The 43,498-nt window shown below is 38.1% G+C and carries 39 protein-coding genes; 18 read left to right on the top strand and 21 right to left on the bottom strand.

From position 1 onward, the window contains the following. Window positions 1-210: 210 nt before the first annotated feature. From pstB to pstS, 4 genes are all read right to left on the bottom strand, one after another. A complete protein-coding gene (gene pstB, locus PN497_RS23095) occupies window positions 211-1,017 on the bottom strand; it encodes a phosphate ABC transporter ATP-binding protein PstB (RefSeq protein ID WP_096572654.1) in 807 nt (268 codons plus the stop codon). A 51-nt stretch (window positions 1,018-1,068) separates the two neighbouring features. Next, on the bottom strand, window positions 1,069-1,950 hold the full coding sequence (gene pstA / locus PN497_RS23090) for a phosphate ABC transporter permease PstA (protein ID WP_096567469.1): 882 nt from the start codon (window positions 1,948-1,950) through the stop codon (window positions 1,069-1,071). A 163-nt stretch (window positions 1,951-2,113) separates the two neighbouring features. Then, window positions 2,114-3,064: a phosphate ABC transporter permease subunit PstC gene (gene pstC, locus PN497_RS23085; protein ID WP_096567471.1), complete on the bottom strand. Its 951-nt coding sequence runs from the start codon at window positions 3,062-3,064 to the stop codon at window positions 2,114-2,116. A gap of 218 nt (window positions 3,065-3,282) precedes the next feature. Next, on the bottom strand, window positions 3,283-4,464 hold the full coding sequence (gene pstS / locus PN497_RS23080; protein WP_096567473.1) for a phosphate ABC transporter substrate-binding protein PstS: 1,182 nt from the start codon (window positions 4,462-4,464) through the stop codon (window positions 3,283-3,285). 629 nt (window positions 4,465-5,093) lie between these two features. Between pstS and PN497_RS23075 the strand changes: the two genes are divergently transcribed. Together PN497_RS23075 and lspA are read left to right on the top strand one after the other, a co-directional pair. Beyond that, on the top strand, window positions 5,094-5,681 hold the full coding sequence (locus PN497_RS23075; RefSeq protein ID WP_096567475.1) for a biotin transporter BioY: 588 nt from the start codon (window positions 5,094-5,096) through the stop codon (window positions 5,679-5,681). A 103-nt stretch (window positions 5,682-5,784) separates the two neighbouring features. Continuing rightward, window positions 5,785-6,261: a signal peptidase II gene (gene lspA / locus PN497_RS23070; RefSeq protein WP_096567476.1), complete on the top strand. Its 477-nt coding sequence runs from the start codon at window positions 5,785-5,787 to the stop codon at window positions 6,259-6,261. A gap of 264 nt (window positions 6,262-6,525) precedes the next feature. Here lspA and PN497_RS23065 read toward each other — a convergent pair whose 3' ends face one another. Then, a complete protein-coding gene (locus PN497_RS23065; RefSeq protein ID WP_096567479.1) occupies window positions 6,526-7,020 on the bottom strand; it encodes a hypothetical protein in 495 nt (164 codons plus the stop codon). A 441-nt stretch (window positions 7,021-7,461) separates the two neighbouring features. On the opposite strand from PN497_RS23065, the gene PN497_RS23060 reads away from it, so the two are divergent. Beyond that, a complete protein-coding gene (locus PN497_RS23060) occupies window positions 7,462-9,732 on the top strand; it encodes a transglycosylase domain-containing protein (protein ID WP_096567481.1) in 2,271 nt (756 codons plus the stop codon). 127 nt (window positions 9,733-9,859) lie between these two features. Here PN497_RS23060 and PN497_RS23055 read toward each other — a convergent pair whose 3' ends face one another. Further along, a complete protein-coding gene (locus PN497_RS23055; protein ID WP_096567483.1) occupies window positions 9,860-11,260 on the bottom strand; it encodes a DUF4335 domain-containing protein in 1,401 nt (466 codons plus the stop codon). 6 nt (window positions 11,261-11,266) lie between these two features. Then, window positions 11,267-11,893, bottom strand: coding sequence for a DUF3038 domain-containing protein (locus PN497_RS23050; protein ID WP_096567485.1), 627 nt, complete (start codon window positions 11,891-11,893; stop codon window positions 11,267-11,269). 413 nt (window positions 11,894-12,306) lie between these two features. Here PN497_RS23050 and PN497_RS23045 point away from each other — a divergent pair, with 413 nt between their 5' ends. The 3 genes from PN497_RS23045 to PN497_RS23035 all read left to right on the top strand — a co-directional run bounded on the left by PN497_RS23045 (window position 12,307) and on the right by PN497_RS23035 (window position 14,275). After that, entirely contained in the window at window positions 12,307-12,825 is a 519-nt protein-coding gene (locus PN497_RS23045) for an adenine phosphoribosyltransferase (protein WP_096567487.1), read from the top strand. Window positions 12,826-12,895: 70 nt separating this feature from the next. Next, entirely contained in the window at window positions 12,896-13,942 is a 1,047-nt protein-coding gene (locus tag PN497_RS23040) for an ABC transporter permease (RefSeq protein WP_096567488.1), read from the top strand. Between the two features lie 51 nt (window positions 13,943-13,993). Continuing rightward, on the top strand, window positions 13,994-14,275 hold the full coding sequence (locus PN497_RS23035) for a hypothetical protein (RefSeq protein ID WP_096567490.1): 282 nt from the start codon (window positions 13,994-13,996) through the stop codon (window positions 14,273-14,275). A 93-nt stretch (window positions 14,276-14,368) separates the two neighbouring features. On the opposite strand, the gene PN497_RS23030 is transcribed toward PN497_RS23035, so the two are convergent. From PN497_RS23030 to purL, 3 genes are all read right to left on the bottom strand, one after another. Further along, complete coding sequence (locus tag PN497_RS23030; protein WP_096567492.1) at window positions 14,369-15,034, bottom strand: nitroreductase family protein; 666 nt, start codon at window positions 15,032-15,034, stop codon at window positions 14,369-14,371. Window positions 15,035-15,659: 625 nt separating this feature from the next. Continuing rightward, complete coding sequence (purF, locus tag PN497_RS23025; protein ID WP_096572655.1) at window positions 15,660-17,147, bottom strand: amidophosphoribosyltransferase; 1,488 nt, start codon at window positions 17,145-17,147, stop codon at window positions 15,660-15,662. A 220-nt stretch (window positions 17,148-17,367) separates the two neighbouring features. Continuing rightward, the gene (gene purL / locus PN497_RS23020) at window positions 17,368-19,734 is read right to left on the bottom strand and encodes a phosphoribosylformylglycinamidine synthase subunit PurL (RefSeq protein WP_096567494.1); all 2,367 of its coding nucleotides are present in this window, start codon (window positions 19,732-19,734) and stop codon (window positions 17,368-17,370) included. A gap of 89 nt (window positions 19,735-19,823) precedes the next feature. Between purL and PN497_RS23015 the strand changes: the two genes are divergently transcribed. The 3 genes from PN497_RS23015 to PN497_RS23005 all read left to right on the top strand — a co-directional run bounded on the left by PN497_RS23015 (window position 19,824) and on the right by PN497_RS23005 (window position 22,187). Continuing rightward, window positions 19,824-20,309, top strand: coding sequence for a PIN domain-containing protein (locus PN497_RS23015; RefSeq protein WP_096567496.1), 486 nt, complete (start codon window positions 19,824-19,826; stop codon window positions 20,307-20,309). Continuing rightward, entirely contained in the window at window positions 20,296-20,490 is a 195-nt protein-coding gene (locus tag PN497_RS23010; RefSeq protein ID WP_096567498.1) for a hypothetical protein, read from the top strand. The genes PN497_RS23015 and PN497_RS23010 overlap by 14 nt, the downstream gene beginning before the upstream one ends. Window positions 20,491-20,789: 299 nt before the next feature. Then, window positions 20,790-22,187, top strand: coding sequence for an ATP-binding protein (locus PN497_RS23005; protein ID WP_096567500.1), 1,398 nt, complete (start codon window positions 20,790-20,792; stop codon window positions 22,185-22,187). Window positions 22,188-22,293: 106 nt separating this feature from the next. Here the strand turns inward: PN497_RS23005 and PN497_RS23000 are convergent, their stop codons facing one another. The 3 genes from PN497_RS23000 to PN497_RS22990 all read right to left on the bottom strand — a co-directional run bounded on the left by PN497_RS23000 (window position 22,294) and on the right by PN497_RS22990 (window position 24,830). Beyond that, a complete protein-coding gene (locus PN497_RS23000) occupies window positions 22,294-23,121 on the bottom strand; it encodes an Rpn family recombination-promoting nuclease/putative transposase (protein ID WP_096572656.1) in 828 nt (275 codons plus the stop codon). Between the two features lie 67 nt (window positions 23,122-23,188). After that, window positions 23,189-23,842 (bottom strand): hypothetical protein, encoded by a 654-nt coding sequence (locus PN497_RS22995; RefSeq protein WP_096567502.1) that lies wholly within the window; start codon window positions 23,840-23,842, stop codon window positions 23,189-23,191. A 502-nt stretch (window positions 23,843-24,344) separates the two neighbouring features. Next, window positions 24,345-24,830, bottom strand: a complete 486-nt coding sequence (locus PN497_RS22990) for an allophycocyanin subunit alpha-B (RefSeq protein ID WP_096567504.1) — start codon at window positions 24,828-24,830, stop codon at window positions 24,345-24,347. 227 nt (window positions 24,831-25,057) lie between these two features. Between PN497_RS22990 and rlmD the strand changes: the two genes are divergently transcribed. Together rlmD and PN497_RS22980 are read left to right on the top strand one after the other, a co-directional pair. After that, the gene (gene rlmD, locus PN497_RS22985) at window positions 25,058-26,428 is read left to right on the top strand and encodes a 23S rRNA (uracil(1939)-C(5))-methyltransferase RlmD (RefSeq protein WP_096567506.1); all 1,371 of its coding nucleotides are present in this window, start codon (window positions 25,058-25,060) and stop codon (window positions 26,426-26,428) included. A gap of 456 nt (window positions 26,429-26,884) precedes the next feature. Next, window positions 26,885-27,334 (top strand): ATP-binding protein, encoded by a 450-nt coding sequence (locus tag PN497_RS22980; protein ID WP_096567507.1) that lies wholly within the window; start codon window positions 26,885-26,887, stop codon window positions 27,332-27,334. A 69-nt stretch (window positions 27,335-27,403) separates the two neighbouring features. On the opposite strand, the gene PN497_RS22975 is transcribed toward PN497_RS22980, so the two are convergent. Continuing rightward, window positions 27,404-27,664, bottom strand: coding sequence for a DUF6439 family protein (locus PN497_RS22975; RefSeq protein WP_096567509.1), 261 nt, complete (start codon window positions 27,662-27,664; stop codon window positions 27,404-27,406). A gap of 66 nt (window positions 27,665-27,730) precedes the next feature. Between PN497_RS22975 and PN497_RS22970 the strand changes: the two genes are divergently transcribed. Both PN497_RS22970 and asnS read left to right on the top strand, forming a co-directional pair. Then, the gene (locus tag PN497_RS22970) at window positions 27,731-28,075 is read left to right on the top strand and encodes a hypothetical protein (RefSeq protein WP_096567511.1); all 345 of its coding nucleotides are present in this window, start codon (window positions 27,731-27,733) and stop codon (window positions 28,073-28,075) included. 311 nt (window positions 28,076-28,386) lie between these two features. Next, a complete protein-coding gene (gene asnS / locus PN497_RS22965) occupies window positions 28,387-29,778 on the top strand; it encodes an asparagine--tRNA ligase (protein ID WP_096567513.1) in 1,392 nt (463 codons plus the stop codon). Between the two features lie 203 nt (window positions 29,779-29,981). On the opposite strand, the gene PN497_RS22960 is transcribed toward asnS, so the two are convergent. Both PN497_RS22960 and PN497_RS22955 read right to left on the bottom strand, forming a co-directional pair. Next, window positions 29,982-31,775: a DUF3685 domain-containing protein gene (locus PN497_RS22960; RefSeq protein WP_096567515.1), complete on the bottom strand. Its 1,794-nt coding sequence runs from the start codon at window positions 31,773-31,775 to the stop codon at window positions 29,982-29,984. 292 nt (window positions 31,776-32,067) lie between these two features. Continuing rightward, entirely contained in the window at window positions 32,068-32,526 is a 459-nt protein-coding gene (locus tag PN497_RS22955) for a Fur family transcriptional regulator (RefSeq protein ID WP_096567517.1), read from the bottom strand. Between the two features lie 468 nt (window positions 32,527-32,994). Between PN497_RS22955 and PN497_RS22950 the strand changes: the two genes are divergently transcribed. Beyond that, window positions 32,995-33,477, top strand: coding sequence for a CRR6 family NdhI maturation factor (locus tag PN497_RS22950; protein WP_096567518.1), 483 nt, complete (start codon window positions 32,995-32,997; stop codon window positions 33,475-33,477). 139 nt (window positions 33,478-33,616) lie between these two features. On the opposite strand, the gene PN497_RS22945 is transcribed toward PN497_RS22950, so the two are convergent. Further along, window positions 33,617-34,576, bottom strand: a complete 960-nt coding sequence (locus tag PN497_RS22945; protein ID WP_096567519.1) for a glycosyltransferase family 9 protein — start codon at window positions 34,574-34,576, stop codon at window positions 33,617-33,619. A 345-nt stretch (window positions 34,577-34,921) separates the two neighbouring features. On the opposite strand from PN497_RS22945, the gene ispD reads away from it, so the two are divergent. The 3 genes from ispD to PN497_RS22930 all read left to right on the top strand — a co-directional run bounded on the left by ispD (window position 34,922) and on the right by PN497_RS22930 (window position 36,900). Further along, window positions 34,922-35,620 carry a 2-C-methyl-D-erythritol 4-phosphate cytidylyltransferase gene (gene ispD, locus PN497_RS22940; protein ID WP_096567521.1) on the top strand — a complete coding sequence of 233 codons (699 nt, stop codon included), beginning with the start codon at window positions 34,922-34,924 and terminating at the stop codon, window positions 35,618-35,620. A gap of 235 nt (window positions 35,621-35,855) precedes the next feature. Beyond that, a complete protein-coding gene (gene scpB, locus PN497_RS22935) occupies window positions 35,856-36,398 on the top strand; it encodes an SMC-Scp complex subunit ScpB (RefSeq protein WP_190347341.1) in 543 nt (180 codons plus the stop codon). A gap of 157 nt (window positions 36,399-36,555) precedes the next feature. Then, a complete protein-coding gene (locus PN497_RS22930) occupies window positions 36,556-36,900 on the top strand; it encodes a DUF760 domain-containing protein (RefSeq protein ID WP_096567523.1) in 345 nt (114 codons plus the stop codon). Window positions 36,901-36,940: 40 nt separating this feature from the next. Here the strand turns inward: PN497_RS22930 and PN497_RS22925 are convergent, their stop codons facing one another. Then, complete coding sequence (locus PN497_RS22925; protein ID WP_096567525.1) at window positions 36,941-38,143, bottom strand: HhoA/HhoB/HtrA family serine endopeptidase; 1,203 nt, start codon at window positions 38,141-38,143, stop codon at window positions 36,941-36,943. Between the two features lie 93 nt (window positions 38,144-38,236). Further along, window positions 38,237-39,472 carry an RNA-guided endonuclease InsQ/TnpB family protein gene (locus PN497_RS22920; RefSeq protein ID WP_096567527.1) on the bottom strand — a complete coding sequence of 412 codons (1,236 nt, stop codon included), beginning with the start codon at window positions 39,470-39,472 and terminating at the stop codon, window positions 38,237-38,239. Window positions 39,473-39,868: 396 nt separating this feature from the next. Between PN497_RS22920 and PN497_RS22915 the strand changes: the two genes are divergently transcribed. Continuing rightward, window positions 39,869-40,762, top strand: coding sequence for a LysM peptidoglycan-binding domain-containing M23 family metallopeptidase (locus tag PN497_RS22915; RefSeq protein ID WP_096567530.1), 894 nt, complete (start codon window positions 39,869-39,871; stop codon window positions 40,760-40,762). 139 nt (window positions 40,763-40,901) lie between these two features. Here PN497_RS22915 and PN497_RS22910 read toward each other — a convergent pair whose 3' ends face one another. Both PN497_RS22910 and PN497_RS22905 read right to left on the bottom strand, forming a co-directional pair. Continuing rightward, window positions 40,902-41,933, bottom strand: coding sequence for a cysteine hydrolase family protein (locus PN497_RS22910; protein WP_096567532.1), 1,032 nt, complete (start codon window positions 41,931-41,933; stop codon window positions 40,902-40,904). A gap of 863 nt (window positions 41,934-42,796) precedes the next feature. Beyond that, window positions 42,797-43,498, bottom strand: a 702-nt coding sequence (locus tag PN497_RS22905; RefSeq protein ID WP_272110905.1) for an RpnC/YadD family protein, incomplete at its 5' end; no start/stop codon positions are given.

The following is a 43,498-nucleotide window of genomic DNA, read 5'->3' as shown; positions in this document are numbered from 1 at the left end:
TGGTAGTCTTTTTCAGAAACTTAATTGGAACACAATCGCGTCTGGCTAAGGCGTGAAAGTCTACTGAGGGATAACTGCTCCCATGCTCCCGTTGAAGTAGAAAGTAAAGTCTAGTTTTGTCTAGGTTTTATATAGCAGATAGTAAGGGTTCAGCATTGCTAAACCCCGACAAGGTTCAGGTATAAACAAACTGTGACACAACTACGATATTTAACCAAATCTACCACTAATGTAAGCTTTTGTATCTTCTTGTTGCGGATTGTTGAAGATTAATTCTGTTGGGGCGTATTCTACTAAATAGCCTGTACGTCCACCCTTTTCCGAAGTTTTAACATTAAAGAAAGCTGTTCTATCAGAAACCCGCGCAGCTTGTTGCATATTGTGGGTAACAATCACAATCGTGTATTGTTCTTTAAGTTCGTGAATGAGTTCTTCAACCCGCAAAGTGGAAATAGGATCAAGTGCGGAACAAGGTTCATCCATGAGTATTACTTCTGGTTGTACTGCGATCGCTCTAGCAATACATAACCTTTGTTGTTGTCCACCAGAAAGAGACAAACCACTTTGGTTGAGTTTATCTTTCACTTCATCCCACAAAGCAGCTTGACGCAAACTCCGTTCTACCAATTCATCAATATTACCTCTGTAGCCGTTAATTCTCGCACCAAAAGCAATATTTTCTTTAATTGATTTAGGAAAGGGGTTTGGTCGTTGAAACACCATCCCGATGCGACGACGCACTTCTACTGGATCAATGTCAGATGCATACAAATTCTTATCATCAAAATAAACCTTGCCTTCTGCACGGAATGAGTCAATTAAATCATTCAGGCGATTATAGCAACGTAGTAATGTACTTTTACCACAACCAGAAGGACCGATAAAAGCAGTAACTTTATTTTTGGGAATATCCAACCAAATATTTTGTACAGCTAAGAAGTTACCGTAATAAATATTCAGGTTTTCTGTACGTAACACAACGTTAGCATCGTTGATTGTACTGGTGTTCATAGTCATAGATATTTTAGAGTTAGGTTGTAAAGTAGGCATCATGTTTATGAGCTTTTGTTAAGCTTTTTGCCTAGTTGCCCAGCGAGCGATAATACTTGTAATCAGAACCATCAACACCAAAATTAAAGAAGCAGCCCAAGCTAGAGACTGCCAATTTTGGAAGGGTGAAATAGCGAAGTTGTAAACTAAAACAGCTAGGGAAGCGGTAGGTTTGAGTAAACCATCAGGCCAAAAAGAAGAAAAGAGTGCAGTAAACAATAATGGTGCTGTTTCTCCCGATGCTCTGGCGATCGCCAAAGTCGAACCAGTTACAATAGCTGGTAAAGCTGCTGGTACGACAACTTGTATAACTGTTTGAAAGTTAGTTGCGCCTAAACCCAAAGATGCTTGTCGTAAGTCCTGGGGGACAAGCTGTAAGGCTTCATCGGTTGTACGGACAATAATTGGCAACATTAAAATTGCTAAAGCAAACCCACCACCCAAAGCTGAGTAAGAGCCTAGATTGAGATTTGTCAATGTTAAAACCACAATCGAGTATGCAAAAACACCTGCAATAATTGAGGGAACACCACTCAAAACATTAGTAGCAAAGCGTACCCACCGAGCAATTTTACCATTACTAAATTCTGTTAAATAAATAGCTGCCAATACTCCTGTAGGAATACTGATGATAGCACCAATACCCACCATCAGCAAAGTTCCCAAAATAGCATTACCGAAACCACCGCCTTTTCTGAAAGGTGCTGGTGGTAGTTGGGTAAACACATCAAGACTGAGACTGCTGAAGCCTTTAAACGATACATAAGAAAGTACAGCCAACAAAGGAAATAGCGCCAATACTCCACATATAAACGCTACTACTGTCATCACCGTGTTAAATAAAGTGCGGGGAGAAGTAGGGGAGCGAGTCAGGCTATTTTGGGGAAATAGAGAAGTCATTCTATTTTAGATTTTGGATTTTAGATTTTGGATTGACTCTACAAAAAGTCATTTTTGCTGGTATGTATAACTAGCAATCAGAAACCGAATTAGTATGAAAAAACGTGCATAATTTGAAATTTTCATCTGCATTTTTTCATAATCATTCTGATTGCTGCTGTAATTAAAGTCGCTTCACCCGAATAACAATAAACTCCGCCAGAATATTAACTAACAACGTCAGTAAAAACAACACTAAAGCAGCGTACATCAAAGCCGAAACTTGCAGACCGCTGGCTTCAGAAAATTGATTTGCTAGTAATGAAGAAATGGTATTAGAAGGAGCTAACAAAGAAATATTAATATTGTTAGAATTACCAATTAACATGGTGACAGCCATTGTTTCACCCATTGCTCGGCCGAGTGCTAACATGACAGCACTGACAATACCGGAAAATGCCGCAGGAATGAGGACTTGAAAAATAGTTTCCCAACGAGTTGCACCCAGTCCTAAAGCTGCTTGACGTAAACTAGGGGGAAGGGAAATTAAAGCATCACGGGAGATAGCAGTAATAATTGGTAAAGTCATAATTGCTAAAATTACTCCTGCTGGTAACATCCCAGGTCCTGTAGGTGTAGAACTAAAAAATGGTATCCAACCTAAAGAACTGTGTAACCATTTACCCACGTCATTTAAAATCGGGATTAAAACAAAAATTCCCCATACTCCATAGACAACACTAGGAATGGCAGCTAGTAATTCTACTAAAAATACTAAAACCAACCGCACCTGAGATGGGAGAAAATTCTCACTTAATAAAACCGCCGTACCCACGCCAATGGGTACAGCTAACAACAAGCCAATAAAAGAACTCATCAGAGTTCCATAAATTGCTGGTAAAACTCCATAGTTATCATTAACTGGGTTCCAACTGCTTTGAACTAAAAAGCCCAACCCAAATTCTTGGATAGCAGGCCAAGCACTAGAAGCGACTTGCAACGCTATCCATAGGAGAATACCAGCGATCGCCAGAGCAAAAATCCTTGTCAACCAAATAAAGCCCCTATCTAGAGATTTATCAAGTTCCGAGCGTTGTTTAACAGCTAATGACAGATTCTGAAAATTTGTATTCATGAATACTGACTCTAGAAAGAAAATCGAAAAAAATGTGAGGGGAACCAAATAAAAGTCAAAAGTCACAAGTCAAATGCTTGCGGTGATAACCTTGGGGATGGCTATAAATGAAATTATCATTTCGTTACCTTTTGGCATTTGATACTAAATAATCAGGGTTCCCAACTGATTTAGTAATTCAATGATTGATTATCTTGAGCATAGACGGAAGAGTGAAATTACTTACTCGCATTGGTGGAGTCACCAACAGCAATTTTATAACTAGGACTGATTTGATCAGCAGCAGCAGCTACTTTAGTAACCACATTTGCTGGTAAGGGAATATAACCTAGTTCATCAGACAGCTTTTGTCCGTCAGTCAAAGCATACTCTATCGCTGCTTCCATTGCCTTCGCTTTGGCTGCATCAGGATACTTCTTATAAGCCAGAATCCAAGTATAACTGACAATGGGGTAAGAATCTGCACCTTCTGGATCAGAAATAAAGGCGCGGAGATTTTCTGGTAAAGTTACAGCTTCTAAGGTTTTAGATGTTGATTCCGCATTTGCAGTCACAAATTTACCACTTTTGTTTTCCAAAGCAGCAAATTTTAAATTGCTTTGTTTAGCGTAACCATATTCTATGTAACCAATAGCACCTTGAGTTTGTTGGATTTGGGCAGTTACACCTTCATTACCCTTACCACCAACGCCCACTGGCCATTTTACACTTTTTCCTTCACCAACTTTTTCTTTCCATTCTGGACTGATAGCACTGAGATGTTTTGTAAATACACCTGTAGTTCCACTACCATCAGCACGATGGATGACAGTTATGGGTTGGTTTGGTAACTTAGCATCAGGGTTAGCTTTGGCGATCGCTGGATCATTCCAGGTTTTGATTTTACCTAGTAGAATATCAGTATATACGGTTCGTGGTAGTTTCAGTTCAGGAACATCTGGCAGGTTATAAGCCAGGACAATGCTACCAGCAGTTACAGGCAGCATCATTACCCCTTTATCTGCTGGTATTTTGGCGATTTCCTCATCCTTCATGGCCACATCACTAGCACCAAAGTCTACAGTACCTTTGGTAAACTGTTCAACTCCAGCACCACTACCCACTGACTGATAGTTAACTTTTAAACTCGGATATTTTTTGTTCAATTCAGTAAACCAAGTTTGGTAAAGTGGAGCAGGAAAAGATGCACCAGCACCTGTCAATGTAACATCTCCACCTAAATCCAAATTTTTAGCAGGGGTAGTGGCAGCAGTATTTTCAGTATTGCCTGAATTATCAGTATTAGCAGTGTTGTTTGGGCTGGAATCTCCCCCACAAGCTGCTAAACCTAATGTCAGTGCTACTACGGAAATAGCGGTTTTGACGCGATTATTTTTAACAGAAATTTTGCGTAATAGCATTGCTGTCTAAATTTTGTAAATTGCCATAAGTAAGAGAAACGCCTTTAACATACCTCTAAATATTTAATCTCAGGTAAACAAAAGGTTAACAAACCAAAAATTTTCTGTTTTCCTAATCAATGCCCAAAATTCATCTGATGAATTAGTTGTTATATTTAGTAATACAAATTACACTCTAATTATAGATTATTTAGGGAACAATACGGTCAAATATTGATTTAGCTCTGATCAAAATACCCTACTCTGTTCGCAAATTAATTACAAGTAAGTCGACAGGAAAAAACCAAAGCAAGTACAAAAATGTAAAATTGCTAACAACCTTTTCCCTTCAGTCTAGATGCTTCCTGCCTTGTCATAATGACAATTTTTAACGCCTACCTACTTAATAGTATGTCAATTTGCTTTGATTGGGTAAGGATTCAGGACACAGAATACAGGATTAAGAATTGATGAGAGTTTTCGAGTCATTGGTTGTTGATGAAAAACTTACTCCTGTAAATTCCTGCTAAGAACAAATATTCTGACTCCTGACTCCTGACTCCTGAATTGATTGGTTACATTTGCGATTTTTACATATACTGGTGGTTGCTGTTAGTGTTACCTTTGGGCTATTCCCTATTGCCTGATCAATGTTTGCTGCTTCCAATCAATTATTATGGTCCATGATTGGCTTACTCCTGACAATGGGTGGCACGTTCCTAGAAGCCTATGGCACTACCTTACCTTGGAGTTGGAGTCAGCAAGGAATTAAAACCTTTTCTTTAGGTGTCAGCTATCAAGTTGGTGCAGTGCTGTTGGTAGGTTGTTTAGGAGGTAAAAATGCTGGTGCGCTTTCCCAGATTGCTTATCTAGTCATGGGATTAACATTATTGCCTGTATTTGCCGAAGGAGGTGGTATAGGATATGTTAAACTATCTCAGTTTGGCTATTTGCTTGGTTTTATTCCAGGAGCTTGGATTTGCGGATATTTTGCCTTTAAAGCCAGACCTCGTTTAGAAACCCTGGCTTTTAGTTGCCTTTGTGGTTTGTCAACGATCCACTTATGCGGTATTGCTTATTTAATGATCAGTTATCTTTTTCCCTGGAGAGGTGCAGAACATCTACCTTTAATGCAAGCAATCCTCAAATATTCCTGGTTTTCGCTTCCCGGTCAACTAGCTGTAGTCTGCGCTGTCACCATCATAGCTTATGTATTACGACATATCATGTTTTATTAATTAGGGCATTGGGCATTGGGAATAACGGTGAAATGACTAATAACTAATAACTAATAACTAATGACTCATGAGTCATGACTCATGACTAATTGACAAATTTACCATGCGTTTAAAAAATAGACTTTTTTGGATTGCTGCTTTCGTTGCTTTTGTGGTAGACCAATTAACAAAATTATGGGTAGTAAAAACCTTTGATTTAGGAGAAACATTACCACTGCTACCAGGAATATTTCACTTTACATATCTCACCAACACAGGGGCTGCTTTTAGTATTTTAAGTGGTAAAGTAGAATGGTTGCGCTGGTTATCCTTGGGAGTGAGTTTAGTGTTGATGGCGATCGCATCCTGGGGACCAGTATTAAGTTTTTGGGAACAGTTAGGTTATGGTTTAATTTTAGGCGGAGCTATGGGTAATGGTATTGATAGATTTGCTTTAGGCTATGTCGTTGATTTTCTCGATTTTCGCCTCATCAACTTTGCAGTCTTTAATCTAGCTGATTCTTGTATTAGTATTGGTATTGTTTGCCTTTTAATTGCATCTTTCCAAAAAACACCAAATTCTCATCACAGAATACGATAACAATTGATAATTGATAATTGTCCATTGTCAATTTTCCCCATCCTCTCACGAACAAACCAGAGGTAATTGTCAATTGTCCATTGTCAATTATTGAAATATCTCTATCGCCGATATCAGCGGTTTCTTGACATTGAAAAATCTGCTGTTTAGTGATAGAGACTATTTTTTGTTGATGCAAACTTGTAAAAAATCCCCTGATCGAACAAATAAATGTAGCGAGAGTTGTTCTTTAAGGAGTAGAAATTTGAGTTAAAAGATTCAGATTTAAGTACCAGAAGGGGCAGTTTGTGGTAAAATATTCACAGGAACTTGCTCTGGGCTAGAAAACTCTGTTACAGGAGAGCTTTCTGGAACAGGAGTCAATTGGTTGGAATTATCAGGACTTGGGTTAATTGGTGTAACTGGTACTGTGGTATTATCTACGTCAGTATTGCTCTCAATAAAATTAGTTTGTGGATTAGTTTGTGGATTAGTTTGTGGATTAGTTTGTGGATTAGTTTGTAGATTAGTTTCTGGTGATGAAACAGGACTCAGAAAATTCCTATCAAGTGGTATCCCACCTGGACAACGTGAGTTAAGCGGGAAACGTTGACAGAGAATTTTCATTCCTTCTGGTGACATCTTAATTTCCGCCGCTGTACCCATAGAGGAGTCACTTGATTCTACCAACAAAGATTCACTTGATTGAGCCATAGCAGCGTTACCAGTAAGCGCCAAAGTCATGGCAGTACCAATCAGGGTCAGAGATTTTCCCTTCATTCTGAAATTAACCTCAAGGTCAACGGAACACTGCGCTAATTAAATCAAACTCTTGATGGGACAAAATCAGCCTCAAGGAAGATGTAAAATTCCTTGAATAATGCTATGGGTCTTTGACAAAAGTAAAATTTAAATATTTTGTCAATTGAATAGAAGTTTTAAGGAATACACAGAGAAAGATTGTATTTGAACTTGTAACGCTGGCTTTATTGGATAAAATCAGCATTTTATGTCCAAGCAACTAATTTGTGATGTAGAAAGCAGTGACAAAAATTACAAGTTAATTTTACTTGCCAATCCATCAAAAGGTTTACTTGAATACCTTTAAATTCAGTACAGCCAATTTATTTTTGGCTTGTGAGTAAAATGGTGTAAGACTAGCATTAAAATTGCGATCCGTACGATTCTGTCTTCACCAACAGCCGTGATGTGATATAGCCGATGAGTTCCCCGCAACCGCCGCAAAAGCCACAAACCTTACTTGGTCAACTGACGCAAGCAGTAAATACAATTCAAGCCAGGGTAGATTTTTCCAAACTGGCGCTCAAGCCGAATGCCAAAGTACCGGAAATCTGGGTGCAGGATGCGGGAGCGGACAAAGCGGAAATATATCCCCTATTGGGCGATCGCTATATACTTGGTCGCAGTTCCAAATCCTGCGATATCGTCGTCCGTAACCCAGTAGTCAGCCAGATTCACCTGTCCCTATCGCGTGATTCCAGCCAAAGAACACCGGTTTTCACCATCAAAGATGAAAACTCCACCAATGGCATTTATATTGGCAAGCGCAGAGTCACATCCCTAGAACTGCGTCATGGTGACGTTTTCACCTTGGGACCCCCAGAACTTGCAGCTTCAGTGCGTTTGCAATACTTCGATCCGCCCCCCTGGTATATCAAAGCAGGAACTCATGCATTTTATGGTGTTGGGAGTGTCAGCGCCTTATTTGCCCTAGCTATTGGCTTAGAATGGACAAAATTTTCCATTAGACCCCTACCTACAGCCACCAGCGCCCCGGTAGTAATTTATGCCCGTGATGGATCCACACCACTACGAGAACCACGGAACATAGCTCACGTAGACTTAAAACAGTTATCAGAATTTGGTCCTTATTTACCTGCTGCGGTAGTCGCTTCTGAAGATAGTCGTTATTACTGGCACTTTGGAGTTGATCCTTTAGGGATTTTGCGAGCCGTATTAATCAATAGTCGTAGCGGTGACGTACAACAAGGAGCCAGTACAGTTACTCAACAACTTGCCCGCAGTTTATTCCGCGATTATGTAGGTAGACAAGATTCCTTGGGGCGGAAAGTGCGTGAAGCTATTGTCTCCCTGAAGTTAGAAACCTTTTACAGCAAAGATGAAATTTTACTGACTTACCTAAACAGAGTATTTTTAGGTGCTGATACTTCGGGCTTTGAAGATGCGGCTAAATATTACTTTGAAAAATCAGCTAAAGAATTAACATTAGCAGAAGCAGCGACCCTAGTAGCAATTTTACCTGCACCCAACGCCTTCAATTTTTGTGGAGATGGTCCAAGAAAACTGGACGCAGCAGATTACCGCAATCGTGTAATTAGGCGGATGCTGGACATGGGCAAAATTAGCGTCGAAGATGCCAACCGTGCCAGACGTTCTACAGTGCAAGTTAGTCCTAAAGTTTGCGAAAGACAAGCTCAGACAATAGCCCCTTACTTTTATAATTACGTCTTTCAAGAACTGGAATCAATATTAGGAGAAGGAGCAGCAAGAGAAGGTAACTATATCATCGAAACCCAGTTAGATCCAGCAATGCAAGCCCAAGCAGAATCAGCTCTACGAAATTCAGTGAGTAACGCCGGGTCCAACCTGCGATTTTCCCAGGGGTCACTTGTTACCCTAGATGCGAAAACTGGCAGCATCTTAGCAATGGTAGGGGGGACTGATTACAAAAAAAGCCAATTTAATCGGGCGGTACAAGCTCAAAGACAACCTGGTTCTACCTTCAAAATTTTTGCTTACGCTGCTGCTTTAGAGCAGGGAATACCAACATCTAGAACTTATTCTTGCGCTGCTTTGCCCTGGCAAGGCTTTACTTACAGACCCTGCCGCTCTGGTGGTGGTAGTTTAGATGTAGCCACAAGTTTGGCACTCTCAGAAAATCCCATTGCTTTAAGAATTGCCAGAGAAGTAGGATTAAATAAAGTTGTAGAAATGGCGCAGCGTTTGGGGGTCAAATCCTCACTGGAAGCTGTTCCTGGTTTAGTCCTGGGTCAAAGTGTAGTTAACGTTTTGGAGATGACCGGCGCTTTTGGTGCTATTAGTAATCGTGGTGTATGGAATCGTCCCCATGCTATTAGCAGAATTTTAGACAGCAGCGATTGTGAAGATCGCAATGATTTAAAGACCTGCCGTGTTATCTATTCCTACGACCAGGATCGAGAGAGTAATAAGCGAGTGCTAAAAACAAGTATCGCCAATACAATGACCGATATGATGCAGAGGGTAGTTTCCAGTGGTACTGGTCGTGGTGCATCCATTGGACTGGGAGAAGAAGCGGGTAAAACCGGAACAACAGATAAAAACGTTGACTTATGGTTTATTGGTTTTATTCCTAGTCGGCAACTTGTAACTGGCATTTGGCTAGGAAATGACAACAATTCCCCTACATCTGGTAGCAGTGGTCAAGCTGCCCAGTTATGGGGGAATTATATGCGGAAAATCGCCAAATAAATGGGTAATTGGTAATTGGTAATTGGTAAAAAAGGGAACAGGGAACAGGGAACAGAAAGAAGGCAATAGGCAATAGACAAAAGTTAATATTCTCCTCCTGCTTTCTTCCCCAGTCCCCAGTCCCCAGTCACCTGTATCCCTGCCAGGGAGTGACTTCAAGAGTGCCGTTAGATTTGAAGACTACCTGGAAATGGGCAAGAGGTTCTTTATTGTTGGGAGCAGCTTGATTTGAACCGTAGACAGATTGAAACATTTGTGGTAAGGGTGTTTCTCGAAAATAGTCAAAGGCGACTTGATTAAGTGGTTCATAGTCAGCGATGACACCAATTTTGTTAACGGCTACCCGATATCTAAGTTCTCTGTTAAAGGTAGGTGTAACACTCCAGTTTTGGCGAATTGTATTATAAAGCTTTTGATTTAAGTCTTTGAGTGTACTAGAATCAGTGATTTTTTCACCGATGACATCTGGTGTTCTGGTATATCCCAACCAAGGACTAATTTCTAACACACCTTGTCTGGTAAAAACTACTCGAAATTGAGCAATGGGTTCGTTGGTGACAGTGCGGTTAGCAGGATTGTAGAGTAATTTTGGCAGTGGAGTTTTTTCTATTGCATCATTGGCATTTTTGTTAACAGCTTTATAACCAACAATACTTCCATCACCAGCTACACCCAAGCGATAGACTAAATCTTCTGTAATTTCCGAACGATTCTCCCAGACAGGATGAATTTGGTTATACACTTGGCGATTCAATGCCCGTAGCTGGGAGGGGTCAGTAATTTCTGGAACTGTATTTAGAAGTGCTTCTAAATCTTTGATAATAGGTGTGGCTGAGGCTGTAGGTGATGCTTCACTGGTAGGTGTAGGTGATGCTGTGGGTATTGCTGTGCTGGTTTGTTCTTCTTGCTTCGGTTCTGGTGGACGTACCTGGGGAGGAGGAATTAAGCTAAAGGCTACCGCTGCTACTGCTAAACTGGATACTCCTACAGTAGCTGGTACTGCTTGTTTGATTATAGTTTGACTAGCACCATGATAACGTCTGGTGACTGGTTGTAGTTCCAAAGTTAACTCTGGTAAGGTTTGAGTATCAGCAAAAAACTGATCTACAGCTTCGACTAAATCAAACAACTGTACAGTATTCAAATCAATTTGAATAGGTGATTGTTGAACTGCGTTTGATTGAGATTGCAAACCATCACCTGTAATTTCTGAATGTACAATTAACTTGTGTCTGTTGCTATCAATTTTTTGTAACTCGACTAACTCTGAGTCACCGTTGTGTGCTTGAGGGTTGGGGACATTACTTAAAAATTCTTGAGCATAGGCGCTTACCGCTCTGACTAAGCTTTCAAAAAATTCTCGCCCTCCGGTTATAGGCTGACTATAACTAGATAAATAGCATTCTGCATTCACCAATATAGATAATTCTGGACGCAGTTCTTGAAATTGGGTGGTAGGGGCGACATCACTTAACCCTTCTAAGAGTAGCGTGCAATTAGGTAAACTGTACTTACGTTGAATATTCATTCTACTTTACTCTACTTCACCGTCAAAAAGAGAAATCCAGAAACGCTGCATTCCAGCTGTACCTGTGCAGAATAGTAATTTTTCTAATAAGTCTATAGCCAGTTCATCTAATTTCTCGTCTGAGTTTAATGTTAGTAAAACAGAACGTCTGGCATTCATCCGACTTTTAAAATGCGCTCTAAACCGTTCTAGGTAATTAGCTAGTCGTAAATTTTGCTCTAGTGGAATCTGCTTTTCTGATAATTGCTGATATATCATTAGCATCTGTCGGATAACTACTGTTAACCGCCGCGCTATGTAGCAAGCAATTACTACTAAAGCTTTTGCTTCCATGATGGTGAGGGGACGGCGGTTATGCGCTCTTCTTAAAGGGTTAGAAGCACGCATTCTCCATAGATTTACTCGGTTTTTGACAATTCCTGTTAGGTCTAGTTCTTGGGCAAAAGCGAGGATGGCTTCAGAACCACCCAATTCTAAAGCTTCAATTGCCAGTAACATCAAGTCTATTTGTAATGTGGTTCTGCGGGGACAGCCCTTGGGTCCTATGGCTGGATCTGGTAATGTGTCCAGTATCATCGGCATGGACTCAGGAGTTGGATCATTCAATGACTTTACGCTTGCGGAGACATTCATGCTCTAAAATACCTTGTGTTATGCCAACAGACTGAGTGAGATGAATAAAACAACATTAAACACTATTTAAGATAGATAGCTAAACCAGAAATCAGGTTTTGTGGTTATGGATAAGCATCTCAATATATACAATACTTACTTTTGTTATACCAAGATTCCCGTATATTCTAATGAAACTTTTAAAGCATCAGTTTACTAACCTATCTAGTTTAACGGTACAAATACATCTCTAGCTTGGGTTAAATTCTTAGTTATTGTCAATGATTGACGAAACTTACAGCAATAATCTCCAAAAGATGAAATTATAGTGTACGATTTTTCAGGGGATTGGTGACTGGTGACTGGGAAAATACAAATAATTTCCCCCTGCTTCCCTATTCCCTATTTTCTATTCCCTGTTACTACTGAATACGATGGATTTAAAATCTCTGATTCGTGACATACCAGATTTTCCTAAGCCTGGAATTGTATTTCGAGATATTACAACTCTACTGCGTAATCCAGAGGGTTTGCGATACACTATTGACTTTTTAGCACAAAAATGTATTGAACTGGAAATCTCAGTTGATTGCATTGTGGGTATGGAATCACGGGGTTTCATTTTTGGCGCACCTCTGGCTTATAAATTGGGATCTGGTTTTATTCCGGTTCGCAAAAAAGGCAAGTTACCCGCAGCAGTTCACAGAATTGATTATCAACTAGAGTATGGTACAGATTGCTTGGAGGTACATCAGGATGCTTTACATCCAGGTAGCAGGGTTTTGATTGTAGATGATTTAATTGCTACGGGTGGAACTGCAAGTGCAACAGCTACTTTGGTACAGAAGATTGGCTGTGAACTTGTGGGTTTTGGGTTTATCATCGAGCTACGGGATTTGCAAGGACGCAAGTATTTACCAGATGTACCAATTATTTCTTTGGTTGAATATTAGGTGATTGGTGACTGGTGATTGGGTAGAATTAACTTATGACTTATGACTAATGACTAACAACTAACAACTAATGACTAATACAAAAATTGCTTTAGAGACTGGTCGAGATTGGCTGATTAAGCTAGTCACAGATGAAACTTTTATTTATGTGATAAAACGGCTGCTACAGGCTTTGTTAACTATTTTTCTAGCTTCTGCGTTGTCGTTTTTTGTGATGAAATTGTCACCAGGTACTTTTTTACTTACATTGATACACAATTCTAAGATTTCACCAGAACGGATTAAAGAAATTACACAACAGTTTGGTTTGGATAAGTCTTGGACTGAGCAATTTTGGTTGTGGTTGAAGCAAATTATGACTAGGGGTGATTTTGGGACAAGTTTTGTTTATCAGCGTTCTGTGTCGTCTTTGTTGTGGGAAAGAGTACCAGCGACTTTGTTGTTAGCGATCGCTTCTTTATTTACAACTTGGGCGATCGCTATTCCTCTGGGTATTCTCGCTGCGGTTAAACAAAATCGCCCGACGGACAAGATTTTACAGGTTTTAAGTTACGCTGGACAAGGTTTTCCTAGTTTCATCACTGCCTTATTTCTCTTATTCTTAGCCCAAGTCACTACCCCCTTATTTCCTGTGGGTAACATGACTAGCATTGATCATGGTGAACTGACATGGTTCGGAAAAATTTTAGATATCGGTTGGCATAGCATTTTACCTTTGATTGCGTTAAGTATTACCAGTTTTGCTGGTTTACAAAGAATCATGCGTGGTCAATTATTGGATGTTTTGCGGCAAGATTATATTCAAACTGCTCGTGCTAAAGGATTACCAGAAAACCGTGTTATTTATGTTCATGCTTTGCGGAATGCTATTAACCCTTTAATTACTTTGTTAGGATTTGAATTAGCAAGTTTATTAAGTGGTGCATTTATTACAGAAAACTTCTTTAACTGGCCTGGTTTGGGTAAATTAACTTTACAAGCTGTTTTGGCAAAAGATGAATATTTAGTCATGGCTAGTTTAGTGATGAGTGCGGTTTTATTAATTCTAGGAAATTTAATTGCTGATTTAATGTTAAAAGCTGCTGATCCAAGAATTAAATTAGAAGATTTGAATTAGAAAATAGGGAATGGGGAATAGGGAATAATTACGAATTACGAATTAAAAATTATGCTTTCTGAAGTTTATTATATTATTCGGTCAAAGACAGATGGTAAATATCTCACTGCAAAAATTGATGAGGATAAATCAGGATATTTATTATTGTTTAAAGAAGATTTTGAAGCACTCAGTTATTTAAATGCTCATGCTGCTGATTTAGCGAGTCGTTTAGCTGTAGAATCTATTCCAGGTACACAGGTGGGAAGTTTATTAAAACGTTGGGGATTTGCAGGTTTGGGAATAGTTAATGATCCTTTATTACCTAAGATTGATTTTTTACAACATGGATAAATTCAGATCCCCGACTTCTGTTGAAAAAATAATTGAATTGATTTACAAAATGAAATCAAGAAGTCGGGGATATTGTTATTTAGATATTGTTCATTAATCTTGATATGGGTTGTCTATTTTATCCACAAATACATTAGCAGATAACGGTAAACGACCAGGATTTAAACGGGGTTCGGCTGCATATCCTACAGGTACAACCACTGCAATACAAATATCTGGGTTATTTTCTGCACCAATCACTGCTTTTACTTTATCTTCAATCCAACCATTCATAAAACAGGTAGATAAACCCAAACTTTCTGCTGCTAATACTAAATTTGTAGCAGCTATCATGGCATCTTTAATAGCATATTCCCGACGCTTATCTCCTAAAGCTTCTTGAAATTGGGGAATAGCATTTCTAAAATAATTAACTGTTCCCTCATTCCAAGCGCCGGTGTTTAATCCTTGTTCTAAAATGGGTGTTAAATCTTGTTCTCCAGCAGTTGCATCAGCAGCAAATACAAAGGTTACAGGTGCTTGAATAATTTGTTTTTGATTCCAAGATGCTTCACATAATGCAGCTTTTTGATTTTCATCTTGAACTAAAACTATTCTCCAAGATTGGGTGTTAAAACTACTGGGTGCTGCTACGGTTAATTCTACCAGTTGTTTAAGCATTTCTGGGGAAATGGGATCTGGTTTAAAGGTTTTGATAGAACGACGTTGTAATATAGCTGTAGGTACATCTAATGCTTGGATTTGAGTGGTAGAAGTCATTTGATTTTAGATTTTGGATTTTTGATTTTGGAATTATGTCCTGTGTTTAGGGTAACGTTTTTTTGTACGGAGTTCCAATAGTAGGTTACAGGTTACAGGTTACAGGTGACAGTAAGAAGAAAGACTTTGCGTCTTTGCGTGAGATAAAATCTTATTTGTCAGAATCAGGATAACCAGGATTTAAAGATTTTTAGGATTGAGTTGTTAAAAAGACGTTATATATGTGCGAAACAGATATCCATTATATTAGTATATGTCAAGTCTAAGGATTTTGTCAAGTGTTTTGGGTGAAAAAATTTTGCGGGGATGAGGATTTTTAGATGTTGATTTTTGGGGATGTGGGAAAGAGGTAAAATATTAAATTGTCAGAATCAGGATTTACAGGATTTAAGGATTTACAGGATATTATTGAAAGTTCTATTTTTGGGATGTGAGGATTTTTCGATGTTATCTAAATGAGGGTGTGGATGATTCTTAAAAGATGTAATTTTTCGATGATTTTTAAATATTATGATAAATTATCAAATTAAAATCTTGTTAATCCTATAATCCTGGTGATCCTGATTCTGACAAAATAAAATATTGAGGCAGGCAAGATGCCCACCCCACCAGATGATATAATGATCTAAACTGTAGCTTTTTCTAACATTAATTTAGAACGCTTCACCTGTTCAGGAATAGCTACAGGATAATCACCTGTAAAACAAGCAGAACAAAAACTATTTGTATCTTCTCTGGTTGTTTCTAACATTCCTTCCCAACTTAAATAAGCAAGGGTATCAACTTCTAATTTTTTGGCTATGTCTGCTACTGACATTTTAGCGGCAATTAGTTGATCTTGGGTATCTGTATCAATCCCATAAAAGCAAGGATGGGTGACAGGTGGGGAAGATATTCTCATGTGTACTTCTGATGCACCTGCTTCACGCAATGCTTTAACGAGTTTGCGGCTAGTAGTTCCCCGAACAATGGAATCATCAATTATTACCACCCGCTTACCATACAATACATCTTTCAGGGGGTTCAATTTCATCTTAATGCCCGTTTCCCGCATACTTTGGGTAGGTTGAATAAATGTTCTACCGACGTAGCGATTTTTAATCAAACCTTCACCATAAGCTACCCCTGATGCTTGGGAAAAACCAATGGCCGCAGGTATACCAGAATCAGGTACACCAAATACTATATCTGCTTCTATTGGTGATTCTTCCGCTAATCTCCGTCCTAATCGCATCCGATAGCTATATAATGTTTCATGGTGCATGACGCTATCAGGACGAGCAAAGTAGATCATTTCAAAGATACACAACTTGCGCTGGGGTTGTTGATTCCATCGGTGTGATGTTAAACCTTTTTCTGTGATCCAAACTAACTCTCCTGGTTCGACATCGCGCAGATATTCAGCACCGATAATATCTAAACCGCAGGTTTCGGAAGCGAGAACGTAACGTACTGGATCACTGTCTAATGTACCAATTACCAGGGGACGAATGCCGTTAGGATCTCTTGCTGCCATGATACCATCGGGTGTACCAACTACCAGACTAAATGCACCTTGACAACGGTGAAGCGCACGAATCGCACCTTCTAACCAGTCTGCACCAGCATTGACTTCTTCGGCGATCGCATAAGCAATCATTTCTGAATCGGTGGTTGTTAGCAAATGAACATTACTCTGAAGTAATTCTTCCCGCAATTGTATGGTATTGACTAAATTACCATTATGTGCTAAAGCCAAATGACCTAGACGAGTTGAGATAACTGCGGGTTGAGCGTTAACTTTGCGACTAGAACCAGTAGTAGAATAACGGTTATGACCAACTGCAATATTACCGACTAATTCTTCTAAAATAGTTTCATTAAATACTTGAGAAACCAGCCCCATATCTTTATGCTGGTGTACATAATGTCCATTAAAGGTAGCAATACCAGCAGATTCTTGACCCCGATGTTGCAGGGCATATAATCCAAAGTATGCCATTTTTGCTACATCTTGTTCTGGTGCATAGATACCAAAAACACCACACGCCTCTTCTGGTTTATCACAAGCGTTTTCACTAATTTCACTAATATTTATAGATGGATCAGAAGTGATAGAATGCTGGGGAATCATGCTGGTTTTTGCTCCTGGTAACTGGGTACTGGGTACTGGTGACTGGTGACTGGTGACTGGTGACTGGGGAGAAATATTTACCTTCTTCCTCCTGACTCCTGACTCCTGCCTCCTGCCTCTTAATAAATCTTTAACCATCCATTAAAACAGTACCGTAAATTGGTCAAGGATGGGGGATGAATTGTAAATTTTCATGCCCGATCCTTGACATTGATGCGGTTTATGTATTGGCATAGAGAGCGAGACGTTGGGCGATCGCCTGATCGTAAACGTTGCTCATATCGCTAATGCTGACTTTCATAACTTCTTGGTGATCAGCAGTAGTCACTGTTAACCCTGTTGCCAAATTAGCAACAATACCTAATTTTTGCCAATTTTCTCCTAAATGTTCCTGTAAATAGGATTCCCAAATTTCCTGATTTTCCACATTCACAGAAACTAAAATTCTCGCACCACCTTCACCAAACAACACTTCATCAAAGCGAAAAGCAGAGTTTGCAGAAATACCTAAATTTAATTCTGCTCCCAACTTTCCACTTAAACAACATTCCGCCAAAGCTACAGTTAGACCGCCTTCAGCAGTATCATGTGCTGAACGCACCCACCCAGAATGAATACCATAACGACACACGCTTTGTACTTTCCGTTCTAAATCAAAATTAACCCTTGGCGGTTTACCTGCAATCGTATTATGAATCGCTGCTAAATATTCAGAAGCTCCCAATTCGATTTTAGATTTTGGATTTTGGATTTTGGATTGCACAGGTAAACCTAAAAGGTAAATTGCATCACCTACATTTTTCCAGCCCTGTCCACAAATTTTATCCAAATCCTCAATTAAACCAACCATTCCCACCACAGGAGTAGGATAAATAGGCTGGGAATTTCCCTGAGCGTCAAAAGTCTCATTATACAAAGAAACATTTCCACCCGTAACAGGCGTTCCCAACTCCTGACACCCTTCACTTAATCCTTTACAAGCTGACGCTAACTGCCAATAACCGATAGGTTTTTCAGGACTACCAAAATTAAGATTATCTGTCACCGCTAAAGGTTCAGCACCCACACAACTAAGATTCCTTGCAGCTTCAGCTACAACAGACTTAGCACCCTCATAAGGATCTAAATAAACATAGCGAGAGTTACAATCAACCGTAGCAGCAACTCCGCTTCGGTGACTGGTGACTGGGAAAGAATTTAAAGGACGTAAGCGCACTACAGCCGCATCTGCCCCACCAGGCAACAACACAGTATTATTTTGCACCTGATGATCATATTGGCGATATACCCAACTCTTAGAAGCAATGGTAGGTGTACCCAGCAAAGTTAATAAAACATCCTGCCAACTTTGTAACTTACCATTAACTGTAATTCCCCTAACATCACAACTAGGTAAACTATCAACACTCCAATCCCAGGCTGTTTTTGCATATTCTGGCGGTTCTGCTAAAAGTTCTCTTTCATACAAAGGCGTATTTTCAGCCAAAGCATCCGCAGGTATTTCCGCAGCAACTTCACCCTTAAACAAAATTCTGACAATTGGTTCAGCAATTACCGTACCTGCAACCACCGCATGAAGTCCCCAACGGTGGAAAATATCAATTAACTCTTGTTCTCGGCCTTTTTCGGACACAAATAGCATTCTTTCCTGAGATTCAGAAAGCAGATATTCATAAGGTATCATTCCATACTCACGTGCTGGAACTTTATCAAGGTCAAATTCAATACCGACACTGCCTTTGGCTGCCATTTCCGAAGTAGAACAAGTGATACCCGCAGCACCCATATCTTGAGCCGCTACCACTGCCCCGGTTTTAAATGCCTCTAAACAAGCTTCAATTAAAGACTTCTCTAAAAATGGATCGCCCACTTGCACCGCAGGACGGTTATCCATTGACTCATCGGTTAATTCTGCACTGGCAAAACTCGCACCACCCATACCATCTCTACCGGTGGTTGAACCAACATATAATACAGGGTTGCCAATTCCTGAAGCACCGGATTTTACTATTTCTGGTGTTTCCATTAATCCCAGTGCCATGACGTTAACCAAGGGATTTCCTGAATAAGCTGGATCAAAATAAACCTCACCGCCTACCGTGGGAACACCTACACAGTTACCATAATGGGAAATACCCGCTACAACGCCATTAAATAATCTTTGGGTTTTGGGATCATCCAAACTACCAAAACGCAGAGAATTTAATAACGCAATTGGACGCGCCCCCATTGTAAAAATATCTCTTAATATACCTCCCACACCTGTAGCAGCACCTTGGAAGGGTTCAACTGCGGAAGGATGGTTATGGGATTCTATTTTAAAAGCTAGTTGCAGTCCATCGCCTAAGTCTACCACACCGGCATTTTCACCGGGTCCGACAAGAATGCGGGGTCCTGTGGTGGGAAACTGTTTGAGGAGGGGACGGGAATTTTTATAACAACAATGTTCTGACCACATTACCCCAAACATACCTAGTTCGGCTTTGTTAGGGTGACGGCCTAAGCGGCGGACAATTTCGGTATATTCTTGTGGTTTAATGCCTTCTGAGGCGATTTCCTGGGGAGAAAAGGGACTTTCGGTGGTCATGGTTTGTTATGCACCAAGAGGACAGATGATTATTTTATCTGGTTACGCATCAAGTGGAGTATAATCTTCTTCTACATTGTTTTAAAACTATGAATAAACAATATAGAATATATTTGGACGTTTGTTGCCTTAATCGTCCTTTTGATGACCAAACCCAATGGCGAATTAGGTTAGAAACAGAAGCAATTTTAGAAATTATCAATAATTGTCTATCTGGAACATGGCAATTAGTCAGCAGTACAGCTTTAGAATTAGAAATTGCTAGGACTCCAGATATAAACAGGAGAGAGCAAGTACAAAAAGTATTAAGAATGGCTCATGATAAGATTTTGGTTACAGAAGAAATTACTAGACGTGCAATAGAATTAACAACTTTTAATATTAAAAAATTTGATGCTTTTCATCTGGCTTGTGCTGAAAATAACGCCGATATTTTTCTAACCACTGATAGCCGTCTATTGTCAAAATCATTAAGCTATAAGGATAATATAACTATAATAGTTGCTAATCCAATGATCTGGTTAGCAGAAGCTACTAATAATATTGTACAAGGAGGAGAAAATGACCCCAATTGAATTATACAGAAAAGGATTTCAAGCTCTTGTAGATGCTTTAGGATATGTGGACGCTATCAGATTTATTCGTCAATTTGATAATGGTAGTGGAGACTATACAGAAGAACGTCATCAATGGTTAGATCAGGTGACAATGGATGAAATACTAGCAGATATTAAGAAACATCAAGAAAATATCTAGGGGACTAAAGATAAATAGGGTTAAAAAAAATTGATCTGTTAAAAAAACACAAGCCATTTCTAAGGTGCGTTGTATATCGGTAGATGTTTTCATGTTGGTTAATTTTTGGGTGGGTTGATCTAGTTTCCTGTTTTCTGACTGGGAATACTATTATTAAGACAGTATATGATTTTAACATAAAAAACTATAAATATTTTCAATAAATAGATAATTTCAACTAATATATGTTATTCATGAGATTGAATTTGATTGGGATATAATAAAAAAGTTATAAATCTTGAACCTATCAGGAGATAAAAATGTCTTTTAATGTTAAAAATGTTATGTATAAAGATTATATAAGGATCTTGCAACGTCAAGAATCTCATTTTTTAGATATGAAGGCAATTGATATAAAACCAAGTAGACTTTCCCAAACAATATCGGCATTTGCTAATGCTGAGGGTGGAGAGATATATCTTGGAATAGCCGAAAAAACAACTACAGAAAACGGAAAGCAAGAGAAGATAAGATACTGGGAAGGCTTTAAAAAACAAGAAGATGCTAATAATTTCATTACGACAATTGATAATTTATTTACTACAGAAGAAGGGTGTGATTATGAATTTTTATCTTTTTCAAATAAAGGTTTAGTATTACATATTGAAATCCCAAAAACTAAAAGTTTAATACGAGCTTCCGACAAAGATGTTTTTCTTAGAAGAAATGCAGAAAATAAACGTCAATCGGAGGAAGGTATTATAACAATTTTGTATAATAAAGGTATAGAATCTTTTGAAAATCAAACTGTTTCTAATGCAGAAATAGAGGAATTGACGGAATCAAATTCAATGTTAAATTTTATCAAAAATAATGGTATTATCTCAGAACCTTTACAATTTTTAACTAAACAAAAATTGATACGTAAAGATTTACCTACAGTATGTGGAATATTATTATTCTCAGAACTTCCACAAGCAATAATTCCTAAACATTGTGGGATTAAAATCTATAGATATAAAACTACAGATGATGAAGGTATTAGAGAAAGTTTGGCCTTTAATCCAATCACAATTGAAGGTGAGATATATAGCCAAATCAAAAGTGCTGTTGAGAAAACAAAAGAGATAGTAGAGTCAATACCAAAATTGAGCGATTGTGGATTGGAAAAAGTGACCTATCCTCCAGAAACACTCCATGAAATAATTACTAACGCAGTGTTACATAGAGATTATAGTCGGACTGACGATATTCATATCAGAATATTTGATAATAGAATAGAAGTTGAAAGTCCTGGGAAATTACCAGGACATATTACTGTAAACAATATTCTTGATGAAAGAAGTTCCAGAAATGGTAATTTAGTTAGAATCATTTACAAGTTTCCAGATCCACCTAATAAAGATATTGGTGAAGGACTAAATACAGCTTTCAGAGCAATGAAAATGTTAGGTTTAAAGCAGCCAAAAATTGAAGAAAAGGAGCATAGTGTTATAGTCTATATACGTCATGAACTTTTGGCATCTTCAGAAGAAATTATTTTAGAGTATCTAAATAAGCATGATCAAATAACACTTTTCACAATTAAGAGGCTATGTCATTTTAAAACTGATTATGATTGTAGAAAAACCATTAAAGGATTAACTGAAAGAAATTTAATATCTCGTGTAGAAAATACTAAGGGTAAAAACACTGCATATCGCAGAGTAAAAGCATAATAATCATGGTGATTTAGATGTCAAAAATGGCTTTATTTCCCATGATGAGATAGAATTTTGAAAAAAGTGATCAGTTAAACTAATCACTTTCCATTTCCTCTTAACCTTACTCCACAGGATTTTGATCCCCAGATTTTTCCGCAACCTTCCTTACCGCTTCAATATCCACATCTAACCTTGTTGCTATTTCTTCCACCGTCAAACCTAACTCTATTAATAGCGGTACTGATTCCAACCTACCTTCTAGCCTACCTTCTAGCCTACCTTTTGTTCTTTCTTCTTCCGCAACTTCTCGGAAATACCTTGTTTGCTTTAAATCTTCAAAAGTAAACATTGCTTCTATCTCCTGACGGGTTAAATTATTGAATTTATAAACTAAGATCGTCTCTAACAATTGTAAGACTTTTTGCCTTTGGGCTGCATCTGTAAATTGTTGTCGGGATTTGTCCATTAACTGTTGACTGTGATCAATTGCAGTTTCTTCTTTCTCTACTACTAATTTTACCATCCCCAACCCAACGGAATTATCATTAGTAACTTCTAATTCATCCAAATAAATGATTGTTACTTGCTGACTCATTAGCAAACCTCGATACTGGATAGGTACACCAGGATCTAAGCTACGTTTAGCAAAAATCGCTACTGCATGAAAATCATTTTTTGTTTGATATTGATTGAGGTAAATAAAGATTTCTGCAAATAATTTCCAGTAAAAATCTGTTTTTGGTTGAAATTGCACCTCAACAAAATAAATCGGTTGTTCAGGTATCTCTGAATTTGGTATGAATAACCCATCAAACCGAAATGCTAACTCTTTTATTTCTACAGATGTAAATTGATAATTTTCTGCTTCTGTAGCTGGTTTACCAATCAATTCAAAAAGAATATTTGGTAATGTTTGAAAGAGTTGATAGAAGATAGTATCTGTTTTCACCCTGCGAAAAATTCCTATTTTTTCAACTACGACAAAAATAAAGAGGTGACAGTTAAAAGATTTGACATTATCCACCTATTTCCAAATTACTTAAAATCAAATCTGCTCTTGATTCAAAACCATCTCCATATTCTGCTGGATAATGGGTAATTGCATAAAATACTTTACCCTTTTCTTCTCCAATATAAATATTACCAAAAATCTCTTGACCTTTACTAAAAGTAATCTTTTCTTTTGCCCAAGGATAGGTTACAGTGCTGCTACGATTGACAATTTGCCATTTATTAGATGCAATTATCCCATCTTTACTATTAATAAAATTTTTGACTTCTTCTAAAGCTTTTAAATCATCAGGAAAGACAAATTTAATGTAAGCATTTTTATTTTTTACACCTCCAAAATTAGCAGTAAATTTCACTTCTCTTACTTTATTGATATCTTTATTTTGAACTAAAAAATCCTCTTGAGGAAAGTAGGTACTAAATATATTTTTCTCCTGGTAAAGTTTTAAGGAAATGTTGGTTTTTTCCCCTTCCACAGAAATAGTAGCTGTTTTATTATTTGGTCTATTTTGTGCAGATTTATTACTATCTACAATGGGTTTATTTTCGGTAATGCGGCTATTGTCCGCAGAAATTTGGTTTTGAGTAGGTGTAGTACAAGCAGTAATTCCATTTAATAAGATTGTTGCTGCTACTACTTTAATAAGATTCAGATACATTTTACCAAAATGTGTTAGTGTTTACAAAAATTTGACTACTATATGCAATTGACTGTTTCTGCTGCCATCAAAATGATGTATTTTTCTCTTTCAATCAATTGCTCAAAGGTATACATTTTTTCTTCAATTCTTCAGTGATTAAAATCACCGATGAATATGATTACAATCACCATTATCCATGATGAAGATCCTCCTCTAAGAATGAACATCTTGGGATAATAACTCATAACTGAACTCTAGCCGAGTCATTAATAGGGAACACAACTAATGACCGACAGCCTCCTGTCGGTTTTTTGTTTTTGGTGAGCGTCAGTAAATGCACATAGATGCACATAAAATATCCCCACAACTTTATAATAACTTGACAAATATGTTGCCATAATTTTGCCATAGCAACTATCAAGTGTGGGGAAAGAGTGATCAAATGAGCAAGATCACCAGTAGCTTTACGCAAAGCACCAGCCGTGATGGCGATCGCTAATGTTGCAGAGAAACCTTGTAATTAGGACATCGCTTGAATGATGTAATCAAAGTAAGGCTCTGCTGCTGCTGCATCTTCACCACTCAGTAAGCCCAAGGATGCTTGTTTAAGGCAGTTGATAGCTTCTACCATTCCCGGTACAGGAACACCGAGAGAATTGTACATCTCCCGTACACCAATCAACCCAATTTTTTCAATTGGTTCTTTGTCACCAGCAAGCACACCATAGGTAATCAAGCGCAGATACCAGCCGAAGTCACGGATACATAAAGCGCGTTGCTTATCTCCGTAAGCATTGCCACCGGGAGCGATAAAGTCAGGGCGCTTTTGCCAAAGTTTTTTGGTTGCTTCCTGAACTATCTTTTTTTCGTTTTCTGACAGGGTTGCAGCGATTCTAGTCCGCTGTGCGCCTGTTTGCAAAAATTCTTTGATACTTTTGAGTTCGCCACTGCTAGGGTAACGCAGTTCGTCGTCAGCTTGGAGAATAACTTGGCTAATTACAGTCATGATTATGTAATCACGGAAATTATATTATTTGTTAGTTTAACCAGTTCGCGGTACAGAAGTGAAGGGTATATTGGTGATTGGTGACTGGGGATTGGTGACTGGGGAAGAGGTAATTGGTAATTGGTGATTGGTAAAAATTAATATTTGTTAATAATATTTTTCCTATTCCCTATTCCCTATTCCCTATTCCCTATTCCCACCCACTAATAACTAATAACTAATGACTAATGACTAATACAGTTTGGCAACAGGGTGAAGTAATAGAACTAGAAATTACTGATTTAAGCGACACTGGTGATGGCGTAGGACGCTTTGAACAGCGTGTAGTATTTGTTCCTGATACAGTAGTGGGCGATCGCACTTTAGTCAGACTTACACACGTCAAACCCAAATATGCTCATGCTACTCTCAAACAAATCCTTCAATCATCTCCTCAACGTATCCGACCTAGTTGCATTGTTGCTGATAAATGTGGTGGTTGTCAGTGGCAGCATATAAATTATGATTATCAGCTTACATCAAAACATAATCAAGTAATTCAAGCTTTAGAAAGAATAGGCGGTTTTATTAACCCCTCAGTAGCTCCCGTCTTATCCACAACATCATCTTTAGGTTATCGCAACAAAGCCACCTATCCCGTCCGGATCTCAGCTACCGGACAAGTTCAAGCTGGTTATTACCAAAAAGGTAGTCATCAACTCATTAACTTAAATCAATGTCCAGTTCAAGACGCTCGTTTAAATCCTTTATTAGCGGAAGTAAAACAGGATATTAAAAAGCGTGATTGGTCAATTTATGACGAAAAACGCCACCAAGGGCAAATTCGCCATTTAAGTTTACGTATAGGTCGCCGTACAGGGGAAATGCTACTAACTTTAGTAGTCAAAGATAGAAATTTACCAGACATTGAAACCCAAGCCCAGGAATGGTTACAGCGTTATCCCCAGTTAGTAGGAGTTTGTTTGAATCGCAATAGCGATCGCACAAATGCTATATTTGGAAAAGATACAACTTGTATTGCTGGGATTCCTTACCTGCAAGAAAAATTCGCTGGTTTAGAATTTCAAATCCGCCCGGATACATTTTTTCAAGTTCATACAGAAACGGCTGAAGCACTGTTACAAGTCATTCAGTCAGAATTAAATTTACAAGGTCAGGAAGTTTTAGTAGATGCCTATTGTGGTATTGGTACTTTAACTTTACCCCTAGCAAAACAAGCACGCCAAGTTATCGGCTTGGAAGTGCAATTGGCAGCCGTAGAACAGGCAATTTTCAATGCCCAACAAAACGAAATTAATAATGTAACCTTTCAAGTAGGAGCAGTGGAGAAAAATCTACCAAATTTGGGAATTATACCAGATATTGTCTTACTTGATCCGCCACGTAAAGGATGTGAAGCTAATGTCATCAAATCTTTACTGAACCTGAAACCTTCGCGCATTATTTACGTCAGCTGTAAAGTAGCCACCTTGGCTCGTGACCTAAAATTACTGTGTGAACATGGACAATACCATCTTACAAGAGTACAGCCAGCCGACTTTTTTCCCCAAACCGCTCACGTAGAAACAGCAGCCTTTCTCCAGCGATATCCATGCTAAAAGCAACTATTAACTTTAGCTTATATGTTAACCAAATTGTTTACAAAAACTTAAATGGAAAATTTGTAGTCCAGTGCATACTAATAATGCTAAAATAAAATTAACCTAAAAATAAAGATTTCTTTTTTAACCATTAAAGTTGCATGACTCTGATTTGAAAAAGTGAAATAAATTGTGCAAATTATTAAGCGGCTACAAAGAAAGTTGAATATTTATATACTTTCCCAAAGTAATAAATAGAAACATAGAAGTTGTTAATTGTATTAGCAAAACAATTACAGCCAAATTTTAATTAAGCAATTTTCACTTATATTTAGAGTCAATGCTCCCTAGCAATTTCATAAATTTAGTTTTACAGACGCAAGTTTGAAGGCAGCATGACCACCTTAATCTTTATCAGGGTGCCGATAACAGCAAACTGATGTCTAGCTAACTAAAAGCTACGGGGTTTCTCTTGTGATTACCATTTCTCTTCGTCCACTTGGTCGCTCTTGGGGTACTATTAGTTTTGCCTCCACTCTTTATCTATGCCCAATATTAGATTTATTATTGGCAGATATTCCCACAAAATTACAAGCCGAACTGCGGCTAGGACTGCAAGAAGCCCTAGTAAACGCAGCTAAACATGGCAATAATCTTGATCCCAGTAAACTAGTAGTAGTTCGTTTTTCCTTGATAGATAATCAATATTGGTGGATTATTTCCGATCAAGGTAATGGTTTTACTCCTTGTTGTAATGCTCATAATGATCCCACCGACTTTTTACCACCAGATGAATCAGAAAACGGTCGAGGGATGTCTCTTCTGCATCAAATATTTGATCAAGTACAATGGAACCGCAAAGGAACAGAATTAAGACTTTGCAAGCAAATAGAAACTCGGCGTTTGTTATCTTTAAGAAGATAGAAAATGGGTAATGGGTAATGGGTAATATTATTCCCAATCACCAATCACCAATCACCAATCACCAATCCCTCAATGTTTACCGTGAGTAGGACAAGGAGGGGCAGAAATAGACTTATCTAACCAGCCTATAGCCTGTTCTAACCTAGCTTGTGCCTCTTGAGGCTCATTTTTGACCAAAAAAACCATAGCAGCCGCTACAAGCTCACTAGCGCGGGCATTGCGGTTAGACTTGAGACGATGCCAGTCATCAGGATAAATAGTTAATTTTTCCATCAAAGCTTGGGCAAGTTCCAGAGTAGTAACATCATTTAATTGACTGGTTTGATACATAAGACTAAGTGCTGAGTTAAGAGTAAAAGTTATGATGTAATTATCATAGCCAATGACCCATCACCAATGACCAAACCAGAGGAAAACCAGCAAACCGACTTTGAACAGGAACTAGAGGAACTAGAAACCGGACTGCGACTGTTAAAAGAAAGATATGCCCAAGTGCAACGGGATCAACAGCAAAAGGCACAATGGCAACAAGAAATTAGAAATCTCAAAGAAAATAAAAATCAGACACCAGAAATCACAGCCGAGTTAAAACGCTTGGAAAAAGAGCTAGAAGCCCTAGAAGTTAACCTAGAAAGCCAGTTATTTTCCTGGAAAAACCTAAATCGGCCTTTTTGGCAAGCAGTCCGTTTTGGTGGTTTAGGAATTATTATAGGATGGGTGTTAAAATTTTTGATTGGGTAATTGGTGATTGGGAAAGAAGGCAATAGGCAATAGGCAATAGGCAAAAGTTTCTTAATTTTGACTTTTGACTTGATACCTCCCCATCTCCCGGGAGCATCCCAAATGTGTAAGTTTATTTTTTGCTTGATTTCAAGACCTGAAATGAACGAACCACGAAGGAGCGAAGGACACGAAGGTAAGAAGGAAGAGGAGAGTTTTTGGTGTTGTGGCGGTTGTTTTTGCAAAATTGGGATGCTCCCCATCTCCCCTGTTCCCTTTTCCCTGACTAAAATTAATGTTATATATAGTTAAAAAAATCCAAACTGTAAAAAATGATTAAACATCGAATTGCTGAAATATTAAGAAGTGGTCAACCAGAAGAAACCTTAACAGTACAAGGTTGGGTAAGAACCAAACGCGAATTAAAAGGATTTGCCTTTTTAGAAGTTAACGATGGTTCAAGTTTAGCCAACTTACAAATAGTTATTAATCAAGAATTACCAAACTACGAAGCCATATTAAAACAGATAAATACAGGTGCTTCCGTCGAAGTTGCAGGAATATTAGTTGCATCTCAAGGTAAAGGACAGAGAATAGAACTAAAAGCAGATGCAGTAAAAGTTTACGGAGATGCTGATCCCGAAACTTATCCTCTGCAAAAGAAACGTCATTCCTTTGAGTTTTTAAGAACCATTGCCCATTTAAGAGGTAGAACTAACTCCTTTGGATCAGTATTTCGGGTAAGAAATGCTTGTGCAACTGCCATACATCAATTTTTCCAAGAGCGGGGTTTTATGTGGGTACATACTCCCATTTTAACCGCCAGTGATTGCGAAGGTGCAGGAGAATTATTCAGTGTGACAAGTTTGAATTTAAAAGATATTCCCCGCACAGAAAATAAAGAAGTTGATTATAGTCAAGACTTCTTTGGAAAACCGACTTATTTAACAGTAAGTGGACAGTTAGAAGCGGAAATAATGGCAATGGCGTTTTCTAATGTCTATACCTTTGGTCCCACATTCCGCGCCGAAAATTCTAACACTTCTCGTCACTTAGCCGAGTTTTGGATGGTAGAACCAGAAATGGCGTTTTGTGACTTAGAAGGAGATATGAATTTAGCAGAAGATTTCTTAAAACATATTTTTAAATATGTGATGGAAACCTGTGAAGCAGACATGGAATTTTTCAATCAAAGAATTGATAATACTGTTTTAGACACTGCTAACAATATTATTAACAATCAATTTGAAAGATTGACTTATACCGATGCAGTCAAACTTTTAGAAAAAGCGGATGTAAAATTTGAATATCCTGTAAGTTGGGGTGCAGATTTACAATCAGAACATGAACGTTATTTAGCGGAACAATTGTTTAAAAAACCTGTAATTGTTACAGATTATCCAGCGCAAATTAAAGCCTTTTATATGCGGTTGAATGATGATGAAAAAACCGTGAGAGCGATGGATATTTTAGCACCAAAAATAGGTGAAATTATTGGAGGTTCGCAACGGGAAGAAAGATTAGATGTGTTAGAAAAACGGGTTTTAGCCCAGGGAATGAAAACAGAAGATTTGTGGTGGTATTTAGATTTGCGTCGTTATGGTACTGTACCTCATGCTGGTTTTGGTTTGGGGTTTGAAAGACTGGTGCAGTTTATGACGGGTATGGGGAATATTCGGGATGTGATTCCTTTCCCCCGTACACCACAAAGCGCGGATTTTTAATAGTTAGGAGTCTTAGGGGCGAAGTAGGGGCGAAGCATTCGGAAAATAACTGTGATAAAAATTGATAATTTATCGGCAGAATGCTTCGCCCTTACAACAGTCAGGAGGAAAATCTCTTGATTTCTCTAGCTATTGGCAATATTTCAGCAAACCCTAAGTAAGTCGGCACGAAAAAAGAAGTTATGCAACAAAATGTAAAATGCCTAAAAACCTCTTTCCTCCTGCCTTCTACCTTCGTTATTCTTTTGCTTGTCGCTATTACGTTTTAAAGTTTTTTCTGTGAAGGAAACACTACCAATACCTTGAAGAATACCACGGGCAACTAAACCTAAACCTCTACCAATTATTTGTGTTAATACAAATACGATCCCATTACCTAAAAAAGATAATAAAGATTGTAAACGTGGTGCGATCGCATCCCGCAATTCTAACAGTAATGTCACCGCTAAAGGGATATCGGCAAGCTTTGCTAATTCTTGGTTACGAGGAGAATAAATTGATATTTTGGCAATTCCACGAGGTGCAAATACAAATAGTTCATAGCGACTTTCAAAAATTGCCTGGGGTTCATTCACATAATTATTCAATCTGTATTTCCAAGATAAATTATTTCTAAATCTTTCAATTTCCCTTGTGGAAATTAAATGACGATCATAAAAATTTTGTTTGATGGTTTCCACATCTGCTAAAAAATTTAATAATGGTTGTAATACACCATTGGCAACTTGAATCAGTAAATTCTCTAAAATCATTGATGCTTGAGAATTTGCAGGTTCACTTCCTGCTGCATAAGATGTGTTGTCAATATATAAATCTGTTTGCCAAATTAGATAAGAAAACAAGTCTTCTACTAAAGGAATTTTATTGAGGATTTCAGTTTCTACACCTGCTGCATTTTTCAATAAAAAAGTGACTATTTCTATATTGACATCTCCGACATTTATCCGGGAAGATTTACCGTAAAATTCGGTAATTGCTGATTCCCATAAATTAGTAAGAATCTGATTTTTTAACTCAGGTATTTGTGGAATTTCAACTTTTGAACTACGTAGCTCATCTAATTTTTGAGATACTTTTTGTAAGATGATATAAAGAAGTTCTCTTTTTTTGTCTTCACGCAGAATATCAATTTCTAAAGGTATGTCTGTCAGATTTTGTAAAGAAAACTGGAGTTTATTAGTACAAGATGTAAATATTATAGATTGTAGTGCTTTTGGACTCAGTAAAGGCGGTACAACAGTTTGCATTTGTTGTGATTCTGCTTTACTAATGGCGCTATTTGAGTAAGAAATGGGTAGCGGTAATGGTTGAGATTTTTGTATTTCTTGTCTTTCTTCTGGTGCAGACAATAAGTTATTTACTAACCAACGCGCTGCTAAAAGTTCTCTTCTTTGTCCTGCCAGAATAGCTTTATCTAATAATGGTAATCCAGGAATTTTTAATTGTGCTGTAACTGCGGATATATTATTATTAATATGATTAATTCCTGTTAACCTGATATTATTTCTGAGTCTGGCAAAAGGTAAATTAGATAAAGGGAAGTTTATTTCTGTTGTTCCTAACCAATAGTAACCACCTGATGCTATTTCTTGCATGATGGGTACTAATTCTGAAATAGATATACCTTTAGGACAATAGCCATTTACACCTGTATTTTTTGCTGCTAATAACATTGCTGTTGTAGAAATAGCACTTAACAACAAAATGGGTATATGAGGATATAAAGCTTTAAGTTGTCTGCAAAATTGTAACCCTAGCTGTTGAGATTCGCTAGAACTGCCATTGCCTAATTCTAAAACTATTAAATTGACTTGGTTTTGATCCGGTGCTGCAATTTCCGCTAAAACCTGTAAGGCTGCGGTATCTGTGGGAACATCGGCTACTACTTGTAGGTGGGGAATTGTTTCTAGAGCTACCCTTAGTCCTAGACGAAAGATGGGATCTGGGTCAATTAATAATAATTGTAAATTTAAACTACTTAAAGGGCGATCGCTCATAGTCAGGTCAAATAAAAATAGAATTTTTTCCCAGCCAAAAAACCGCAGTCATCCCTAGCTGAGTCATTCCCATTTTCACCTGTTTTTGTCACTTTAATTTATCAGCAGTGATAATGTAAACCATTAGCTAGTTACTAATAGACATCTCCAGAAAAGAAATTATGGAACCTATTGATGGGGGCAGGTCGAAGCTTATGGGATATCTAGATGTCTGATTTTTCCGTTAAATTATCGCCTAAATGCTTCGCCCCTACAACTTATGACAAATTAATACATTCTATTTTGGAGAGGTCTAATGATCATTGTGATCTGGTTGTAAGTTACGGTGTCCAAAAAAGTTGATGGTATATCCACTAATCTTGACTCCGGTTTGTGCCTCAACTTGCTGGATCAACTCTTCTGGTATTTCTATATGCACATCTAAAATTTGATTTGTATCTAAGCAGTTAACATGGCTGTGAGCGTCAGTCACATTACCATATAACCGCCCATCACAATGTTCAATACACTCAATAATACCTTGACTTGATAGAGCTTCTAAATTTTGATAAACAGAAGTATGGCCAATCTCTTTACCTTGTTGGTTTAAGCGATCGTAAATCTCTCTAGCGGAAAGATGTTCTTTAGCTTGCCATAGTAACTCTAGTATAAATCTACGCTGGCGACTAACGCGCATACCTAGTATTTGACACCGATCTAGAGCATCTTCTAAAGAACGAATTGCTTTTGTAGAAATAGCTGATTTTTGCATATTTCAGTTTTAACTGTAGGAACTGTAGGAATAGTTTTCAGATTTCATGAAAAATGATTATTTTTATACGCAGGGATATTACATATTTACAATATATTCTTTGCTTATACCTGTGTCTTTGATACGAATATCCTTGATTAATCACTGGTTTGAGCCAGTTTCGTTTTTGGTTGGTTGATGATTAATTACATCCTAACTCTAAAACAAACTCATTACAACTTTAGCTTATTAAGGCTATGAATGTCCAGGTGAGGGGTTGTATTTTGGCAAATTGTATATAAAATTTTAAATTGTCAATAGTACAAGTACCCAATCTAGAAAAAATAACACTATAAAATTCAATGTGATTAATAAGTAAATGTTGATATTTAACAAAGACAAAATAGAGTAGCATTAATACCTAAAAACTGCTACTGTTGATTCTGGATACTACTCCTAAGCAATCAAAAAAGCTGCCAAAAAAAGTCAATGACAATCACAATCAGCCTTAATAACGACGCTATAAACAATCTAGATTTGTCACCTGCATTAAAGGTAATTGAACCATTGCTGCAAGAGGAATCCATGACATCTCAGGAACAGCAATTGCGCTTTGAAATCAACTACCCACGGGAAGCAAATGATCCACGGGAACTGTCAGAAATTCCAGAGGTAAGGTTGTGGTTTGTGCGTTTAGATGCTAAATATCCCTGGTTGCCATTTTTATTAGATTGGAAAGCTGGAGAATTGGCGCGTTATGCTGCTATGCTAGTACCCCATCAGTTTACTAAAAAAGAAGGTATACAGTACAACCCTGAAGCATTAGAGATTTTTTTGATGCACAAAATTTTTATTTTAAGTAATTGGCTAAAACAGCAAAGTATTCCCACACCATTCCGACTTAAATCTTTCGCGCAAATCTTGGGTTATGAATTAGAAGATGGCTTTTTTGAAATGATTGAAAAAAGATAGGAATTTAGGAGTAGGGGCAATCCCCTCGTGGTTGCCCCAAGAGTCAGGAGTTAGAATGTTTGTCATCTGCTATATAAATTTCGGATTTTAGATTTTTCAATCAATCCAAAATCTAAAATCTAAAATCTAAAACTAATAGTCAACCGCCCCAGATTTTTTCTAAAACGGTTGCAGGTGCGATATCAGCGGTTTTGCCAGTGGGAGATTTAATGGCGAGGAATTTATCACTGGTGGGTAATATCTTTCCTGAGTCTGTAGAACCAAGTAGGGCGATAGTATAGGTTTGTACAGCTATAGCTAGTTGTAGGGGCGCACCGCTGAGAGAAAGCATTAAACTTGCTCCACCAATTATGGCAGTTAATTTGCCCACATCATCAATGGCAATTACTTTAATACCAGGACAAGATTCCACCAGGGAAGAAACAAATGTATCATCCTCAGTTTCTTTAATGACCACCACTGGTAAATCTGGCTGTTTGCGTTGACAATCTTGAATAATTTGTTGCCAACTAGCTACAGGATAGCTGGTATCAGCACCATTAATTTGGGATAACTTACCAGAACCACCAGAGAGCAAGATGTAACCTGTGTCATTGATACCCAAGCGTTTTTGTTGTTGTTGCGCCCATTCAATATCTGGTTTCAGTATATTTACTGCTAACGGTGGGCAAGGTGTCTTAATTCCCAGAGGTTGCAACAAATCATGATACATGGAAGGTATATATTGGGATGTATTGGGAGATACAACACTGGTGAGAAAATTTGCACCACTACCTTGGAAGCCAATGCGAGTGGGAATACCAGTCAACCAGAGAAATAAACCGACAAACCAACTTTCTCCAGCAGTGATGGCAACATCATATTCGCGATCGCGGATTGTTCCCACCAAGTTACCCCAATCTGCTAAACTATTACGATCCTTGTAATCAAAGGTCAATACCTCGTGAACTGACTTGCTCACTCGGTAGGCAGCCTTTGACCGGAGTTCCACAACGACATCTATCAAAGCGTCGGGATAGGAACGCTTGAGATCATCCAATGTGGGGAAAAAAAGAACTTGGTCGCCAATTGAACCAGGTACAAAAGCTACTACTCGCATAAATAATATATTTATTGAAGCTTATCGTCCTTATTTTATGTGAAATGGGGAATGGTAATTGGTAATGGGTGATTGGTAATTGGTAATGGGTGATTGGTAATTGGTAATTGGTAATTGGTGACTGGTGACTGGTGACTGGTGATTGGTGACTGGTGACTGGTGACTGGTGACTGGTGACTGGTGACTGGGGAAGAAAATTTTAGATTTTAGATTTTAGATTTTAGATTGGAGATCACAAAAACAATCCAAAATCCAAAATCCAAAATCCAAAATAAAAAACTCCCGCCTCCTGACTCCTGAACTCCTGACTCCTGCCTCCTGCTATTTACAAAATCGAGGAAAGTTGTGTATTTATTAATTCCGGCCGCAGGTAGCGGCAAAAGAATGGGTGCTGACCGCAATAAACTGTTATTAAAGGTTCGTTCAAAAACTCTGATTGCTTGGACTTTGTTAGCTGCGGAAGCTGCTAGTGCTATCAGTTGGATCGGAATTATTTCCCAACCTCATGACTGGGAGGACTTTAAGGCAATTTTGGCTGATTTAAAGCTAACTAAACCTGTGGAGTTTATTCCTGGTGGTGCTACCCGTCAAGAGTCAGTTTATAACGGATTACAGGCATTACCAGGAAATGCTGAACAAGTATTAATTCATGATGGGGCGCGATGTTTAGCTACACCGGACTTATTTAATGCTTGTGCAGCAGCTATTCTTCATTGTCCAGGTTTAATTGCGGCTATACCTGTAAAAGATACAATTAAAGTTGTGGGGGAAAGTGGCATAATTCAAAGTACACCCAGCAGAGAGCAACTTTGGGCGGCGCAAACTCCCCAAGGATTTGATGTTAAGTTGTTAAAAGAATGTCATGCTGATGGTGTGCGTCAAGGTTGGGAAGTGACAGATGATGCAGCTTTGTTTGAAAAATGCGGGCTTGAAGTACGGATAGTACCGGGGGAAGAAACGAATTTGAAAGTGACAACTCCTCAAGATTTGGCGATCGCAGAATTTATTCTCAGTAACAGGGAACAGGTAACTGGTGATTGGTGACAGTGAAGAAAGGAAGCGGAGCAGGGGAGGAAAATTAAAAGTCATGCATTCAAAAGTCAAAAAACAGAGAATAGGGAATAGGGAATAGGAAAAGGCAAAAGTTACAATTTTCATTTCTCCTAACTCCTGACTCCTATACGGGCGAAGCATTCGGAAAATAAACTGTGATAAAAATTGATAATTTATCGCCCGAATGCTTCGCCCCTACGACTCCTGAATTCCTGAACTTTTAAATATGTCCAAGAAGAATATAGCCATAGCAATCAAAATAGAAGCGATTTTGTATTTAAAGGGTAAACCCTTATCTGTGAGTGAAATTGCCGAGCATGCTGGGTGCGATCGCCATACAGCGGAAGAAGGGATAATTGAACTGATGGATAATTATGCCCGTCGAGATAGTGCGCTAGAAGTTGTGGAAACTGCAAATGGTTATAGTTTGCAACTGCGGTCAGATTTTCATGATTTAGTACAGACTTTGATCCCTGTGGAGTTGGGTGTGGGGGCTTTACGCACTTTAGCGGCGATCGCTCTCAACAGTCCTATCCTCCAAAGTGAGTTAATAGAACTGCGGGGTTCAGGTGTATATCAGCACGTTCCTGAACTGGTAGAATTAGGATTTGTGCGTAAACGACGAGATAATGAATCCAGGTCATATTCATTACAAGTTACCCCGAAGTTTCACCAATATTTCCAAATTGATCAACTTCCTGAAGTTATGCCCAATGTAGAGAAAGAACAACAATTAGAACTAGAGTTAGATGGGACTGGTGATAGGTGACTGGGGACTGGGGACTGGTGATTGGGTAAAAAGAACTAATGACTAATGACTAACGACTAATGACCAATGACCAATGACTGATGACCATTGAATAAATGCGCTAGGCTGGTGATATGGTTTAAAGTAGAATTAGCAACTAAGCTAAGAAGAATTGCCAATGGTGTTTGATCCTGATTTTTTGAATGACAACTCTGAGGAACACACTAATCAGCTTCTGAACGAACACTTGGGGGAAAATCCGAATCAGTTATTGAAATATTTACAGCATCAATCTCCCGACGTTCTAGCCCGTGTAGCCCAGTCTGCCAGCCCAGAAATTAAACAAATCATTTCCCAGAATGTCCAAGGACTGGTAGGAATGCTCCCAGGAGAGAGTTTTAATGTGCAAGTTACTACAGACCGAGATAATTTAGCGGGTTTATTAGCCTCAGCAATGATGACTGGTTATTTTTTGCGCCAGATGGAACAAAGAATGCAATTAGAGCATTTGTCTAATCAATAGTTCCGAGTACAGACGTGATCAACTACGCCTGTACTAATAACTAATTTTGGGGATCAGTTCCTGAGCGTATTTCAAAAGTTTGAGTTTTGCCATTACGGTTAACTTCAATTTTGAAAATGTCTCCGACTTGACTCGAATCAATAATTTTCTGCAATTGGGCTGTAATTTTCACCGGTTTACCGTTGATTTTTTGAATCACGTCCCCAGGGAGCAGTCCTCCCTCCTCTGCCGGTGAATTTTTGAGAACTTTCTTAATCACAATCCCAACATCTGGCTGAATGTTGAGTGTATTGTCTTGATTCAATTGCTGTTTTTTGGTCGGTGAAAGGTCTACCATTTCAATGCCCAAAAAAGGGTGATCTGCTTTTCCTTTGGTAAATAGTTCATGAGCTATGCGGGCGGCGGTTTCAATGGGAATAGCAAAACCCAGTCCTTGAGCATCGGCGCGAATGGCAGTATTAACGCCGATGACTTCACCTTGGGCATTTAAAAGCGGTCCACCGGAATTACCAGGGTTAATTGCCGCATCGGTTTGGATAAAGCTAACCCGTTTATTGGGAACTCCTACTTGGGCGCTGGTGCGGTCGGTGGCGCTGATGATGCCAATTGTGACAGTATTATCTAAACCTAAAGGATTGCCAATTGCGATCGCCCACTGACCAGGAATTAAATTTTGTGAATTACCTAATTTCACGGTAGGCAATTTATCCGCAGGAATTTTGACTACTGCTACATCGGTGACAGTATCAACTCCCACTACCTTACCTTCAAAAGTTCTACCATCTTTGAGGGTGACTAATACTGTATCTGTTTGGGCGACCACGTGAGCATTTGTTAATAATTGACCATTCTCGCTAAGTATAAACCCTGAGCCGGTACCGCGTTCAATTCGTTCTTGGGGAATTGGTTCTTCATCTTCGCCAAAAAAACGCCGCCACATTGGATTTTTCAAAGCGTCAAAAATTGGATTTACTACTTTACGAGTAGCATTAATTCGCACAACCGCAGGACCAACTCTCTGTACAGCAGCAGCAATAAAATTTACATTATCGCCACCAGCAGAATTAGGCAAGCCCTGAGAAGGATAGGTAATCACAGATTCTGAAGGTAAAGCCGCTGTAACATTTTTCAACTCTTGAAACGAACCATTGCTGGGAAAAAATCGACTACCAAGTATACCCAGACTACTGCCCATAGCCACTAAAGACAGATAAACGGCTAATTGCTTCACAGATAACTTCATATTAAATTAATTAATTAATTAAGAATAATTGCGATCATAGTCAGACAGTTACTAATTGACACTCCCCCGACTAGAAGTCGGGGGATTCTTGGTTCACTGAGTCAACTTACCTGAACTTGTCGCCAAATCCAAACAGAGGTCGTTCTCTCCCCAAGCGTTAGTTCCGGTGTGTCCCACCGTACTTAATCCTTTGGCTAAAATATTCAGTGCGGCATTCTCATCTCGGTCTAAAACAGTTCCACAGTGGCAACATTCATGAGTTCTTGTTGACAAAGTTTTGACAACAGTTTTCCCACAACTAGAACAGTTTTGACTTGTCCAGTGTGGTGGTACAGCAATAGTTATCTTGCCATACACTTTGCCGAAATATTCAAGCCAACACCGGAATTGATACCAAGAAGCATCACTAATACTTTTGGCTAATTTATGGTTTTTAACCATATTCTGCATTTGCAAGTCTTCATAAACAACCACGTCGTTAGACTGGATTACGCACCTTGCCAACTTCACAGCAAAGTCTTTGCGCTGTCTACTAACTTTCAAGTGCTTTCTGGCTAGTTTATTCTTAGCTTTTTTGTAATTATTGGATTGGGGTTTGCCTTTCCTAAACTTTTTAGAAACCCGTTTTTGTAGGCGTTTTAATCCTCTCTCTGATTTCTTGAAAAATCTAGGGTTTTCTATCTTATCTCCATTGGAATCAGCATAGAAATGGTTTAAGGCAACGTCTAAAGCAATAACCTTTTTACTTGGTGTTAATTTAATTTCTCGGTCAACAGCAATGCAAAATTGGGCATAATACCCATCTGCGCGTTTTACTAATCGGACACGCTTAATGTCTTTAATTTGGTAGAAATGCAGATCATAAGTTCCTACTAATTTTAATTTTCCAATTCCAAACCCATCAGTCAAAGTTAGGTATTTTCTATCTGCTGATAACTTCCATCCTGTAGTTTTGTACTCTACAGAATGTCCGCGTTTTTTAAATTTTGGAAAACCCTGACTTCGACTACGCCCTTCGGCTACGCTCAGGACAGGCTCAGTACAAGTTTTGCCTGGGACTTTTTTCTTGCAGTTGCTATAAAACCGACATATTGCAGCCCAAGCCCTATCTGCTGATGCCTGTCTTGCCATTGAGTTAAGTTTACCTGCCCACTCAAAGTTTGCAGCCAGTTCTTTGCAGTATGCGCTCAGGTCGTATTTACCGAGTTTTTGGTTGTCCATCCAGTAGCGAATACAAGAATTACGAACAAACAAAGCAGTTCTGATTGCTTCATCAATCAGATTTAACTGCTGCTGTTTACCCTTTAACTTGAACTCGTATACTAACATAGACGACTATTATATTACGCCATAAATTATAGCGTAAACAAAAAGCGAGTGCAAGATGCCACTGCGACTAAAGTCGCTTGAGTCGTTTTTCATCCCACCCCTAAAGGACGTAAAAACCTGAACACTTTTTGGATTTTCAGGCTTTTACTGGTAGGCTTTCAAACTTCCCACTATTTCTTGTAAATGATCAGTGAAAAGATTAGTTAACAGAAATTGAATAATTAATACATTATTTGGGATCATCTTCAGTTTTCGGATTTTGGATTTTGGATTGACTCTGGGGTTAAGTTTGAGGACTCATACCATGAAAGAATTATCAGTCAAACAAAAAAAATGATCCCATCTTGAAAATTCCCCAACTAAAATCTAGAATTAGCTATTTCTTTCTTAGTTGACATGACTTTTCGCTATCGTCCAATGTTTCTCTGTAGCTTAATTAGCACCTTGGGGCTAATTTCCACAATGCTACAACTGCAAAGCGCGAATGCAGTACCAAGTTGTCCAACTCCAGCCTTATCGAGAATTCAAAAACATCAAGTTACTGGTGGTGAGACTTTAGATAGCATAGCCGAGCGATATAAACTCATGCCAGAAACAATTATTAACATGAATCCCTTTGTTAATAACGGTACTGTGACACCTGGTAATCAATTGCAAATTCCCCCCTTTGATGGAATTGTGGTACAAGTTCCCAGTGGTCAAAATTGGAGACAAGTGGCAGCAAATTACAAAGTTCGTCCAGATACATTGTTTGAAATTAATGGTTGTCAACAAAACCCCAGAGTTGTTTTTGTTCCTGTTTTACCAGGAATAAGAGAAAGACAAAATCGGATAATTGCTAGTTCTCCTGTAGCAAATACACCAACTTTACCATCGGCAAGTATAACCGGATATCCTTTAGCTAATTCTACAACTGTAGCTTTACCTTATGGGTGGCAAATTCATCCGATTACAGGTAAAGTTTTTTTTCATAGTGGTGTAGATTTAGTAGCAGAAGTAGGTACACCTGTGCAAGCGATCGCTCCTGGTGTTGTAGTCTTTGCTAAAGATCAAGCCAGCTACGGAAAATTAGTAATTATTAATCATGCAGGTGGACTACAAACTCGTTACGCTCAATTAGAAACAATACAAGTTAAGCTGGGACAAAATGTCAAACCCGGTGACATATTAGGAACTGTTGGTGCTACAGGTCAACCAACTTCTAGAGAACCACATTTACATTTTGAAATTCGTGCTAATGAACCCCTTGGTTGGACTGCAAAAGATCCAAAAGAATATTTAACTAGGTGACTGGTGACTGGTGACTGGTGACTGGTGACTGGTGACTGGTGACTGGTGACTGGTGACTGGTGACTGGGTAATCAATTTTATGTTTCCCAATCAACTATTAACTATCAACTGTCAACTATCAACTATCAACTATCAACTATCAACTATCACCAATTACCCATTCTGTTGATTTAATAATGTGCATTCCTGCTGCTGCAAATCTGTCAAATGCTATGTTAGCTTGTTCTGTGTAGTCAACAACATCGGAAACAACAACAGGAGATGTGCAATCTTCTAACAGATAGATTTTATTTGTCAGGGTGCTATCTACCTGTTGAATTTCTGTTAATAAATCATCAATTGTCCACGCAACACAATGACTCTTAGCTTGTCCACCAATAATCACTGCATCATATTCTAAAAGTTGTTTAATCAAGCTTGTGTTTTTTTTGGCAATTGGTTTTTCATCAAATCCTGTTAAAACTTCTGGACATAAAATAGAATAATTTTCTGTTAAAGCATTTTCCCCCTTTAATTCAAATTGGGATTGACTTTGACGAGCAATACTATGATAAAATATTGCTTCTTCCACTGCGGAAACTAAAGCATGACCAATTCCTCCTAACATGGAATGATAAGGCCAAATTGTCAGGGGATATTTACCATCTTGACTGAGTTGTTTAACATAGTGAAAAGCTTGTTTTTTCAGAAGTTCATAATCTCCATTAGTCACACTATGAGCAACTGCTGGGTTAACTTGCCAAATCCCTTTTTCAATATCCGATAAAGTGATATTAGTTTCTGCTGGTGTGGGGTGTTTTCCATCGGCATTGATCCAAAAAATCGGATGGAAAATTTGCATTGCTGTGTGAGTATCTAAGGTGGGGATAATTTTGGTAATTCTTCCCAAGTTACGATAAATAAATTCACACAATCTTTTGTTATCATCAACAGCAGCAGTTCCGCTTTGTCCACCTACATATAATTCAAATTCTGGAATACAAAAGGTGTTTTGGACATCTATTAATAATAGACAAATGCGGTTTTTATCGGTTGCTGCTGGGGGAATGTTATATTGTGTAATCCATGTTTCTGCTACTGCTGCCAATTGTTGATAAGGTACGCGGTATATTTCCCCGACTTTGTTAGGGTGGAAGTGAGGAGGAATCGGAAATTGGTTTGGTTGTGTCATGGGTTTATTTAATCTTTTTCTCTTTACAGCTATTTTCAGGTAAATGAACCACACTTTGATCAAGATTTCGCGCAAAGGCGCAAAGTTAGAATTAATCTCGTTTTTTCAAAGTTCGTATATTTTGAGCATTGATAAATCTCTACACTATATAAAAGCAGACTGCAAAAAAGCTGATTTTAACCTTTTTTGTTAATTAAGTGATAAGTTAAAATTATATTAATGTTATCAATTGTTTAAATATTCCTAACTTTAAAAATTCCCTCTCTATATTTTCTTAATATTTAATTGAGAATTATTTTTATTTATCCACGAGCTTGCAATACTTTCAGCGATTTGCTATAATTCTTTAAAATTTCATAATCTAGGCTTAGTATATTTTTTAATAAAACCAAAGTTTAGAAATAGCCAAAACTCTTGATTTTACGTTATTTGAGAAATAGTCAAAATTTGCATAGAGAAAAAAGCGGTGATTTCGTAAACTTTTTTTCGGGTGAAATGAGAGGTTGATCCATGTCTTGTAAAAGGGTGGGTTGACAAAATAGCAGTTTTATGTATTAGGGGTGAGTGAGAGTCAAGATCAACAGTGGGAAGCGATCGATACCCAGATCCCCGATTTCTTGAAGAAGTCGGGGATCTATTCGCTCTTTTTATTAATAATTCAAAAATCATAATTCATAGATTATAAATGGCTAATTTTTTGGATCTGTAATTTATTGATAAAAACAGATATCTTGGTTTGAGGGTTGAAACCAAATTAAGGTAATTAGAAAATTGAAACAGGTAAGGAAGTAGAGAAATAAATGTAAGATAATTCAAGATAATTCAATATTTCTCTATTTCTCTACCTCTGTTTTTTTCTACTATTACTCTTGTGATGTTGGTAATTTAGAAGTGACTAAATTGGTAAATTCTTCTAAAGAGGTAATTGTCATTGTTGATATCAGCAATTCTTCTAAAGCAGTTAGATCATCAATATTCTGAATATTTTTGCTCAGTATTTCGGGAACATCACCAAACTTAACTTGCAGAAGTTTAAGTATATTTTGTTGGTTAGTTCTTGCAATAAATAATTCTTCAGTAGGGGTTAAAAAAGGCATTTCTCTCTCCTTTTCATACTCGGTTATTTTGGTGAGCAATTTTTGTTGTAATTCCTTAGTTAATGACATCATTTTGTCAATAAATCTAAAGAGGTTTTCAATGTCATATCTGCTTAAACCTCGCTCATATAAACTTCTAATTAATTGCCATTTCCACTGCTCCCTATCTGCGAGTTTGTTGGTAGTAGTTTTGGTTTTTAAATGTGCCATTACTAATATAGCAAAGAGATTGCTGCTTTGCTCTAGTTCTTCCCATTTGTAATCTATGAGTTTGACTGTATCAAACTTACACACAACCTCACTATTACCTAAACCGTATTGATAACAATTAGGTCGCCATGTTTTGCTTTCATCTCCTAATATGGCTAAACTAACTACTGGTTTATGGTATAAATCAAAGGATCGGTAGTTATAGATATACATTCTTTGGGAAAATTCTTCATCGTATTGACTTTGTACTTCGATGTG

This window comes from Sphaerospermopsis kisseleviana CS-549 (genome assembly GCF_028329225.1).
GTDB classification, from domain to species: domain Bacteria; phylum Cyanobacteriota; class Cyanobacteriia; order Cyanobacteriales; family Nostocaceae; genus Sphaerospermopsis; species Sphaerospermopsis kisseleviana.
The sequence above is the reverse complement of the archived record's forward strand: the minus strand, read 5'-3'. Positions and strand labels throughout refer to the sequence as shown.

What these genes read in the sequence shown, in the direction of transcription:
- PN497_RS22960 (WP_096567515.1), bottom strand. Translation starts at nt 31,775, where the DNA reads ATGAGCGATCGCCCTTTAAGTAGTTTAAATTTACAATTATTATTAATT.
- PN497_RS22915 (WP_096567530.1), top strand. Translation starts at nt 39,869, where the DNA reads ATGACTTTTCGCTATCGTCCAATGTTTCTCTGTAGCTTAATTAGCACC.
- PN497_RS23010 (WP_096567498.1), top strand. Translation starts at nt 20,296, where the DNA reads ATGACCCCAATTGAATTATACAGAAAAGGATTTCAAGCTCTTGTAGAT.
- PN497_RS22975 (WP_096567509.1), bottom strand. Translation starts at nt 27,664, where the DNA reads ATGTATCAAACCAGTCAATTAAATGATGTTACTACTCTGGAACTTGCC.
- purF (WP_096572655.1), bottom strand. Translation starts at nt 17,147, where the DNA reads ATGATTCCCCAGCATTCTATCACTTCTGATCCATCTATAAATATTAGT.
- PN497_RS23050 (WP_096567485.1), bottom strand. Translation starts at nt 11,893, where the DNA reads ATGAATGTCTCCGCAAGCGTAAAGTCATTGAATGATCCAACTCCTGAG.
- PN497_RS23065 (WP_096567479.1), bottom strand. Translation starts at nt 7,020, where the DNA reads ATGAAGGGAAAATCTCTGACCCTGATTGGTACTGCCATGACTTTGGCG.
- PN497_RS22920 (WP_096567527.1), bottom strand. Translation starts at nt 39,472, where the DNA reads ATGTTAGTATACGAGTTCAAGTTAAAGGGTAAACAGCAGCAGTTAAAT.
- PN497_RS22930 (WP_096567523.1), top strand. Translation starts at nt 36,556, where the DNA reads ATGGTGTTTGATCCTGATTTTTTGAATGACAACTCTGAGGAACACACT.
- PN497_RS23045 (WP_096567487.1), top strand. Translation starts at nt 12,307, where the DNA reads ATGGATTTAAAATCTCTGATTCGTGACATACCAGATTTTCCTAAGCCT.
- PN497_RS23030 (WP_096567492.1), bottom strand. Translation starts at nt 15,034, where the DNA reads ATGACTTCTACCACTCAAATCCAAGCATTAGATGTACCTACAGCTATA.
- PN497_RS22990 (WP_096567504.1), bottom strand. Translation starts at nt 24,830, where the DNA reads ATGACTGTAATTAGCCAAGTTATTCTCCAAGCTGACGACGAACTGCGT.
- PN497_RS22910 (WP_096567532.1), bottom strand. Translation starts at nt 41,933, where the DNA reads ATGACACAACCAAACCAATTTCCGATTCCTCCTCACTTCCACCCTAAC.
- PN497_RS23015 (WP_096567496.1), top strand. Translation starts at nt 19,824, where the DNA reads ATGAATAAACAATATAGAATATATTTGGACGTTTGTTGCCTTAATCGT.
- pstA (WP_096567469.1), bottom strand. Translation starts at nt 1,950, where the DNA reads ATGACTTCTCTATTTCCCCAAAATAGCCTGACTCGCTCCCCTACTTCT.
- pstS (WP_096567473.1), bottom strand. Translation starts at nt 4,464, where the DNA reads ATGCTATTACGCAAAATTTCTGTTAAAAATAATCGCGTCAAAACCGCT.
- pstB (WP_096572654.1), bottom strand. Translation starts at nt 1,017, where the DNA reads ATGACTATGAACACCAGTACAATCAACGATGCTAACGTTGTGTTACGT.
- PN497_RS22945 (WP_096567519.1), bottom strand. Translation starts at nt 34,576, where the DNA reads ATGCGAGTAGTAGCTTTTGTACCTGGTTCAATTGGCGACCAAGTTCTT.
- PN497_RS22925 (WP_096567525.1), bottom strand. Translation starts at nt 38,143, where the DNA reads ATGAAGTTATCTGTGAAGCAATTAGCCGTTTATCTGTCTTTAGTGGCT.
- PN497_RS22955 (WP_096567517.1), bottom strand. Translation starts at nt 32,526, where the DNA reads ATGCAAAAATCAGCTATTTCTACAAAAGCAATTCGTTCTTTAGAAGAT.
- lspA (WP_096567476.1), top strand. Translation starts at nt 5,785, where the DNA reads ATGCGTTTAAAAAATAGACTTTTTTGGATTGCTGCTTTCGTTGCTTTT.
- PN497_RS23060 (WP_096567481.1), top strand. Translation starts at nt 7,462, where the DNA reads ATGAGTTCCCCGCAACCGCCGCAAAAGCCACAAACCTTACTTGGTCAA.
- asnS (WP_096567513.1), top strand. Translation starts at nt 28,387, where the DNA reads ATGATTAAACATCGAATTGCTGAAATATTAAGAAGTGGTCAACCAGAA.
- PN497_RS23055 (WP_096567483.1), bottom strand. Translation starts at nt 11,260, where the DNA reads ATGAATATTCAACGTAAGTACAGTTTACCTAATTGCACGCTACTCTTA.
- rlmD (WP_096567506.1), top strand. Translation starts at nt 25,058, where the DNA reads ATGACTAATACAGTTTGGCAACAGGGTGAAGTAATAGAACTAGAAATT.
- PN497_RS22995 (WP_096567502.1), bottom strand. Translation starts at nt 23,842, where the DNA reads ATGTATCTGAATCTTATTAAAGTAGTAGCAGCAACAATCTTATTAAAT.
- PN497_RS23075 (WP_096567475.1), top strand. Translation starts at nt 5,094, where the DNA reads ATGTTTGCTGCTTCCAATCAATTATTATGGTCCATGATTGGCTTACTC.
- purL (WP_096567494.1), bottom strand. Translation starts at nt 19,734, where the DNA reads ATGACCACCGAAAGTCCCTTTTCTCCCCAGGAAATCGCCTCAGAAGGC.
- PN497_RS22950 (WP_096567518.1), top strand. Translation starts at nt 32,995, where the DNA reads ATGACAATCACAATCAGCCTTAATAACGACGCTATAAACAATCTAGAT.
- PN497_RS22970 (WP_096567511.1), top strand. Translation starts at nt 27,731, where the DNA reads ATGACCAAACCAGAGGAAAACCAGCAAACCGACTTTGAACAGGAACTA.
- PN497_RS23040 (WP_096567488.1), top strand. Translation starts at nt 12,896, where the DNA reads ATGACTAATACAAAAATTGCTTTAGAGACTGGTCGAGATTGGCTGATT.
- scpB (WP_190347341.1), top strand. Translation starts at nt 35,856, where the DNA reads ATGTCCAAGAAGAATATAGCCATAGCAATCAAAATAGAAGCGATTTTG.
- pstC (WP_096567471.1), bottom strand. Translation starts at nt 3,064, where the DNA reads ATGAATACAAATTTTCAGAATCTGTCATTAGCTGTTAAACAACGCTCG.
- PN497_RS23035 (WP_096567490.1), top strand. Translation starts at nt 13,994, where the DNA reads ATGCTTTCTGAAGTTTATTATATTATTCGGTCAAAGACAGATGGTAAA.
- PN497_RS23005 (WP_096567500.1), top strand. Translation starts at nt 20,790, where the DNA reads ATGTCTTTTAATGTTAAAAATGTTATGTATAAAGATTATATAAGGATC.